Source organism: Myroides sp. DF42-4-2, assembly GCF_030326445.1.
In the GTDB taxonomy this organism is placed as follows: Bacteria; Bacteroidota; Bacteroidia; order Flavobacteriales; family Flavobacteriaceae; genus Flavobacterium.
Genome location: NZ_JACAKI010000001.1, coordinates 568545 through 626215, shown reverse-complemented (window position 1 = coordinate 626215; position 57671 = coordinate 568545). Strand labels below are relative to the sequence as shown.

General features: G+C 37.6%; 54 protein-coding genes and 1 tRNA gene (1 of these 55 only partly in view). 24 read left to right on the top strand and 31 right to left on the bottom strand.

Annotated elements, in window-relative coordinates:
* Positions 1-1065 carry the 3' portion of a helicase HerA-like domain-containing protein gene (locus HX062_RS02730; RefSeq protein WP_286466316.1) on the top strand. 498 nt of this gene lie to the left of the window's left edge, so 1065 of the gene's 1563 nt are visible here — the last part of the coding sequence; the start codon falls outside the window, past its left edge; it ends in the stop codon at positions 1063-1065.
* Positions 1066-1069: 4 nt separating this feature from the next.
* Here the strand turns inward: HX062_RS02730 and HX062_RS02725 are convergent, their stop codons facing one another.
* The 9 genes from HX062_RS02725 to HX062_RS02685 form a co-directional block, all read right to left on the bottom strand.
* The gene (locus HX062_RS02725; protein WP_286466315.1) at positions 1070-2416 is read right to left on the bottom strand and encodes an FAD-dependent oxidoreductase; all 1347 of its coding nucleotides are present in this window, start codon (positions 2414-2416) and stop codon (positions 1070-1072) included.
* Positions 2417-2710: 294 nt separating this feature from the next.
* On the bottom strand, positions 2711-3793 hold the full coding sequence (locus HX062_RS02720) for an agmatinase family protein (protein ID WP_286466314.1): 1083 nt from the start codon (positions 3791-3793) through the stop codon (positions 2711-2713).
* 61 nt (positions 3794-3854) lie between these two features.
* Positions 3855-5135, bottom strand: a complete 1281-nt coding sequence (gene kynU / locus HX062_RS02715; RefSeq protein ID WP_182625658.1) for a kynureninase — start codon at positions 5133-5135, stop codon at positions 3855-3857.
* 124 nt (positions 5136-5259) lie between these two features.
* A complete protein-coding gene (queA, locus tag HX062_RS02710) occupies positions 5260-6309 on the bottom strand; it encodes a tRNA preQ1(34) S-adenosylmethionine ribosyltransferase-isomerase QueA (RefSeq protein WP_286466313.1) in 1050 nt (349 codons plus the stop codon).
* Positions 6310-6421: 112 nt separating this feature from the next.
* Positions 6422-7669 carry a 3-phosphoshikimate 1-carboxyvinyltransferase gene (locus tag HX062_RS02705; RefSeq protein ID WP_286466311.1) on the bottom strand — a complete coding sequence of 416 codons (1248 nt, stop codon included), beginning with the start codon at positions 7667-7669 and terminating at the stop codon, positions 6422-6424.
* Between the two features lie 12 nt (positions 7670-7681).
* Positions 7682-8008: a nucleotide pyrophosphohydrolase gene (locus tag HX062_RS02700; protein WP_182625655.1), complete on the bottom strand. Its 327-nt coding sequence runs from the start codon at positions 8006-8008 to the stop codon at positions 7682-7684.
* 141 nt (positions 8009-8149) lie between these two features.
* A complete protein-coding gene (locus HX062_RS02695) occupies positions 8150-8356 on the bottom strand; it encodes a hypothetical protein (protein ID WP_182625654.1) in 207 nt (68 codons plus the stop codon).
* Positions 8356-8808: a D-aminoacyl-tRNA deacylase gene (dtd, locus tag HX062_RS02690; protein ID WP_286466310.1), complete on the bottom strand. Its 453-nt coding sequence runs from the start codon at positions 8806-8808 to the stop codon at positions 8356-8358. Before dtd ends, HX062_RS02695 begins: the two co-directional genes overlap by 1 nt.
* 17 nt (positions 8809-8825) lie before the next feature.
* A complete protein-coding gene (locus HX062_RS02685; RefSeq protein WP_286466308.1) occupies positions 8826-10808 on the bottom strand; it encodes a transglutaminase family protein in 1983 nt (660 codons plus the stop codon).
* A 646-nt stretch (positions 10809-11454) separates the two neighbouring features.
* Here HX062_RS02685 and HX062_RS02680 point away from each other — a divergent pair.
* Positions 11455-12318 carry a hypothetical protein gene (locus HX062_RS02680; protein WP_286466307.1) on the top strand — a complete coding sequence of 288 codons (864 nt, stop codon included), beginning with the start codon at positions 11455-11457 and terminating at the stop codon, positions 12316-12318.
* Positions 12319-12372: 54 nt separating this feature from the next.
* Here the strand turns inward: HX062_RS02680 and rsgA are convergent, their stop codons facing one another.
* Together rsgA and HX062_RS02670 are read right to left on the bottom strand one after the other, a co-directional pair.
* Positions 12373-13338 carry a ribosome small subunit-dependent GTPase A gene (gene rsgA, locus HX062_RS02675; protein ID WP_286466306.1) on the bottom strand — a complete coding sequence of 322 codons (966 nt, stop codon included), beginning with the start codon at positions 13336-13338 and terminating at the stop codon, positions 12373-12375.
* A 91-nt stretch (positions 13339-13429) separates the two neighbouring features.
* Positions 13430-14503 (bottom strand): chorismate mutase, encoded by a 1074-nt coding sequence (locus tag HX062_RS02670; RefSeq protein ID WP_286466304.1) that lies wholly within the window; start codon positions 14501-14503, stop codon positions 13430-13432.
* Positions 14504-14660: 157 nt separating this feature from the next.
* Between HX062_RS02670 and HX062_RS02665 the strand changes: the two genes are divergently transcribed.
* From HX062_RS02665 to gldA, 3 genes are read left to right on the top strand one after another with little or no spacing between them, the layout of a single operon-like run.
* Entirely contained in the window at positions 14661-15503 is an 843-nt protein-coding gene (locus HX062_RS02665) for a sulfite exporter TauE/SafE family protein (RefSeq protein WP_286466303.1), read from the top strand.
* Positions 15504-15515: 12 nt separating this feature from the next.
* Positions 15516-15905: a DUF1634 domain-containing protein gene (locus tag HX062_RS02660; protein WP_286466302.1), complete on the top strand. Its 390-nt coding sequence runs from the start codon at positions 15516-15518 to the stop codon at positions 15903-15905.
* Between the two features lie 37 nt (positions 15906-15942).
* Positions 15943-16854, top strand: coding sequence for a gliding motility-associated ABC transporter ATP-binding subunit GldA (gene gldA, locus HX062_RS02655; RefSeq protein WP_182625646.1), 912 nt, complete (start codon positions 15943-15945; stop codon positions 16852-16854).
* Between the two features lie 38 nt (positions 16855-16892).
* Here gldA and HX062_RS02650 read toward each other — a convergent pair whose 3' ends face one another.
* The 10 genes from HX062_RS02650 to HX062_RS02605 form a co-directional block, all read right to left on the bottom strand.
* A complete protein-coding gene (locus tag HX062_RS02650) occupies positions 16893-17513 on the bottom strand; it encodes a deoxynucleoside kinase (protein WP_182625645.1) in 621 nt (206 codons plus the stop codon).
* Positions 17513-18304 (bottom strand): hypothetical protein, encoded by a 792-nt coding sequence (locus HX062_RS02645; protein ID WP_286466301.1) that lies wholly within the window; start codon positions 18302-18304, stop codon positions 17513-17515. Before HX062_RS02645 ends, HX062_RS02650 begins: the two co-directional genes overlap by 1 nt.
* 2 nt (positions 18305-18306) lie before the next feature.
* The gene (locus HX062_RS02640; RefSeq protein ID WP_182625643.1) at positions 18307-18792 is read right to left on the bottom strand and encodes a dihydrofolate reductase; all 486 of its coding nucleotides are present in this window, start codon (positions 18790-18792) and stop codon (positions 18307-18309) included.
* A 4-nt stretch (positions 18793-18796) separates the two neighbouring features.
* Positions 18797-19177, bottom strand: a complete 381-nt coding sequence (locus HX062_RS02635; RefSeq protein WP_182625642.1) for a 2TM domain-containing protein — start codon at positions 19175-19177, stop codon at positions 18797-18799.
* 19 nt (positions 19178-19196) lie between these two features.
* Positions 19197-20021, bottom strand: a complete 825-nt coding sequence (locus HX062_RS02630; RefSeq protein WP_182625641.1) for a thymidylate synthase — start codon at positions 20019-20021, stop codon at positions 19197-19199.
* A gap of 18 nt (positions 20022-20039) precedes the next feature.
* Positions 20040-20651, bottom strand: a complete 612-nt coding sequence (locus HX062_RS02625) for a bifunctional nuclease family protein (RefSeq protein ID WP_182625640.1) — start codon at positions 20649-20651, stop codon at positions 20040-20042.
* Between the two features lie 101 nt (positions 20652-20752).
* The gene (locus HX062_RS02620) at positions 20753-21721 is read right to left on the bottom strand and encodes an electron transfer flavoprotein subunit alpha/FixB family protein (RefSeq protein WP_182625639.1); all 969 of its coding nucleotides are present in this window, start codon (positions 21719-21721) and stop codon (positions 20753-20755) included.
* A gap of 32 nt (positions 21722-21753) precedes the next feature.
* Entirely contained in the window at positions 21754-22500 is a 747-nt protein-coding gene (locus tag HX062_RS02615; RefSeq protein WP_286466298.1) for an electron transfer flavoprotein subunit beta/FixA family protein, read from the bottom strand.
* Between the two features lie 260 nt (positions 22501-22760).
* Complete coding sequence (locus HX062_RS02610) at positions 22761-23828, bottom strand: D-alanine--D-alanine ligase family protein (protein WP_286466297.1); 1068 nt, start codon at positions 23826-23828, stop codon at positions 22761-22763.
* Positions 23829-23832: 4 nt separating this feature from the next.
* Positions 23833-24111 (bottom strand): hypothetical protein, encoded by a 279-nt coding sequence (locus HX062_RS02605; protein ID WP_286466296.1) that lies wholly within the window; start codon positions 24109-24111, stop codon positions 23833-23835.
* 1155 nt (positions 24112-25266) lie between these two features.
* Here HX062_RS02605 and HX062_RS02600 point away from each other — a divergent pair.
* Complete coding sequence (locus HX062_RS02600; RefSeq protein WP_286466295.1) at positions 25267-26436, top strand: tRNA lysidine(34) synthetase; 1170 nt, start codon at positions 25267-25269, stop codon at positions 26434-26436.
* A 5-nt stretch (positions 26437-26441) separates the two neighbouring features.
* Positions 26442-27143: a nucleotidyltransferase domain-containing protein gene (locus tag HX062_RS02595; protein ID WP_286466293.1), complete on the top strand. Its 702-nt coding sequence runs from the start codon at positions 26442-26444 to the stop codon at positions 27141-27143.
* Between the two features lie 639 nt (positions 27144-27782).
* Here HX062_RS02595 and HX062_RS02590 read toward each other — a convergent pair.
* Complete coding sequence (locus HX062_RS02590) at positions 27783-28154, bottom strand: hypothetical protein (protein ID WP_182625635.1); 372 nt, start codon at positions 28152-28154, stop codon at positions 27783-27785.
* Positions 28155-28694: 540 nt separating this feature from the next.
* Here HX062_RS02590 and HX062_RS02585 point away from each other — a divergent pair.
* The 7 genes from HX062_RS02585 to porT all read left to right on the top strand — a co-directional run bounded on the left by HX062_RS02585 (position 28695) and on the right by porT (position 36991).
* The gene (locus HX062_RS02585) at positions 28695-29672 is read left to right on the top strand and encodes a pyruvate dehydrogenase complex E1 component subunit beta (protein ID WP_182625634.1); all 978 of its coding nucleotides are present in this window, start codon (positions 28695-28697) and stop codon (positions 29670-29672) included.
* Between the two features lie 90 nt (positions 29673-29762).
* On the top strand, positions 29763-32255 hold the full coding sequence (locus HX062_RS02580) for a DUF5686 and carboxypeptidase-like regulatory domain-containing protein (RefSeq protein ID WP_286466291.1): 2493 nt from the start codon (positions 29763-29765) through the stop codon (positions 32253-32255).
* A gap of 85 nt (positions 32256-32340) precedes the next feature.
* Positions 32341-32868, top strand: a complete 528-nt coding sequence (locus HX062_RS02575) for an inorganic diphosphatase (RefSeq protein WP_182625632.1) — start codon at positions 32341-32343, stop codon at positions 32866-32868.
* A gap of 416 nt (positions 32869-33284) precedes the next feature.
* Positions 33285-34724 (top strand): alanine/glycine:cation symporter family protein, encoded by a 1440-nt coding sequence (locus tag HX062_RS02570; RefSeq protein WP_286466290.1) that lies wholly within the window; start codon positions 33285-33287, stop codon positions 34722-34724.
* A gap of 58 nt (positions 34725-34782) precedes the next feature.
* Positions 34783-35349: a GNAT family N-acetyltransferase gene (locus HX062_RS02565; protein ID WP_182625630.1), complete on the top strand. Its 567-nt coding sequence runs from the start codon at positions 34783-34785 to the stop codon at positions 35347-35349.
* Positions 35350-35462: 113 nt separating this feature from the next.
* Positions 35463-36191 (top strand): bifunctional demethylmenaquinone methyltransferase/2-methoxy-6-polyprenyl-1,4-benzoquinol methylase UbiE, encoded by a 729-nt coding sequence (gene ubiE, locus HX062_RS02560; protein ID WP_182625629.1) that lies wholly within the window; start codon positions 35463-35465, stop codon positions 36189-36191.
* A 2-nt stretch (positions 36192-36193) separates the two neighbouring features.
* The gene (gene porT / locus HX062_RS02555) at positions 36194-36991 is read left to right on the top strand and encodes a type IX secretion/gliding motility protein PorT/SprT (RefSeq protein WP_182625628.1); all 798 of its coding nucleotides are present in this window, start codon (positions 36194-36196) and stop codon (positions 36989-36991) included.
* Here the strand turns inward: porT and HX062_RS02550 are convergent.
* On the bottom strand, positions 36978-37718 hold the full coding sequence (locus tag HX062_RS02550; RefSeq protein ID WP_286466288.1) for a TrmH family RNA methyltransferase: 741 nt from the start codon (positions 37716-37718) through the stop codon (positions 36978-36980). The genes porT and HX062_RS02550 overlap by 14 nt on opposite strands.
* A 108-nt stretch (positions 37719-37826) precedes the next feature.
* Here HX062_RS02550 and tamL point away from each other — a divergent pair, with 108 nt between their 5' ends.
* Genes tamL through accD form a run of 3 tightly spaced genes read left to right on the top strand, consistent with a single transcriptional unit; the run spans position 37827 to position 42343 of the window.
* A complete protein-coding gene (gene tamL, locus HX062_RS02545) occupies positions 37827-40325 on the top strand; it encodes a translocation and assembly module lipoprotein TamL (protein ID WP_502888496.1) in 2499 nt (832 codons plus the stop codon).
* Between the two features lie 47 nt (positions 40326-40372).
* Positions 40373-41440, top strand: coding sequence for a class II fructose-bisphosphate aldolase (fbaA, locus tag HX062_RS02540; RefSeq protein ID WP_182625625.1), 1068 nt, complete (start codon positions 40373-40375; stop codon positions 41438-41440).
* Positions 41441-41485: 45 nt separating this feature from the next.
* Entirely contained in the window at positions 41486-42343 is an 858-nt protein-coding gene (accD, locus tag HX062_RS02535) for an acetyl-CoA carboxylase, carboxyltransferase subunit beta (RefSeq protein WP_182625624.1), read from the top strand.
* Between the two features lie 92 nt (positions 42344-42435).
* Here the strand turns inward: accD and HX062_RS02530 are convergent, their stop codons facing one another.
* Positions 42436-43686 (bottom strand): ABC transporter permease, encoded by a 1251-nt coding sequence (locus HX062_RS02530; protein WP_286466284.1) that lies wholly within the window; start codon positions 43684-43686, stop codon positions 42436-42438.
* Positions 43687-43867: 181 nt separating this feature from the next.
* On the opposite strand from HX062_RS02530, the gene purH reads away from it, so the two are divergent.
* Genes purH through HX062_RS02495 form a run of 7 tightly spaced genes read left to right on the top strand, consistent with a single transcriptional unit; the run spans position 43868 to position 51473 of the window.
* The gene (purH, locus tag HX062_RS02525; protein ID WP_286466283.1) at positions 43868-45394 is read left to right on the top strand and encodes a bifunctional phosphoribosylaminoimidazolecarboxamide formyltransferase/IMP cyclohydrolase; all 1527 of its coding nucleotides are present in this window, start codon (positions 43868-43870) and stop codon (positions 45392-45394) included.
* A gap of 54 nt (positions 45395-45448) precedes the next feature.
* Positions 45449-46477, top strand: coding sequence for a rod shape-determining protein (locus HX062_RS02520; protein ID WP_060872609.1), 1029 nt, complete (start codon positions 45449-45451; stop codon positions 46475-46477).
* An 8-nt stretch (positions 46478-46485) separates the two neighbouring features.
* Complete coding sequence (mreC, locus tag HX062_RS02515; protein ID WP_182625621.1) at positions 46486-47319, top strand: rod shape-determining protein MreC; 834 nt, start codon at positions 46486-46488, stop codon at positions 47317-47319.
* On the top strand, positions 47312-47833 hold the full coding sequence (locus tag HX062_RS02510; protein WP_182625620.1) for a rod shape-determining protein MreD: 522 nt from the start codon (positions 47312-47314) through the stop codon (positions 47831-47833). The genes mreC and HX062_RS02510 overlap by 8 nt, the downstream gene beginning before the upstream one ends.
* Positions 47830-49692 (top strand): penicillin-binding protein 2, encoded by a 1863-nt coding sequence (gene mrdA / locus HX062_RS02505; RefSeq protein ID WP_182625619.1) that lies wholly within the window; start codon positions 47830-47832, stop codon positions 49690-49692. The genes HX062_RS02510 and mrdA overlap by 4 nt, the downstream gene beginning before the upstream one ends.
* The gene (rodA, locus tag HX062_RS02500; RefSeq protein WP_286466281.1) at positions 49692-50945 is read left to right on the top strand and encodes a rod shape-determining protein RodA; all 1254 of its coding nucleotides are present in this window, start codon (positions 49692-49694) and stop codon (positions 50943-50945) included. Before mrdA ends, rodA begins: the two co-directional genes overlap by 1 nt.
* Before the next feature lie 45 nt (positions 50946-50990).
* Positions 50991-51473, top strand: coding sequence for a hypothetical protein (locus tag HX062_RS02495; protein WP_182625617.1), 483 nt, complete (start codon positions 50991-50993; stop codon positions 51471-51473).
* Between the two features lie 298 nt (positions 51474-51771).
* On the opposite strand, the gene HX062_RS02490 is transcribed toward HX062_RS02495, so the two are convergent.
* From HX062_RS02490 to HX062_RS02460, 7 genes are all read right to left on the bottom strand, one after another.
* The gene (locus HX062_RS02490; protein ID WP_286466279.1) at positions 51772-52029 is read right to left on the bottom strand and encodes an endonuclease V; all 258 of its coding nucleotides are present in this window, start codon (positions 52027-52029) and stop codon (positions 51772-51774) included.
* Positions 51992-52282 (bottom strand): hypothetical protein, encoded by a 291-nt coding sequence (locus tag HX062_RS02485; protein ID WP_286466277.1) that lies wholly within the window; start codon positions 52280-52282, stop codon positions 51992-51994. The genes HX062_RS02490 and HX062_RS02485 overlap by 38 nt, the downstream gene beginning before the upstream one ends.
* Positions 52283-52311: 29 nt before the next feature.
* Positions 52312-52848 carry a hypothetical protein gene (locus HX062_RS02480; protein ID WP_182625616.1) on the bottom strand — a complete coding sequence of 179 codons (537 nt, stop codon included), beginning with the start codon at positions 52846-52848 and terminating at the stop codon, positions 52312-52314.
* Between the two features lie 27 nt (positions 52849-52875).
* The gene (locus HX062_RS02475) at positions 52876-54369 is read right to left on the bottom strand and encodes a PAAR-like protein (RefSeq protein WP_286466276.1); all 1494 of its coding nucleotides are present in this window, start codon (positions 54367-54369) and stop codon (positions 52876-52878) included.
* Positions 54362-55219 carry a hypothetical protein gene (locus tag HX062_RS02470; RefSeq protein ID WP_286466275.1) on the bottom strand — a complete coding sequence of 286 codons (858 nt, stop codon included), beginning with the start codon at positions 55217-55219 and terminating at the stop codon, positions 54362-54364. Before HX062_RS02470 ends, HX062_RS02475 begins: the two co-directional genes overlap by 8 nt.
* Positions 55220-55221: 2 nt before the next feature.
* On the bottom strand, positions 55222-57309 hold the full coding sequence (locus HX062_RS02465) for a type VI secretion system Vgr family protein (protein ID WP_286466274.1): 2088 nt from the start codon (positions 57307-57309) through the stop codon (positions 55222-55224).
* A gap of 267 nt (positions 57310-57576) precedes the next feature.
* Positions 57577-57649, bottom strand: a tRNA-Phe gene (locus HX062_RS02460).
* Between the last annotated feature and the right edge of the window lie 22 nt (positions 57650-57671).

Genomic DNA, 57671 nt, shown 5'->3' with positions numbered 1-57671 from the left:
CAGTTAGAACTCCTCGATTTAAAGGACTTTAAAAAGCTTCTACAATACCTAACAAATGAAGGAAAAGAGGAAATTGAAAACGAATACGGTCGCATTTCTCCTGCTTCTACCAATGCAATACTGAGAAAAGTGATCGAATTAGAACAGCAAGGTGCCACATTATTCTTCGGAGAACCCTCTTTTGACGTGGGCGATTTAATGCGCTATGACGAAACTGGTAAGGGTTTTGTCAACATTGTGCGCTTAACCGATATTCAGGATAAGCCCAAACTATTCTCGACTTTTATGCTAAACCTCTTGACCCAAGTCTACAATCAACTACCGGAACAAGGAGATAGCGGACAGCCAGAATTGGTTATTTTTATTGATGAAGCTCACCTCATCTTCAACGAAGCTAGTAAGGCATTGTTAAGTCAAATTGAAACCATTGTTAAGTTAATTCGCTCTAAAGGGGTTGGTATATACTTCATTACCCAAAATCCAACGGACATTCCCAATGGTGTATTGGCTCAACTAGGATTAAAAATCCAACATGCCCTGCGTGCCTTCACCGAAAAAGACAGAAAAGCGATTAAAGCGGCGTCGGAAAACTTCCCTTCTACATCATATTACACTACCAATGAGATCATCACTCAATTGGGAACAGGAGAAGCCCTAGTAACGGCTTTAAATGAAAAGGGAATCCCTACACCTTTAGTTGTTTGCACCTTACGCGCACCAATGAGTCGCATGGATATATTGACTGAAGTCGAAATTGAAGGCATACTGTCACAGTCCAAATTGGTCAAAAAGTACAACGAGACTGTCAATCGAGAGAGTGCCTTTGAAAAATTAGAAAAACGCACTGTTCCCACGAGTGAACCAAGCGATTCTCCTAAAAATACGTCGACGGCCAAAACAAAGAAAGAAGACAATACACTAACTAAAAGCATCTTAAAAGTTGTAACAAGCGCAACTTTCATCAAAGGAGCCTTTAGTTTACTTAGCAAAGTAATGAATGGATCGAATACGTCATCTCGATCAACTAAAACGACGAAAACATCGTCTACTAGAAAACGAAAATAGAGGATTAAAATCCTCTATTTTCGTTTATCAGTTGTTTTATTTTCTCTTCTATTTCTGGACTATCCCATTTTTCTTCGATAGCTGCCATTGCCATAATAACATCCATGATTTGGGCTTGTTGGTCTCCGATAGCTAGTGCTTCTTGGTAACTTCCCTCGCTAAAGGTTACACGGTCGTATAGTGGCAACCATAGATCAGGGTATTTTTTTGCAAAGGCACTTTCTATCTTTTTGCGCAGTAAAAACATCGGGTTCGCCGTCAGTTCACTCATTTCTCTAAAATTGCGATACGAAAGTTCTGCAATTGCATCAGCATTGACTTTTCGCGCATGTTGATAGTCATCAAGTGCTCCTTCCCAATCCTGTGGATGAGCGGCCAAACAATCTAACAATACGTTGACATCTTCTAAACCGGCATTCAATCCTTGTCCATAAAAAGGAACTACTGCATGAGCTGCATCTCCAATGAGTGCTACTTTATCTTTATACACCCACGGAAAACAAGTCGTTGTTACCAGGGAATTAACCGGATTAGCCGCATATAGCTCCACTAAATCTGGCATTAGCTGCAAAGCATCGGGAAAATATGTGTCAAAAAACGCAGTAACTTCGGTATCCGTCTTGATAGAATCAAAAGACACTTCTCCTGTATAAGGCATAAACAGTGTGCAAGTAAACGAACCATCCATATTAGGTAAAGCGATGAGCATAAAGTCTTTTCTAGGCCAAATGTGAAAGGAGTTTTCATTTATCGCAAATCCGCCTTCTTTTTTAGCAGGAATAACAAGTTCTTTATACGCAATAGGTAAATACGATTGTTGGTACTCAAATCGACTGCGTCTTTGCAGGCTACTTCTCACCTTGGAATACGCACCATCGGCACCAAAGATCACATCATGTGTAATGGCTCTCCACTCTTGTTGTTCCTGTTCACTCGTATAAAGGATTCCTCTTTTACTATCTACACTCCAAATAGGCGTATTAAAAACAAACTCCACGCCTACTTCTTCCGCCCACTCAACGAGTTTCTTATTTAATCCACCACGGGAAACTGCCCAAATTGCTTCTCCGTGAATTCCATAGGGTTGCTTCTCTTCTTTCGTTAAATGATGAATAGCTCGTTGATACATTGGAATTCCAAATTGACGAATCTTTTCCTCTAAGCCCACGCGATTCAACATCTTCCAGCCTCGTGCAGAAAGTGCTAAATTAATCGACCGTCCCGAGAAATCAAGCGTGCGAATATCATCTCCTTTTTCATAAACAAAAACTTGGTGTCCTTGTTGTTTTAATGCAATGGCCAACACCGTTCCTACTAAACCGCTTCCTACAATTGCAATACTTTTCCCCATACTCCTCTTAAATATTTGAATATTTAATTTAATTACCTAATTAATATTTGATTAGTGTTTTTAGCTCTATCGATTAACGATTAACTTTAAACCACACTCTTAACAATAATGAAAAACTTAATTTGGATCATCGTTACTATACTGACTGGCTGTTGGTATATCTGTCAGTTCATCTTTTATTTTGAAGGATTGCTTGTGTATAGTTTACTTACACTGGCAATACTTTTAACCTTACTCAATCTGGTTTTGAAAGAGGGTCAAAAAAAATAATCCCTTTTTCAAGGGATTATTTTATTATTTTTCAAACGTTAATTCCTTTCCAACGGTCAATCCTTGGGATTTAGCAAATGCCCCACACATGTGGAACAAAAGTCGTGCGCCAACGTTTCCGTCCCAATCGTCTTCTCCTGGTGCAACCTCTACTAAATCCATTCCGATGATTTCTTTATTGGTTTCAGAAAGTCTCGTGATTAAATAAGTTGCTTGTTCAAAGGTCAAACCACCTGGCACGGGCGTTCCTGTATTGGGGCAGTACCAAGGTAACAAAGCATCAATATCAAAGCTAATCACTACTTTTTGCGGTAGGGAAGCGATAATTTGGTCACATTTATCTTTCCAGCTCATTCCTTCAAATTCGTCTTTTTTCAAATCTGCATCCGTATGTACCAATACGCGACCTGAGGCTTTCACTACCTCAACTTCTTGTTCACAGAAATCGCGGATTCCCACTTGAACAATTTTTTCTACTTGAGGCAATTTCAAAGTATTGAACATAATCGAAGCATGGGAATAGGTAAATCCTTCGTAAGCGTCTCTTAAATCCATGTGTGCATCAAAGTGTAAAATTCCAAATGACTCATGGTGTTTTGCTACGGCATTGTAATAGCCAAATGGCGTACTGTGATCTCCACCTAATAGGACCACGCGTTTTCCTTGACTCATCCAATTTGCAACTTTAGCTTCTACTTCTTTGTGCAGGGTGTCACAAACCTGATTAATCGTAGCTAAACTCGCTTGTAAAGCAGGGTGATCTTCTAAATTTTCTCCATTTTCTAATGCTTCGATGATTGGTTGTGCCATTGCTTTATATTTGGCACTTTGCTCTTGCCAATGGGCAGGTGCTTCATCAAAATAGATTCCTAACTTCCACAGTTCTGGATATTTTTGATGTAACAAATCTACTTGATAAGAAGCTTCTAAAATTGCTTGCGGTCCTTCTGATGCACCTGCTCCGTAACTTACCGTTACTTCCCATGGAACTGGAACCACAATAATTTCACTTTCTTCTGCTGTAAAAGGTAATCCGTAGATTGTTGCATCTGCTACCCCTGGTTGAGACGGATCAAAAGTCTCTATTTTTTGCTGCTTTGTTGACATATATACTGCTGTTATTTTTCGCTGCAAATTTATAAATTAAATCACAGCCCTACTATCTAAATTATTTCTGACTTAGAATCCCTTCTTTTAAAATTTGTCCGAAGTGATACATATCTTCGAAACTCGTGTACAAGGGTACAGGTGCTAAGCGGATCACATTAGGTTCTCTCCAATCGACAATTACTCCGGCTTCCATTAAGTAGGTAAACAGCGCTCTACCTTCTCCGTGCAACAAGATCGACAACTGGCTTGCGCGTTCGCTTTGTTCTGTTGGCGTAATAATTTCGAAATTTCCTCCAACTTCTGCACTGATCGTATTGATAATAAACGCTAAGTAAGCGGTTATCAGGTCTCTTTTTTCGATTAATCTAGGCATTCCTACTTCTGCAAAAAGCTCAACGGAAGCCAAATAAGGTGCCAAAGACAAGATGGGAAGATTGCTAATTTGCCATCCATGTGCATTTTCAATAGGATCGTAAACAGGCTCCATCAAAAAGCGTCTTTCTTTGTTGTGTCCCCACCATCCACCTAGGCGAACTAGATCTTTGTTGGTGTGGTGTTTTTCGTGAATAAAGCAACCCGAAGCATTTCCTGGTCCTGAATTCATATACTTATAGCTACACCAAGCGGCGAAATCCGCATCCCAATCGTGTAGTTCTAAATTGATATTACCTGCGGCATGTGCCAAATCCCATCCTACATAAGCACCATGTTGGTGTGCTTTTGCGGTAATGGTTTTCATATCTAATACCTGTCCTGTATAGTAATTCAATCCTCCCATCAAAACTAAAGCTAACTCATCGCCTACTTCTTCGATTTTAGCAAGGATATCTTCTAATCTAAAATTGTGTTCTCCAGGTCTGCGCTTTACTTCTACAATGACATCTTTAGGATCGAGTCCATGCCATTTTACTTGGGATTGGATTAAATATTGGTCACTTGGGAATGCTTTTTCTTCGCATAGTATCTTGACGCGTTTTCCTGAAGGTTGGTAAAACGTAGCCATCAACAAGTGAAGGTTAACCGTTAAAGTATTCATTACCGTTACTTCTGATGGCTTTGCTCCAACGATTTTACTCAAAGGTTCACTAAATCTTTCGTGGTAATCCCACCAAGGTTTATCCGCATAAAAATGGCCTTCAACCGCTAACTCCGCCCAGTCTGTCATTACTTCATTCACATACTCTACCGCTCTTTTCGGTTGAAGTCCTAGTGAATTACCCGTAAAATAAATAACTTGTTTTCCATTTACTTTAGGGAAGTTAAATTCAGTTCTATAGTTTGCCAAGGTATCTTTAGCATCGAGACTTTGAGCAAAGGCTAACGTATTCTCAAATTTCATGGTTTATAATTTTGGTTTTTGTAAAAGTAGAATTTTTATCAACATTTACACTATTTTCAAGGTATAAAAAATCCCTTGCTAAAACAGCAAAGGATTTTTTAATACTATCTTTTGTAGGTTGATTTTATAAAATCAACATTGCATCACCGTAAGAATAGAATTTGTACCCTTCTTCTACAGCTTCTTTATATGCTTTCATCATAAGATCATGTCCACAGAATGCAGAAATCATCATTAATAGTGTTGATTTTGGCATGTGGAAGTTTGTTATCATACAATCAGCAATACTAAAATCGTAAGGAGGGAAGATAAATTTATTCGTCCATCCTACAAATGGATTTAAGGTTTGACTAGAAGAAACCGAGCTTTCTAATGCACGCATACAAGTCGTACCTACTGCACAAACTCTGTGTTTTTCTTCTTTCGCAAAATTAACGATATCACAAGCTTCTTGAGACACTACGAATTCTTCTGAATCCATTTTGTGTTTTGACAAGTCTTCTACCTCAACTGGATTAAAGGTACCTAATCCGATGTGGAGCGTAATTTCTGCAAATTTAATTCCGTTGATTTCTAAACGCTTCATCAAGTGTTTAGAGAAGTGCAATCCCGCAGTTGGAGCAGCAACAGCACCTTCTTCTTTTGCATAAATGGTTTGGTAGCGTTCTGCATCTTCTGGAACAACTTCTCTATTGATGTATTTTGGAATTGGTGTTTCTCCAAGTTCCTGCAATTTTGCTCTGAACTCTTCGTAAGAACCGTCGTATAAGAAGCGCAACGTTCTACCTCTAGACGTTGTATTATCAATTACTTCAGCAACTAATGAATCGTCTTCTCCAAAGTACAATTTATTTCCAATTCGAATCTTACGCGCTGGATCAACTAAAACATCCCATAAACGTTGTTCTTCATTCAATTCGCGTAGTAAGAAAACTTCAATTCTAGCCCCTGTTTTTTCTTTATTTCCATAAAGACGTGCAGGAAATACTTTCGTATTGTTCAAAACCATCACATCACCTTCTCCAAAATAATCCACCACATCTTTGAATAGCTTGTGTTCGATCGTTCCCGTTTTGCGGTCAACCACCATTAAACGAGCTTCATCTCTATTCTCAGCTGGAAATTCTGCCAATAATTCTTCTGGCAAATCAAAATTAAAGTTTGATAACTTCATTGAAAAACAATTTTAATTAGTTCAATAAAAAGAGGTTAGCTCTTTTCAAGTTTTACAAATATACAACCTTGAGATAGGCGTTGTCAAGTATTTAGCACTATTTTTTTATTTTTCAGGGGGTTTCAAGGACTGAAAAGCCCAGTTTTTGTAGGTCTTTCCAAAACTTGGGATATGACTTACTTACCACTTCTGCTTCTTCGATAATCAGATCCATTTGAACCAATAAGGGTGCAAAAGCCATGGCCATGCGATGGTCTTGATAGGTTGCAATTCGCACCACCCCCTCTTCTCTTGTTTCTCTTTTAGCTGCTAAAGCAAGAGAATCTGCTGTAACAAAAAGATTTCCGCCTAGTTTTTTCAACTCTTGTTGAAGTGCTACTAAACGATCTGTTTCTTTAATTTTTAACGTATGTAATCCGTGAATTTCACAGGCAATTCCCAATCCAAAGCAAGTAACTACTACAGTTTGTGCCAGGTCGGGAGTATCGTTAAAATCGCCTTGAAAAGCAGTAGTTGGCGATGACACTTTAGTCAATCGAATAAAGTCATTTGCTTCAAAAACAGTTTCCACCCCTAATTGTTCGTATATCATAGGCAATTGGGCATCACCTTGTAAACTAACGGATTTGTATTTACCCAATCGGAGACTTGTTCCCAAAGGAGACAAGGCAATTAGAGCGTAATAATAGGAGGCAGAAGACCAATCGGCTTCGACTGTAAATTGTGTTTTTTTTATTTTTTTGGGAGGATAAACGGAGATTTGTTGCCCTTGAAAGGTTATTTCTGCTCCTAGTTCTCGAATAAGAGACAAGGTCATCTCAATATAAGGTCGAGAAGTAATATCTCCGATTAACTCAAGATGCATCCCGTTTTTAAGTGCAGTTCCCACCAAGAGTAAAGCTGAAATATACTGACTGCTAATACCTGCAGGAATGCGAATACATCCACCTGTTGCTTGAATTCCATCAATGGCCAAAGGCGGATATCCCTCTTTTTCGAGGTAGGTAATGTTAGCCCCCAATTCGCGAAGGGCATCAACCAATATCCCAATAGGGCGATTGTGCATGCGTTCACTGCCTTCTAGCTGAATCGACTGGTTTTGACACAAAGCAAAATAGGCCGTTAGAAAACGCATCGTCGTTCCTGCATGATGGACATTTACCCGTCCTCTTTTTACAGCCAACCCTGCTTGCATCGCTACAACATCATCGGAATCCGCTATATTGTCTACAGCTATTTGTTGAAATAATTGCTGCAATAGCAACAAGCGATTGCTCTCAGACTTACTTCCTGAAATAACAACCGTTGGTACAAAATCAAGTCTAGCATCTAGTGATGATTGTCGTAGGTGAACCTGCATAGTTAGAGAGGCTTATTTTAATTTTTCATTGTTGTGATGGCGATCGTGATCGCGTTTGGTTTTTAGGTCCATCTTTTTATCGAAAGCCTCTTGCAAGTTTACTCCCGTTTGATTGGCTAAACACAAAACTACAAAAACAACATCCGCTAATTCCTCACCTAAATCTTTGTTTTTATCGCTTTCTTTTTCTGATTGCTCTCCGTATCGACGAGCAATAATACGCGCTACTTCTCCTACTTCTTCTGTCAATTGAGCCATATTTGTCAACTCGTTAAAATAGCGAACCCCGTGTTCTTTGATCCACGTATCTACTGCTAATTGTGCGTCTTCTATCTTCATTTCTTTTCGTTATGATTTAGTTTTATCTGAATATTCTTCCTTTTCAGCTTTGGGGTGACACATCCTCATTCCGATCGTTCACCTAGCTTCTATTGGGTTGGGCGTTCGAAGAATCTTTTCTAAGTTTCGCTTTCCCCTCTCCTATTTCTCTTTTCTTTTAAACACTTTATCTTTCACCCATTTTTCGTACACAACCATCAAAACGATGAAAATTATATAGCGGATAGCTACGTTTTGCATGCACAAAGGATCTCCTTTTAAGGCACAAACAAAATCATTGGCGATGATCCACGAAAACAAGATATAGATTACCGTGAACAGACTAAATTTGATTACTACATTTTTCATTATTCTTTATTTTGAGAGTCGATACAAATCGTTACAGGTCCATCGTTGAGCAGTGCCACTTTCATGTCTGCGCCAAATCGCCCTGTTTGAACTTTTTTACCTAAATCCCGTGTTACTTGCGCGATAAAATTCTCATACATTTCTATGGCTACATCGGGTTTTGCTGCGCGAATATACGAAGGGCGATTGCCTTTTTTCGTCGATGCGTGTAAGGTAAATTGACTGACGAGCAACACTTCCCCATCAATGTCCAAAACTGATTTGTTCATCACCCCCTGTTCGTCTTCAAAAATACGCAAATTCACTAATTTTCCCGACAACCACTCAATATCTTGTCTCCCATCGACTTCTTCTATTCCGACTAAAACAAGCAACCCTTTGCCGATGCTTCCCGTAAGCGCTCCCTCTACTGTAACTGAGGCTTCAGTTACGCGTTGTATTACTATTCTCAATGTATCTATTTTTCTAATTATTTTATTCGCTCTAGTACGACATGATGCTCTTTGATCTGCTGCTGTATCATAGCATACAACAGGCGAAGCTCGCCGTAATCTTCTTTAGGGATGACCGTTTTTTGCAGGCGTAAACTCAACCCTATTTGCAGTTGATTCCCCTCTAACACCTTTACTTCATAAATCATATTAGCCCCAATTTTTGAATTGGCAAACACCTCATCCTTAGGATAGTATTTCAATCGATACCCTTCAGGCAACTGAACCACTAATTTATACATATCCATAAAGGGATAAAGAAAGTGAATATCGGTTTGTCTCACCGGGTTTTCAAACGGGTTGGCTTTATCTCGATACAACTCCAAAGGAGTAAAGGTCAAGGTGTTATTTTTTGGATCTACTGTTGCAAAGTTAAATTTTCGCACCTGGAACGCTAGATCGATATCCTTGTTTTCGGTTGATTTGATCTCCCCATGACTCAAAAATAATTGTGAACTACGCCCTTCAATATCACTGCGGCTTCTATTCAGCATACTCTCTGCGTAGTTTGATTTAAAGGCTAGTGCTTCATAACGCGTGAGGAGGCCTTTCATCGTTCCAGTTGCATGTCCAGATTCATCTAGCGTCAACTGAAATTCTTCTTGTTTAAACGAAATCTGCCTTGGCGTTAGATCCACTTGTGTCACACTAAATTTATCCGTAATCATCCACCCATATCCGTTTAAATCTTCAAAGGGCAATACATTTAGCAGGGCGTCTTCCATTGTCCCATCGAGAACATAAAATTGATCTTCTATTTGGAGTCCTACAATAACGTGATTTAAGAAACGCGTGAATAAAATGGGGGCAACCCCATTAGACTGTGTACTAAGGACAATGGGATTGGCCTGAAAGCCCGCTGCGCGCAAGGCCCCTATTAGCGCCAAATTTAGATCTGCACTATTTCCCTGCCCCTGGCTCATTGCTCTTTTCACTCCCTTATCTGTCCAATAGCCATAGTGCTGATCCCATTTGATGTGTTGCTGAACATAGGCAATTACTTTTTGGGCTTTCTCCATGGCATTTAATCCACTTAGGTCAATATGTTCTAGCGTTTTATTCCAGTATTTATCTTGTTTTAATTCGTTTCCGAATTTTCTATCCTTGTATATTTCTTTGGCTACCGCTTCTTTTTCGTGTGGAATTACTACAGACGGGCTCATGGGATATTGAAATTGGATTAAATCAAAGCGAACGGAACTAATATTCTGCTGTGCATTAGTCGAAAAAGGTTCATTTTCAAATGCTGGAACCGCTTTGGCTTGAAAACCTAAAATTGCTTCTTTATAGCGATAGGATGTTCCCCATTTATTTCGAGCTAAATCACGTGCAGTTTCCGTTACGGTTTTTGTCTCTCGAAGAGTCAACCCTCCTGTTTTCGTTAGAAAATAGGTTAAATTATCAGGTATATTAACGGTATAGCTGCTTTGAAGTTTTGGAATGTCCCCTTGAAAATACCAAGTAGGAATCACGTCTATATTGTCTATTTTTTTGGTATAGCTATATGCAATTCGATCGCCAATTCGAATGTCATTTACGATAATTTCTTTACTGTAAAGGCCGTCGTGCACGAAGCGATTCTCGGCAGCTTTCACTTCAATAACTTCCTCTTTCCCTTGGGTAGTGCGGAAAATTTTATACGAGTCGATTTCAACCGACTCTGTCGTGTAGCGATTAACGTAATAAGGCAGGAGTAAGCTCGCATGGGCTATTCCCTCTTTTGTATTAATTTGAATTAGTCGCTTGACTTTTTGTACAACTGCAAATCCACTTTCTTCCGAAAACTCAAAGTCTACTACCCCTTCTTCATTTAATACAACAGCACTAGCTTTATTAAACATCTCTTCTTCTACATGAATCGTTGGTGCTGTTTGTACTAGATCAGCTGGTGGAATTGACTTCTGCTGAGCCAAACAATTAAAACTAAAAATTCCCAGCGTAATTAATACAACTTTTTTCATTTCGTGTTTTACATTTTATTATCCATCTCAAAAATACAAAACTCCAACAGTTTGACCTCCAAATTTAGCGACGATTTAGGAAGAAGGCGTAAAACAAGGAGAAGGAAGAGATAGGAGAAACGAAGAAAAGGCAAGTTCTAAACTAAAGTGTAGGTCGTCCTCCATTTTCTAGGAGTAAAAGAGTTGAACAAATAGGCTAATTTTTAACCTGCATTTTAACCTTGCCTTAACAAATATAACTATCTTTTTGCCTTAGCTTTATATTACTCACTTCTTAGCAATAATATAAAATAACAACATATTTAACTACGCTACAATTACAAACTTAACGAAAACACAATAAAAACACAAATAACAAATAAAAACCTCAATAAAAAATAGATATATGATTGTAGTTTTTTAGAATTTGTGATGCACTTATTTACAGAGTAGTGCATTTTCGATAAAGTTGCCGGCACTTGTCCACTTATTCAACTCCATTACCCGCATGGTACGCCTATGCAAAAAATCTAAACTGTCCTTAACGCAAGGGTATTGAGCTTTTTTACATTGTAAAACTTGTCTCTCCTGCGTTCCAAAGACGATTTTAAACAGTGTATTTATTAATCTGCAACATCGCTGTGATGTTGCCCAAATCATTACGACCATGAAAAAGATATATGGCCTATTCCTATGCCTTGCATTTTTAGGTACGGCATGCAGTTCAGATCAAGCTTCTTCCGCCCGGTTGGAGCAACCGACCCCAGAGACCAATCGTTATGAAGTCATCACCACTGCCTATCAGCAGCGAAGGGAGGAAACACCAAAACTAAGGACCTCTTCTTTTTGGAAATGGTTCAAACCTGTTGCTTCGGCAGATGCAAAAGCCTCGGCCATGTACTTGGCTAAAAAGGGATTAAAAGCGGATTGGAAAGAAGCCTTAATCATTGGAGCGTCTGCTTCACTTGCAGCTATATTTTCTGGTAAAAGTACAACAATGGCCATTCAACCATCAGAATTGCCTGTTCTAACCGATATACAAACCATCCAAGAAGCTTCCTTTCGCGCCAATAGTATGGACGACTTAGGTTATTTACACTATACGCTCGTCAATGAGGTGCTCCAAGACTCCACCCTTGCCGCTCTAAGTCCCAATGAGCGAAAAGGCGTACTATACGACAAAGTGTATCATCAAGCGCAAAAGCAAAACATCACCACCACCTACGACAAACAAGAGGCGATTGCGGTATTAACAGCACTTGAAACGACAGTGAATGATCAAAGTGATGCCTATTATACTACCCTATTTGCATTTACCAATTCCAAAGATTTCAACGATTACAAAAATATAGTTAAGCTGTACTCCAGTACATTTTCCAAACTATATAATCCTTTTGTATTTACGGCATATTCTAAAGAAATGGAACTAGCAGTTGTAGAAGATACTACTTTATCACAAACCGTTAAAGATGTTTTATTGTTAGAAATGGCTACTTATCGCTATGGATTCACGTATTACCTCAAAGAATAGAACTAAAAAAGAGCTGATCCCAGGAGGGTCAGCTCTTCTCTATCTAATCTACGGTTATTCCTCTTGGTTTCTGCCGTCTTTATAAATATCTGTTCGATAATGTTCTTCTTCCCCATCGAGGATTTGGATGTAGGTTTTATAGCGAGACCAAGCAAGTTCATCGTTGTCTAAAGCTTCTTTAACTGCGCAATGTGGTTCTTCACGATGTAAACAATTATTGAATTTACATTGGTCTTTTAACGCGAAGAACTCCGGAAAGTAGTCTCCCACTTCTTGAGGCTCCATATCTACCACGCCAAAACCGCGAATTCCAGGGGTATCAATAATAGCTGCATCAAATGTCAGATCAAACATTTCGGCAAAAGTGGTGGTGTGTTGCCCTTGTTTGTGTTGCTCTGAGATTTGCGCTGTTTTTAAGTGCAGGCCCGGTTCTATAGCATTGATTAGGGTTGACTTCCCAACACCTGAGTGACCAGAAAACATGGATACCTTTCCAATCATTCGCTCTTTAATCTGTTCTAATCCCTTTGATTCAATAGCGGAAACGCGCAAACACTCATACCCAATCTGCGTATAGATATATTGTAAATACAATTGTTCATCCAAAGCTTCTTCTGAATAGGTATCGATTTTATTGAACACTATAACCGTTTTAATGCCATAGGCTTCCGCAGTTACTAGGAATCGATCGATAAAACTTGTCGTTGTCACAGGGTTGTCAATCGTCACAATCAAAAACATAGTATCGATATTTGACGCGATAATATGCACCTGTTTGGATAAGTTTACTGATTTACGCACAATATAATTCATACGAGGAGCGATCTCATGAATCACACCTGTTGTTGTGTCATTGGTTGTTTCTAGTTCAAAGACAACATGATCTCCTACTGCAAGGGGATTCGTACTTTTAATTCCCTTAATACGAAACTTTCCCTTGATGCGACAATTGTAAAACTGCCCATCTTCACCTTTTACAACATACCAGCTTCCCGTTGATTTATAAACTGTTCCTTTCATAAGGCAAATATATTTTAAATATTCCTGCAAAAAAAAGAGACCAAGTAGAAAATCACTTTGTCTCTTTTGTATTTATTACATCTATGTGTGTCTATGCATCCTTTCTATTGATGACTTGATCCTGTCGATAAATACTTTCTTGGTGGATCGCGTTATAAATCGTACGGATAAATTCATCTGTAAATCCGAGATGTTCCCCTTCTTTCATCATTTTTTCCACAATGCTATTCCATCTTTCTTGTTGAAAAACAGCGACATTTTTTTCGCGTTTTAGCGAGCCGATCGCATCAGAAATCATCATTCTCTTTTTTAATAAATCTAGTATTTTGCTATCCATATCGTCAATTTGGATGCGATAGGTTTGCAATTGCTGCATATAATCTTCCGTCTCGTCGGTTATATTGCGCAACTTAAGTGTGTGCAAAATGGTTTTCAATTGTTCGGGAGTCACTTGTTGAGCGGCATCACTCCAAGCTTTATCGGGATTCAGGTGTGTTTCTATCATCAGTCCGTCAAAATTGAGATCTAGCGCCAATTGAGAAACTGCTAAAATGCGATCCCTACGCCCTGTAATATGAGAGGGGTCACAAAAAATGGGAATATGCGGCAGTTCTGTTTTAATGTCTAAGGGTATTTGCCATTCGGGTATGTTGCGGTATTTTGTTTTTTCATAGGTACTAAACCCACGGTGAATCAGTCCTAGCTTACTGATATTCGCTTTTTCGAGTCGTTCTAGTCCACCCATCCACAGCGATAAGTCGGGGTTAATTGGATTTTTCAGCATAACGATTTTATCCGTTCCTCTCAAAGCTTCTGCAATTTCTTGCACTGAAAAAGGATTTACTGCGGTACGCGCACCAATCCACAAGATATCGATATCATTGGCAAGGCATAAATCCACATGTTCCGCTGTGGCAACTTCTGTTGCCAATAACAAACCTGTTTCCTCCTTTACTTGTTTCATCCAATCCAGCCCAATGGCACCTACCCCTTCAAAACCACCAGGTTTAGTTCTGGGTTTCCAAATACCTGCACGAAATACTTTTACCTCATCGGGCAAAGAGCGAGCAATTTGCAACAATTGTTCCGGTGTTTCAGCACTACATGGACCAGCAATAATTGCGGGCGCTTGACCTTGAAAAGCAGTTAACCAATCTTTACTCATTTCTTACATTTTCATTTCATACAAATTTACGAGTTATATTCCAAAAAAAAGGAATTAATCCCATTTGTTCAAACTCAAGTTCTCAGATAAGTCACTTTTTGTTCTTTGTTTTTTATAATAATTAATACTTTTACTTTTCATCAAAAATTCAACCTACATGTCAGTACTAACTTTTATCTTAATCCTATTCCTAGGTGCCTTTGCTGCTGGTTTTATCGGCTCATTATCAGGACTTGGGGGCGGGATTATTATAATTCCTTTACTCTCCGTATTTTTAGGCGTGGACATTCACTATGCCATTGGAACAGCTTTAGTTGCAGTAATTGCGACTTCATCTGGTTCTGCATCTGCCTATGTGCGCGAGGGGATTACCAATATGAGATTGGGTATGTTTCTGGAAATTGCCACCACCATTGGGGCAGTAGTTGGCGCACTTCTCTCAACCAATGCACCAACATCATTGCTAGCTATTATATTCGGAGCTACCCTCATTTTCTCTTCCATGAATTCCATTCGTAAAAAAGAAGATCACCTAGTCCTCCCCAACCAAGGGAGTGTATTAGCTCAAAAACTAAAATTAGCGGGAAATTATCCTCATGCGAGTGGCGAGAAAGTACACTACAGCATGACGAATATTCTCGGTGGATTTAGCATGATGGGCGTAGCAGGTATGATGTCAGGATTATTAGGTATTGGTTCCGGAGCGTTTAAAGTAATTGCGATGGACACCATTATGAAAGTTCCCTTCAAAGTATCTACGACAACGAGTAACTTTATGATGGGGGTAACAGCAATCGCCAGTTCGGTGATCTACATCCAAAAGGGCTATATCGAACCTACCATTTGTATGCCCGTTATTATTGGTGTATTAATTGGTTCGATGGTCGGTGCTAAAGTATTGATGAAAGCCAATACCAAAAAGCTAAAAATGTTTTTTGCTGTCCTCATCTTCATCATTGCACTCAACATGATTTACAACGGAATTACAGGTAAAATCTAAAAACTAAACACCATGAGTACTTCAAAATTTACAGATAATCAACTGCAAACTATAATTGGAAATGTGTTGCGTTATGGCGTTTTAAGTGCGTTAACTGTAACGCTGATTGGCGGTATCATTCTGCTTGTGAAAGACGCACAACAAACGGTTTCTTTCTCCACTTTTGTCGAGAATGATCGCAACCTAGTTGAATTTTTTCACAACATCTTGGAGGGCGTTGCGAATTGGGATGGGGAATCGATTATTTTTCTTGGTATTTTACTTTTGTTTTTTACCCCTATCCTACGTCTTATCTTGTCCTTATTTTCCTTTATCCTCGAGAAAGACAGCTTGTATATCATAATTACTTTAATCGTTATGGCTGTGATCATTCTCAGTATGTCTTTCGGTTTTTCTCATTAATTTACCTACATTTGTTTTTACTAACCACTTCTTGCATATGTCTATTAAAGTAGAAAATATTAGTAAATATTACGGCGAACAACAAGCGTTACAGTCTATTAATTTCTCGGTGCCTAAAGGGCAGATTGTCGGTTTTCTAGGTCCAAATGGCGCTGGTAAATCGACCTTGATGAAAATACTAACCACCTTTATTCACAGCGATGAAGGGTCGGCTTATGTCAATGAATACAACGTGGCTACACAAGCAAAAAAAGTACAGCAATCCATTGGCTATTTGGCCGAACACAATCCGCTGTATTTAGACATGTACGTAAGGGAGTATTTGCAATTTAACGCTTCGATTTACAAAGTTAAAAAAGAGCGCATTGAAGAAGTAATTATACAAACGGGCTTAACGCCAGAAGCACATAAAAAGATTGGCCAATTATCGAAGGGCTATCGCCAACGTGTGGGAATCGCTACTGCTTTGCTACACAACCCGGAAGTGTTGATCTTAGATGAGCCAACAACTGGACTTGACCCCAATCAATTGATTGAAATTAGAGCGTTGATTAAATCCGTAGGGAAAGATAAAACCGTTTTTCTTTCGACGCATATTATGCAAGAAGTAGAAGCCATTTGTGAACGCGTAATCATCATCAAAAAAGGGCAAATTGTCGCAGATCAATTACTACATGATTTGTTAGAAAATCAAAATGAGCAAATTATTTCTGTTGAGTTTGACTTTAAAATTGAAATAGAATTTATCAATCGCATGCCACACTTGCTACAAGCCCATCACATACACGACACCCAATGGGACCTGGTTTTTCCTATAGGACAAGATTATCGTGCAACCGTGTATGACTTCGCTCAACAACAAGGCCTAAAAACGCTTTCTCTACAACCGAAAAACAAGAATTTGGAAAAGCTTTTTCACGATTTTACCGCTACAGAAAGTCAAGAATAACAAAATAAAAAAAAGAGCCATGGCTCTTTTTTTTATGCTTATATCTCAAATAATCCATTGATTTCAGCGTTGATTTTGTCGATAATCTGCCCTAAATCTTCTGGCTTATCTACGAAATCCAAGTGATCTACATCAATGACTAATAGTTTTCCTTTGTCGTATCCTTTGATCCAATTTTCATAGCGCTCATTTAATCCACTGAGATACTCAATCGAAATAGAGTTTTCATACTCACGCCCTCTTTTGTGTATTTGCCCTACTAAATTAGGTACGCTACTTCTCAAATAAATCAACAAGTCTGGTGCAGCTACTAACTCTTGCATTAAATCGAAAAGGGAAGCATAGTTTTTAAAGTCTCGATTAGACATTAACCCCATCGCATGCAAGTTGGGTGCAAAGATATGAGCATCCTCATATATCGTTCGATCTTGAATGATTGTTTTTCCACTCTGTCTGATTTGAAGTACTTGGCGAAAACGACTGTTCAAAAAATAAACTTGCAAATTAAATGACCATCGATCCATTTGATGGTAGAAGTCATCTAAGTATGGATTGTCCACGACATCTTCATAATGTGCTTCCCATCCATAATGTTTTGCTAATAAGTCTGTTAATGTTGTTTTTCCCGCCCCAATATTTCCAGCAATCGCTATGTGCATTACGGTAATTTTATTTGATAATTATTTACTTTTTGTTCGGTAAAAATACTCAATTTTTGAGTGTTATAAAAGAAGCCTGAAATGCTTTTTACATCCACTCGAATTTGGTAAACCATATTCTTCTCCATATCAACGTAATAGAGCTTATTTAGATGAGAATAAAATACCTGTTTATTATTTAGTATTTGAATATGGTCATAGTCAGAAGGCATAGCATAGTTCAGCACTTCATTGCCGTAGATGTCAATTCCCTTAATCTTATTATCTATTGTAATGCGGTAGAGGTAATTCAAGGTGGATTGATAGGCTTTGATCTCTTCCTTAATGGTAAAGATATTGCGCACTTCTAAGGTACTTAAATTATAGCGCAACACGCTTTGATTCGCTTGATTGACAATCCACAAATTCTTTTGCGTACTGCTAGCAACATAAGCGGGATCCATAGCAGAAAATCGCCCTGTTAGCTCAATGGTATTTAATAAAGCTAGCTCCTTACTCAGTAGGACGATGGAATTAAAATCGACATAAAACAATACAGGAAACAGTGAATTTGTCAAATCAATCATTTTCAACGTCCCCATTTTGGGCAGGCTAAAATTTTCGGAAGAATACTTACTGCGTTTGCGCAGCGTATTTTCTTCTCGTGTAAATGTATTGTCAAAAATATCTTTACTGATAAAAACTTCTTGTTCTCTCAGTGATTCACTGTTTAAGAGTTGGGTGTTTATTGTTTCTTGTGCAAGAGTGGATATGCTACCACAAAGCAAGAGAAAAGCAATTAACTTTTTCATATTTACTTCCTTATATAGGTTTGAAAAGTAAAAGCGTAGGCGTGTTTTTCATCGATGGGATGATAACTCTCTTTGACCAATTGCCAGTCGGAGGGTGAGAATTCAGGAAAAAAAGCATCTCCTTCAAAAGAAGCGTGTACTTGGGTTAATTCTAATTGGTCTGCAAAAGGCAAAGCCAGGGTATAAATTTCACCACCTCCAATTACATACACTTGTTCTTCCCTTTTGGTTCGTTCAAGCGCTTCTTCTAAACTGTGAACAACGATACAATTTTCGGGAGCGACATAGTCTTTTTGTCTAGTGATAATTACGTGTGTTCGATTAGGTAAAGGCTTGGGAAACGACTCAAAGGTTTTGCGTCCCATAATGATATGATGATGGGAAGTTAAGGCTTTAAAGTGTTTAAAATCATCGGGCAAATGCCAGATGATTGCATTGTCTTTGCCCAATACGTTATGCGCTGCAACAGCAGCAATTAGAATGACCATCGAATTAGTATTTTGTATCTTCTTGGTTTAAATCTCGTTTAACATCTACTAGAGGAAAGTCTTTTTCTACTTTCGCGCGTAGCTGTTTTATTTTTTCTTGTTGGAGTGAGACGAGTCGTTCTATTTCGCGTTCCTGCCAAGCAGGTCCCATAAAGCGATTAACGACCACTACATTGATCAGGTGAAAGAGCAAAAGCAATGCCCATGCACCAACGACATAGGGCCACCAAACCCCAACAATTTGCGGGTCTTTTACCCACATATTAATTGCGTATAAAACTAGGGAACCCAATAGAAAAACAACGAAGTGAAATAATAACATCTTGCGTTGTTTGATTCGGTTCTTTGCGTACTCGTACTGTTTAATTGCTTCTATTTTTTCCATAGCATTTTTGGATTAGAATTTATACCGATACTTTACCTTTTATAGCGGGATGTGATACGTAATCTTCTAACGTAAAGTCCTCATAAGTAAAGCTAAAAATATCTTTTACTTTCGGATTGATTTTCATTTTTGGCAACGCATAGGGAGTGCGACTCAACTGCAAGTTTACTTGTTCAATGTGATTGTTGTAGATATGGACATCGCCAAAAGTGTGAATAAAATCCCCCACTTCTAAATCGCAAACTTGTGCTACCATCATCGTTAGTAGCGCATAAGAAGCGATGTTAAATGGCACACCTAAAAACACGTCTGCACTGCGTTGGTAGAGTTGACAAGACAATTTACCTTCTGCAACATAGAACTGAAAAAACGAGTGACACGGTGGTAAAGCGGCTTTGTTATTTGCGACGTTCTCGGCAAAAGAAACGCTAGTATCTGGTAGAACGCTTGGGTTCCAAGCAGAAACCATTATACGTCGGCTATCTGGATTTGTTTTTAACGTATCGATCACTTCTTTAATTTGATCAATTCCCTCTCCATTCCAGTTGCGCCATTGGTATCCATACACTGGGCCTAAATCACCATGCTCATCAGCCCATTCATCCCAAATGCGAACGCCATTTTCTTTGAGGTAAGCAATGTTAGTCTCTCCTTTTAAAAACCACAACAGTTCGTGTATAATAGACTTCAAGTGCACTTTTTTGGTTGTAACCAGTGGAAACCCCTCGGCTAAATCAAAGCGCATTTGGTGGCCAAAAATACTTTTTGTTCCCGTTCCTGTGCGGTCTCCTTTTTGTACGCCTTTATCTAAAACTTCCTGTACTAAATTCAAATATTGTTTCATTCCTTTCCTCCTTTTTATCTATGATCGCTTACTAATTTCATCTCTAATTCGCGCTGCTGTTTCGTAGTCTTCATTGCCAATAGCCTCATTGAGTAAACGCTGTAAGTCGGATAATCCGTATTTGTTATAGCCTTTTCCTTCGATGTCTAGCTCTAAAAACTGTTCCACTTGACTGGCGATATCGTCTTCTGCCGGTTCTTCTTCTACTTCAGGGCTTCCACTTAAGATAATCCCTGCTTTGTTCATGATATCAGGATAGGTGTAGATAGGGGCAAAAAAGCGAATAGCTAGGGCAATTGCATCGGAAGTACGGGCGTCCATAAGTTCTTCTATGCCATTTTTCTCCCAAACCAAGCTTGAAAAAAACACGCCATCCACCAATTTGTGAACGATCACGTGTTTCAATTGAATATCGAATGTATCGGCAAAACTCTTAAATAAATCGTGTGTTAAAGGTCTAGGAGGACGAATTTCCTCCTCAATTGCAATTGCAATGGCTTGGGCTTCAAAAGCTCCAATAACAATAGGCAATTTTCGATCCCCGTGCTCTTCATCTAAGATCAAGGCATAGGCTCCATTTTGGGAATGGCTATATGAAATTCCTTTAACTGTCAGCTTAATCAAACTCATAATCTTTTTTATAAAAACAAAAAACAGTAACTAAATCAAAGATAAACAATCTTTAGATTTTAGTTACTGTCTTGGTAAATTATCTAAATCAAAAAATGCTATTAAGCGTTTTTCGCTTTAAAGTCTTTTAATTTTTCCACTAATTGAGGTAACACTTGGAAAGCATCTCCTACAATTCCATAGTCCGCTACTTTGAAGAAAGGAGCTTCTGGATCTGTGTTGATTACAACTTTCACTTTTGAAGAGTTTACTCCCGCAATATGTTGGATTGCACCAGAAATACCTACTGCGATATAAAGGTTAGCCGCTACTGGTTTACCTGTTTGTCCTACGTGCTCTTCGTGTGATCTCCATCCCACATCAGATACTGGTTTAGAACAAGCTAGAGCAGCGCCTAATACTTCCGCTAAATCTTCTAACATCCCCCAGTTTTCAGGACCTTTCATTCCACGTCCACCAGAAACAACAATATCCGCATCAGCAATCGTTACTTTTCCAGATACTTTTTCTACTCCTTCAACTTTTAGACTAAAATCTGCATCGTTTAAGCTTGGTGCAAAATCTTCTGCTGCTGCAGCTCCTGAAGCTTCTACTAAACCGAATGAGTTTTTCCCTAAAGCCAATACCTTAACGTCAGAAGAAATCTCTGTAAAGTTGAATGCTTTGTTTGAAAAACCAGTTCTTTTTACTACAAATGGAGCAGTGCTTTCTGGCAAGGCTACTACGTTAGAAGCAAAACCTGCATCTAAGCCAATAGCAACCGCTGGTGCTGCATATAAACTATCAGTTGAAGAAGATAAAATCACCACTTTTGCGCCTTCTTTTTGAGCCGCTTGTTTGATCACATCTGCATAAGCCTTAGCGTTGAATGTATTTAATTTATCGTTAGATACTTTTAAAACTTTATCTACCCCGTATTTTCCTAATTCGCTAACATCAGAAGCATTAACCGTTACTGCTGTAACTGTTGTTCCCAATGATTCTGCTACTTTTTTCGCATAAGAAGCTAACTCTAATGCTACTTTTTTAAATTTTCCTTCTGCTGATTCAGCATATATTAAAACTGACATACTTTTTCTTTTTAAGGTTAAAAATTACTAGATTAGATCACTTTTGCTTCGTTGTGCAATAAGTTGATTAACTCATCTAAGTTATCCGGAGCAATCATTTTACAAGCTGATTTTGCAGCTGGTTTTTCAAATTTTACTGCTTTAGTTGCAGCTTCAGCTCCTACTGGCTCAAGCACAGTCAAGGCTTTTGTTCTAGCAGCCATGATTCCGCGCATATTTGGAATACGCAAGTCTTTCTCGTCTACTAATCCTTTTTGTCCGCCAATAACTACTGGTAATTTTCCAGATATTGTTTCTTTTCCTCCATCAATCTGACGAATTGCTTTTACCGCTGTTCCGTCTACGTCCAATCCTTCACATGAATTGATGAAATCATAACCTAAAATAGCAGCTAACATACCCGGAACCATCCCACCGTTATAGTCTAATGATTCTTTTCCTGCAAGTACTAAGTCGTATCCACCATTTTTCACTACCTCAACTAATTGTTTTGCAACAAATACACCGTCAGTAGGTACTGCATTTACACGGATTGCTTCATCAGCACCGATGGCTAATGCTTTTCTTAAGGTAGGCTCTGTATCAGCGCCTCCAACATTAACTACTGTTACCGTAGCTCCTTGTTTCTCTTTAAACCAAATGGCACGTGTTAATGCATATTCATCGTTAGCATTGATCACAAATTGCACTCCATTGGTATCAAACTCAGCGTCACCATTCGTGAAATTGATTTTTGATGTAGTATCAGGCACGTGGCTGATGCAAACTAATATCTTCATTATTATTATAGTTTTTTGTTTTACAATATTACTTGTGAACGAAAATAAGAATTAATTTTCAATATTTTACTATGCAAGCATACTAATTTAGTTTGAATTAACCAAAAATAATTTACTAAATCACCCAATAATTCAATATCTTTTGTGGAATTACCCCCATCAAATATCCATTTATTGAAACAAAAGACAAAAATTTAAAAAGTTTGCAATTTAACAATGTAAAGATAAAATAAAGGATTGTCAACAGCAGATGAACTGCTTTACATCCTTTTGTATTTATTACTTGCTAAAGTCAGAATAGAAGTAAGCAATTCTGTCAAAGAAACTCCAGCATATTCAAAGAGTTTAGGATACATACTGTAAGCAGTGAATCCAGGTAAAGTATTAATTTCGTTTACAACAAAACTGCCATTTTTTTTCAGGAAGAAATCAATTCGAGCAAAACCTTCACATCCTGTAATTTGATAAGATTTTACTGCAACGCTTCTTATTTCATCTGAAAGTTTTTTTGGGATATCTGCAGGAATCTTCATTCGCGCAGCTGAAGTATTGCAATATTTTACTTCATAAGAATAAAAGTCAGCGAGTGGTACAATTTCACCTAAAGCAGATGATATAGGATGTTCATTTCCCAAAATAGCACACTCAATCTCTTTACCTTCAATGGCTTCCTCAATTAAAACTTTTTTGTCAAAAGAAAAGGCAAGATTCAGTGCTTTTTGAAATTCCTCTTTCGTGTATACTTTACTTACTCCAACAGACGAGCCAGCATTACAAGGTTTAACAAACATTGGTTTATTTACTATTTTTTCAACGTCATCAAAGGACACCTTATTTCTATTTGCATAAGGCAAAACAACAAAACGAGTGATAGGAATTCCACAATCCCTAAGTACTCGCTTAGTTATTTCTTTGTCCATACAAATCGCTGATGCTAATACAGCTGATCCGACAAATGGAATGTTTAAAAATTTAAAATAGCCTTGTATTGTCCCATCTTCACCAAAAGTTCCATGTATAATAGGAAATACAAAATCAAAGCAGCTAAGTAATTCGTGGGTCTCTGCATCTAATATTTCTCCTACTCGACCTTTCCCTCGTAAATACACCTGTTTAGCCTGAGAAAAATAATCCTTCTCTACTAAATCAATACTAGTCAATGTTGAATACTGCTTATTATAAAACCATTTTCCTTCCTTATTATTTCCTAAAAGAACAACATCAAACTTAGCTTTATCAAAACCATTATATATATTGGATGCAGAAATCAAAGAAATATCATGTTCCATCGATTTACCACCAAATACTAATGCTACTTTTTCTCTCATGTCGTTAATTTTTCTGCTTTTTAATTACATAACAAATAACTTTATACTCCTCAAATGATTCTCTAGCATCCATAATTTCTTTATAAACAAGATTATCAAAAAAATCTATAATATTAAAACCTGAATCTTTTAGTACTTGCTTGAAATCATTAACATCCTTAAAAATGTCCCACGCCTCTTTATGCTGAAAATTCAAAGGCGTGCAACCAACAACAACTCCTTCATCAGATAAAATACTATAGAATTTCTTAATATTTAACTCAATAGAATCGCATCTATCCAAATAATTTACATTTACAATCAAATCAAATTGGTTGCCATTAAAATAATACGATTCAAATTTTCCGCAAAAAAAAACATTTTTAATACAAAATAAAAAGCTCAAACAAAAAGAATAAATAAATACAATTAAACAAATTAAACATAAAATAATAATCAATAATACAACAAAATAAGATTAAACATAGGATATTACTAGAAATAATAACGAATTAAACTATTAAAGTTTGATTAGTGAATAAATCGAACTTAAACACATATTTAAAAAGAATATAAAAACAGCTGTATAGTAGACAACAAGAGTATGAACAAGAACTGTACAGCTACATCAGGACGAAACAAGTTTTCTTGAGAGTACTTCATTGTGAATCCATAATGATGCTAACGTACGGATTCCCGCGCGATTGGGATTTTGCCACCTACTACATTACCTACCTTTCCACTTAGGCCACCTAAAATCCCTCTTTTAATTTCTGCCATAATTTACTTTGTTTACTGTTTACTATTTTTTCACAATCGTTTTGTTCTATTCGCCTTCTACATGAATACACTATAAACCTATATCAGTCCAAATGAACCTGAACTGTCCCCTTCCGTGTTTTTCTATCGTTTGGAAAACAAAAGACAAAAACTTAAAAAGTTTGCAATTTAATTCGAACTAGATAAAAATAAAGCGCATCAACTAAACCAGAATAAAGCTTAGACTATCCTATACTTTTTTAATTCTAATCTTATTACTTCTAAAAGTAAATCACGTAAGTATAGACCCGAATATTCAAAAGAAACATATATACATCTAAAAGTATTACTATATCAACTAAATCTCTCCCTTGCCCCTTAATTGGCAACCTATTTGATTCCTGTTTTTTAACTCTAGTCTACTACCCAATACAATTTTTTAAATCTATATATGTTGCAAACATTATTAAAAATCAGAAAATGGGAAAGTTCTGCTCCTATTCCATCCAACGCAATTCAAACAGTTGAATCTGCGTACAAAAATCAACAACCATATTTAACAGATTCTAAAATTTGTTGTCTTTGTGGAACAAGTTCAAATATTATATCCATGTAATTATTCGAACAAATAATTCTTAGTAATAATTAGTAATACAAGGGGGAGGTTTGTGAAGCTTTCCCCTAAAAAAACCTAAAGACGATGAATATAATCCTCAATACAGCTCAAGGAAAATTTGATTTAAACTATGATAAACAACAAACGTTAGAAAATATCTGTCTAGTAAACAAATTACCATTTCAGTCCATTAATTTCTATGGTCAAAAAGGAGATAGACTAAAAATACTTCCTAAAACACTTAATACTACAATTGATGATTACATTTTAGACAATTATGATGCAATAATCTTACAGACCAATCGAAATATAAATCTGCCGAAAGTGATACTAAAGAATTATCTCGTAAGCTATAATAGCACTAAATCAACTGAATACATCTTCCAATCTGAAAATTTCGACTATTTAGCCTACATTGAATTTTCTTCTGAGCAATGTTTTGACTTTATCTATAAAAAAGTTACAGCTTTTTTTAATAACATTAGTATAGATAATCGCCCAATCATAGTTGGAATAAGTGGTGGTGGTGACTCAAACACTCTACTAAAAGCTTTACTACAGGTAAAAAAGATCCATAAAACTCAACTTATCGCTGTTATGTGTTGTGGTTTAGATGTGTGGGATCTAGCAGTAGATAGAGCCAAATACATATGCAAAGAAGCAGATATACAACTCAATATTGTTGCTCCCAACGAAATATGCAAGATCATAGGTAAAAAGAATGCTCTTACTTGGGATACAGATTTTTTTGACGTTTTTAAAGACAGTGACCTAGATGTATTAGGCACTTTTGTAATAAGAAAAGTGCTACAACACTATTCAAAGACCCACAACGCGCAAGCAATGATAACTGGATTAAATCTAGAAGATTTACTGGCAGAATCTATCTTTCAAGTATCAAAAGGAAAATTGCCACTTCCATTTCCTATTAGAGAAATAGATCATACGCAACTTTGGTATCCCTTATATCGTATTCCTAAAAAAATACTTGACGGTTGTTACCCTAAACTCTCTTTAGAAAATTATGAACAACGCCATGCTGACAAACTAGTAAACAGAGCGATTCCTTACTATTTTTCACAAATTACAAGTTCTCTTATTCCTGGTTTCGAATATGACTTACTAGATGGATTTCAAAACTTATCGACACTTAACAAATCCCCATTTATATACATAAAAGAACTAGGATTCAGCGTTACAGAAGAAATTTCTCATCATTTAATACAAAAATGGTTGTATTACACGAATAATTAAATATAATGGAGAACAAACACAAACAAGCATTAAAGCAAGCTCAAGAATGGATAAGCCAAAATTTTAATCCAAAAGCAATCCTTGTAGGAGGCAGTATTGTTAGAAATCAACACAATACAAACAGTGATCTAGATATTCATGTAATCCATGATGCTTCATTTAGGCAGCGACACTTTAAATATTTCAACCAAATTGCTTGCGATATATTCATAAACAATCCAGAGCATATTAAGAACTATTTTATAGAAGAGCATAAAAAGAATCGGCCTTCGACAGCTCATCTGTTAACGACTAGTATCGTTCTATTTGGTCAAGAATACCTAAAGGATCTCCTCAAACTTGCCCATTATTATCTTCAAACGCCAAGAAAGTATTCAACAGAAGAATTACAACAACAACGCTATTATATTACTACTTTACTGGAGGACGCTACAGATATTTTGCAAACAGATACTAACTGTTGCACTTATATTTTAAATACAGTAATAAGTGAAGTTATTACCTACTATTATAATATTCACCAACACTACCTACCAAGAATTAAAAATAGAATACAAGATATTCAAGTCCCTGACTTACAACGCATTTTTACAGATTTCTACAGAGCCAAAAACAATGAAGAACGCATTCAAGCTTTGCATGCGCTATTTTATCAACTCGACATTCCTATACAGCCACAAGAGTGGCATACTGAACCGTCAACCTAAAAAAATTATAAAAGATGAAGAGCGAAACATACAAAGAGGGTGCCCCAAAAGGGCACCCTCTTTGTATGGTATAAAACGGGGCTCTTTTCTTTGATTAATTATTCTTGCAAGTAAAACGAATGTTAGACTCCGATCGCGCGGATTACTATTTTTTCACAATCGTTTTGTTCTATTCGCCTTCTACATGAATACGCTATAAACCTACATCAGTCCAAATGAACCTGAACTGTCCCCTTCCGTGTTTTTCCATGATAGGGAAGAAAAAAGCACAAAAGGGCTTTTTTTTCCTTCAACAAACAACACAAACAACTGTTATTCAGCCGTTTGTTTGGTTTGGTTTTACTTTTGTTCGGGTCTTCTTCGGTAAACATGCGGATTTACGGGGGTTTAACCCCGATTTACCGAAGCTGACTCGAACATGACTCGAACAAGACTCAAACAAAACGCAATCCACGCGATCGAGATCATTTAGCTTAGATCGAACTTTCTTCTGAATAATGTTTTAATTTTATCTATAAAAAAAATTTTGCTTTAGTTAAAAACAGCAGTGTTGAATGAAACAAAAAAAGAGTTCAGTTTGACTGAACTCTTCCTTTTATTTCTTTCACCTTGGTTTAGGTTGTACAAAACAATTGTTACTTACATCGAAATATTAGCAACAAGCACGCTTCCGTTAGCCTTCGATGTTTTGATTACTTTCCCTCCTTGTACAACTTCCAACGTCAATTCACCATTATTATCTTCCGAATCAATTGTTTGTGCTGTAACAGAAACCGCTACAATTTTGTTCCCTGCGAATGATTTTGACCATTCTTTTTTACCTAGATCGGCAATTGATTCTGTTGTTCCATCTCCTTCAACAACAACAATATTTCTCAATACGGCATTATCTGATGTTTTAGCTACAACTTCATATGCAGCATTGCTCGATGTATTATCATCACTACTACATGAAAATAGTCCCATAGAGACCATCGCACAAACCAGTACTACTTTTGCTTTTCTTAACATAATTCTGTTTTTTTTAATGTTTTACCGTACAAATATATATCAGTAAAAAAAACATTTACAACTAATTTATTCAAATCGGCAAAACAACATCATATTGTGTATTATTTCCACAAAAGTCCACAATTCTTCTTCTAAAACACAGGGTTAACTTCGAATACTAAAACAAAAAAAAACACTAAGAAAAGAGTGAATCCCCACTTTATATAGCAACCAATACGCTCACCTATAGCATTGAACAAGATAAGGTAGTTGATGATTTGTTGTCACAAACATCCAATTTCGGACTACAGAATCTTTTTTTTGCTTGGGTAATCTCATCAGACAGCAGGCAAAAGTATAGGGGCAATAGGAGGGATACTTGTGAAAGAAGCCCATTAAATCTGCAAGTACCGAGCTTGTAATTGCCCTATTTCCGCCCAAAAACTTATACAATTCAAAGACGCAGTTAAAAAAAACAAAACAGAATAGAACATAAGCGTTGTAATGATATTTTTTCATACTTTTGTGACTATTGAATAATTTTACGGAAAATAAGAACTTATGAGAACGATTCAATTTAGAGAGGCCGTATGTGAAGCTATGAGCGAGGAAATGCGTCGCGATGAAACCATATATTTAATTGGAGAAGAAGTAGCTGAATATAATGGTGCTTATAAAGCTTCAAAAGGTATGTTGGACGAATTCGGTCCTAAACGCGTAATTGACGCTCCTATTGCAGAACTAGGTTTTGCGGGGATTGCTGTTGGTTCTGCCATGAATGGAAACCGTCCGATTGTTGAATTTATGACATTCAACTTCTCTTTAGTAGGAATCGACCAAATAATAAACAACGCAGCTAAGATGCGTCAGATGTCAGGTGGTCAATTCAACATTCCCATTGTATTTCGCGGACCAACTGCTTCAGCTGGACAATTAGGTGCTACGCACTCACAAGCCTTTGAAAATTGGTTTGCCAACGTACCAGGTTTAAAAGTGGTAGTTCCTTCTACTCCTTATGATGCAAAAGGATTATTGAAATCAGCAATTCGCGACAATGACCCTGTTATTTTTATGGAGTCAGAGCAAATGTATGGGGATAAAGGAGAAGTTCCTGAAGGAGAATACACGCTTCCTATTGGAGTTGCTGATATTAAGAGAGAAGGAAAAGACGTGACAATTGTGTCGTTTGGTAAAATCATCAAAGAGGCATTAAAAGCGGCTGAAGAATTAGAGAAAGACGGAATCTCTTGTGAGGTAATTGATTTGCGTACGGTTCGTCCAATGGATCAAGAAGCCATCTTAACTTCAGTAAAGAAAACCAACCGTTTGGTTATTTTGGAAGAGGCTTGGCCATTTGGAAGTGTATCGTCAGAGATTACTTACTTAGTCCAAGAACAGGCTTTCGATCACTTAGATGCTCCAATCCAGAGAATTACTACTGCAGATACCCCTGCACCTTATTCACCTGTATTGCTAGAGCAATGGTTACCGAACTCCAATGACGTAATCAAGGCAGTGAAAAAAGTACTATACAGATAAACTTTTTTAAGTAAAAAAAAATTGTATATTTGAATTACTCCATCTTATCTTATAGGATGGAGTTTTTTGTATTTATGCCTAATATTGACTATGAAGAAAAACATATTATTTTACCTAATTCCCCTTTTATTTGCTCATTTCCAAGGTTTTGCACAAACAAAAGTAAGTGGTAAAATTAAAGATAGCAACAATGTAGAGGTTTCCTATGCCAGTGTATATTTCAAGCATTCTACCCAAGGTGTCATCGCTAACGAGGTTGGAAAGTTTTATTTGGAAACTGAAAAAAACTACGATACGCTAGTGGTGTCTTTCGTTGGCTATAAAACAACCTATGTTCCGCTTAAAAGCCATAGTAATCTTGACTTAACCATCACATTAGAGGAAGATAATATGTTGGAAGAGGTGCGTATTTTCACGGGAAAAACCTCCAAAAAAAACAACCCTGCCCTCGATATTTTAAGAAAAATATGGGAGCGCAAGCGCAAAAATGGCTTGTATATGTTTGATCAATACGAATTTGACAAATACGAAAAAATTGAATTCGACCTAAACTCTATCGACAGCGCTTATCGCAAAAGCAAAATTTTCAGGGGGATGGAATTTATCTTCGATCAAGTGGATACCAACCGCATCACGGGTAAAACCTACCTTCCTATCTTTATCAATGAAAATATTGGACAGGTTTACGGAGATAATCTAGGCAACAAAAAAATTGAAAAAACCCTGGGGAACAAAAACTCCGGATTCGATACAAACCAACACATAATTGAGTTCGTAAAAGATTTATATGCTGAATATAACATCTATAACAACTATATTAAAATATTTGACAAAGACTTTGTCAGCCCCTTGTCGCGTACTGGAATTAACGTGTACAATTACGTATTAGCAGATAGTGCTTATATTGATGACAAATGGTGTTACAATATTGTCTATTATCCTAGACGAAAAGGGGAACTTACCTTTAAAGGAGACTTTTGGGTGAATGACTCCACCTTTGCCATCAAAAAAATCAATATGGAAGCCAGCCGAGATGCCAACATCAACTGGATCAAAGAAATCTATATTGAACAGGAATTTGATGTGCTAAATGATTCCGTTTTCTTGTTGACACGCGACCATTTTATGTCTGATTTTGCCTTGTCAAAAAAGGAAAAATCAAAGGGTATTTACGGAAAACGCACCACGATATACCAGAATCACCAATTCAATATCAAACATCCAGATGATTTCTATCGCGTGGATGTCAACCAATACGATGAGTCGATCTACAGTCGATCGGATGAGTTTTGGCAGACCTACCGCTTTGAATCTTTAAGTAAAGATGAATACGGGATCTACAAAATGTTAGATACGCTGAAAACTGTACCAAAATTTAGGTTTTTGTTTAACTTAACCTCTACTATCGCGAGTAATTACTACAACATTCCGAAGTATAAGTTAGACTATGGTCCGATTTTCTCCACCTTTGGTTATAATGATATTGAGGGCTTGCGCCTGCGTGCAGGAGGGCGAACGTACTTTGGACCGAATGACAAATGGAGGTTAGAAGGTTATGGGGCCTATGGTTTTAAAGATAATAAATTCAAATACGGAATGAGCGGTAGACTCCTACTACACAGTCCTTCTCGATTTATTCTATTTGGAGGAAATCGTCGAGATGTAGAACAAATCGGGGTAAGTTTAACGGAAACCAACGACGTATTGGGACGAAGTTTCGCCTCTAGCTCCCTTTTTGCTAGTGGAGACAACTCTAAACTGACGGATATTAATTTATCAACTGTCGGTTTGGAAATTGAACCCGTAAAGAACTTGCGTTTCTTAACCACCTTTAGCTACCGAACACTAAAACCAGCCTCGGATCTTTTTAATCTCGATTACTATATTGACAAAGAACGAACGCTGATTTCAAATGAAACCAAACAATCGGAGATTGAAATGGCAGTAGACTATACGCCTGGAAAGAGAACTATTGGATATGGGGTGGATCGAAACGAAATAGATCAAAAATACTTGAAATTATACCTGCGTTATAGCCATGGATTTAAAGGGGCTTTTGACAGTAATTTCCAGTATGACAAGTTGCAATTATACGCGAGAAAACCAATTCTACTCGGCGGATTTGGGACTTTTACAACGACTGTTGAAGCAGGAAAAACATTTGGCGAAGTACCGCTGGGCCTACTGAGTGTGGTACCCGGAAACCAATCGTGGTTTAACATCGAAAATACCTTTGCCAACTTAAACTACTATGAATTTGTAACCAATGAATATGCTTCTATTCACTTAGAACACAATTTTGGCGGTCGATTACTCTCGAGAATCCCGTGGTTTAGAGACCTAAACCTAAGAGAAATCGTAGGCTTTAGGGGAATTTACGGAAAGATCTCCCAAGAAAATATAGACCTCAATGCCTCTCAATTGGTTTATAAAGCACCAGAGGACTTCTATTATGAATACTACGTTGGAATTGGTAATATATTCAAGGTATTTAGACTTGACTTAAGCTGGAGAGGAAATTATTTGGACATGCCTGACGCTCGAAAGTTTGCCATTCGAGGCTCATTTGCAATTTATTTCTAATAATAAAAAATATACTTGCTAAAACGCACGAATTGAAGTATTTTTGCCCCCATTATTAAGTTATTTGATTATAAAATAAATGAATATGAGTACATTCGAAACTTTTGACGCCTTTGTTGAAATTCCAGCAGGTAGTAGAAATAAATATGAATATGATTTCGATTTAAAACGATTGAGATTCGACCGTTTACTTTACTCAAACATGAGATACCCAGCAGACTACGGTTTCATTCCTGAAACTTTAGCATTAGATGGAGATCCACTTGATGTATTGGTTATGTTTACTGAGCCATCTCTTCCAGGAATGGTTGTTGAAGTAAAACCTGTAGGTATTTTCTATATGGCAGATGATAAAGGACAAGACGAAAAAATTCTATGTGTTCCTGTTTCTGACCCATTGATGAACAAATTAAACGACATCAACGATGTAAACGAGCACTTCAAAAAAGAAGTAGAGCATTTCTTCAAAGTATACAAAGACTTAGAAAACAAACAAGTGACTACAAACGGTTTTGGAGATAAAGCAGCTGCCATCCAAATGATCAAAGAATGTAAAGATCGCTTTGACAAATTAGAAAACAAAGCAGAAGGTTTATTCAGCATCCGCTACTAATAAACAAGCTGCAATTTAATATAGAAAAAGAGGGTGTCCCAAAAGGTCACCCTCTTTTGTATTGTATAGGTTCCGCCCTAAACTAAGGATACTAAACTTGTACAGCACAAAAAAACTACCTAAACTTAAGTGGGTTCTATTTTGTTAGGCTTATTTGACAGCCTCTTTTTATTTCTATTTATCATGCATAGTTCTACGTCCCCTTATTTACTCCTGTTCAGCACAACAAGCCAAAGCAAAATCTAAGGACAGATTACTTATTACACAACAACCATACATTAAAATCGATTTTTTTACAAGGAATACGTAACAAAAAAGTAAACTATACAAATATCAAACTGCTTTTACATACAATATTAACAAATAAATAACGTTAATTGATTTATAATTACTATTTTCAGTTCAAAATAAATCACATGGAACAAGCAATAAAAGCGATCAACAATGTAATCTGGTCGGATGTTTTCGTCATCTTATGTTTAGCAACTGGATTATTCTTTACTATTAAAACGCGTTTTATCCAAGTGCGTTACCTCAAGCAAATGGTTAAGCTACTATTTACAGAAGGTTCTTCAGAAAAAGGGGTAAGTCCCTTTCAAGCTTTTAGCATAGCCATTGCGGGACGCGTAGGAGTAGGAAATATAGTAGGTGTTGCCACAGCTATTGCCTATGGTGGTCCTGGTGCCATATTTTGGATGTGGACTATTGCATTTTTAGGGAGTGCATCGGCTTTTGTTGAATCAACCCTTGCCCAAATATACAAGACAGAAAAAAATGGACAATATTGCGGTGGTCCAGCCTTTTACATCGAAAAAGGGCTAAACAACAAAAAACTAGCCATCATCTTTGCTGTTCTTACCATTATCAGCTGTACATTATTCCTACCGAGTATACAAGGAAACAGCATTTCAATTAGCATCAAGGATGCTTTTAATGTTCCCCAATGGATAACAGGCCTTGGTATTTGTGTGGTTTTGAGTTTGACCGTTTTTGGAGGAGCCAAAAAAATCGGTAATATTGCCCAAATAGTCGTGCCTTTTATGGCGCTGATTTACATTATTATGGCAGTAATCATTATCGCGATTAATGTCAAAGAAATTCCATCCATATTTGCCTTAATCTTCCGTTCTGCTTTTAATTTAGAAGCGACCTTCAGCGGTATTTTTGGTGCTGCTGTTGCTTGGGGTGTTAAACGAGGAATCTACTCCAATGAGGCAGGACAAGGAACAGCTCCTCATGCCGCTGCCGCATCTGAATCTTCTCACCCTGTAAAACAAGGGTTAGTTCAAGCTTTTTCCGTTTATGTTGACACCCTTTTTGTCTGTACTGCTACTGCGTTGATGATTTTGTTTACCCACCAATACAATGTGTTTGATCAAGCAGGAAACTATATTGTAGAAAACGTACCTGGCGTTGACGTTGGTTCAGCCTATACGGTCAAAGCTATTGCTGTTCACTTTCCAATGATCGCCAGCCAATTTATCGCCTTAGCCTTAACTTTCTTTGCCTTTACCACCATTATGGCCTATGTGTTTATTGCGGAATCTAACTTTAATTATTTGACAGACGAACCTAAAAAAATCTTGCGTTGGTTGATGCGCCTCGTGTTGTTAGCCACTGTGTTTTATGCTTCTATCAACGAATCTTCTGTCGCATGGGCCATTGGAGATATAGGCGTTGGGCTCATGGCTTGGATCAACTTTATCGTAATCCTCTTCCTCCACAAACCAACTATCGTCGCCCTACATGATTATATCGCACAACACAAGCAAGGTCGCAATCCCGTTTTTGACCCAGAGCGTTTGAAGATAAAGAATGCAAGTCCTGTTTGGCAAAGACTTTTAAAAGAAAAATAAAGTTGTTGAAGAGCTCCAAACTCTTTCCTACCTTTGCAGCAAACAAAAAAGAAAAGTTATGCAGTATATCATTAGACCGGCTCAGCAAGAAGATTTTGATGTTGTACCTGAATTAATGCTACAAGCGATGGAAGACATCGTATTCAGCTTCATTCAACAAGAAGATATTGAAGAAGCCATTACCTTTATTACAACCCTATTCAAACAGCCTAATAACCTATACAGCTATCAAAACACCTTTGTTGCAGTGGATGAAGAAGACAATGTGGTAGGATCCATTACTGGATATAACGGAGATGACTTCCTCAAACTAAGAGAGCCCGTACTCGAATTGATGCGAACGAAATACAACAACCAGATGATTCCTGAACCAGAAACAGAAGGAGGCGAATACTATCTCGATACGGTAGCCGTTTCTCCTTTAGCACAAGGAAAAGGCATTGGTAGTCATCTGTTGAAAGCGGCAGCTGATTTTGCGCGAGAGCAACAACACAAACAAATCGGATTGATTGTAGATTTAGAAAATCCAAATGCAATGAAACTCTACTCAAGATTGGGTTTTGTACAAGGCAAACAACTTGATTTTGTCGGAGGTGAATACTATCATATGTACATCCAATTTTAATAATACAAGGGAATATCGAATGGATATTCCCTTTTTTTGTCTCCACGCTTTATTCCGTCCTAGAAACCTACTTTTTACTAGAGTTTATTTATATTTGCCTAAAAATATTCACAATGAGTAAAAATGTTACGCCCTATAAAGATTCTCAGCTAGGAAAAAAACAACAAGTTGAGCAAATGTTTGATACAATTTCTGGCAATTATGACAATTTGAATCGAATGATCTCATTAGGGACGGATCAAGGCTGGAGAAGAAAAGTTTTAAAACTGGTTGCGGAAACCAATCCAACTACCATTTTGGACATTGCCACTGGAACAGGTGACATGGCAATTCTACTGTCGAAAACAAACGCGCAACAAATCACGGGATTAGACCTATCTGCAGGAATGTTAGAGGTGGGAAGAAAGAAAATTGAAGCCCTTAACCTCTCTAATCGCATTAACATGATTCAAGGTGATTCTGAAAACTTACCCTTTGACGACAACTCCTTTGATGCAATTACCGTTGGCTTTGGAATACGAAATTTTGAAAATTTAGAAAAAGGTTTAACAGAAATTTTAAGAGTATTAAAACCTAATGGAATTTTTATTATCTTAGAAACCTCAGTTCCGACTAAATTTCCGTTTAAGCAAGGGTACTTCTTTTACACAAAAAACATCATGCCAATTATGGGAAAAATGTTTTCAAAAGATCAAGATGCTTATAAATATTTATCCGATTCAGCCAAAAATTTTCCTTTTGGACAAGAGTTGAACAATATTTTAGTGAAAGTTGGGTTTAAGACTGTGAAACACCGTCCGCAAACGATGGGTATTGCAACTATTTATTCTGCTTCAAAGTAGCTATGAGAAAACTGTTTATTTTACTTATCATTTTATTCACCTCTGCAAATGTATCTGCACAGTGGATCTTTGGAAAAAATCCCATTCGCAACAAAGCTGATTGGGACAAACAACGCGTCCACTATGGATACTACATTGGTTCGAATTTCCTGAATTTCAATTATTCTTACGATAAACAGTATTACGATAAAATACGCCACTTAAGTCAAGAGTATGGCACCGATCATACCGAAATCCAAGTTAGCAGTAGCATGGGATTTAACGTGGGGCTTGTTGGAAACTTGCGCATTACCGAATACTTAGACTTGCGTTTCGAGCCGGGATTGGTGTACTCAAAACGAGACTTGAAGTTTCCTAGCGCACTTATTATGGATTATTACGCCAATAAACCGATAGAGACTCTTCCTTCAGTTCAGGAATTGCTCAACTCCAGTTCAAAATCAATTAGCACAACCCTGATTCACTTCCCTTTGTTATTGAAATTTTCGGCTTTGCGCACAGGAAATATTCGTCCCTATGTATTGGGCGGGTTTTCAGCTGACTTAAACCTGAGTAGCAATCACAAATCTGACGACGATAATTACGAAGGTGTGTGGCGCATGAAACAGTGGACCACCAATTATGAATTGGGTGTAGGTATTGATATTTATTTCGAGTACTTTAAATTCAGCCCTTCTATTCGCGGTGTATTTGGATTAGGTGACGAGTTAATTCGCGATCGCAATCCAGACAGTCCTTGGACGGGGCATGTGAGCTCGATGAAAACAAAAGGTATATTCTTAAACTTTACAGTGCATTAAAAACCGTACGTCTAAATTCACTTAACACAATAGCGGTTGCCATAGCAACATTTAAACTTTCCGTTTGTTGTAAATCTCCGAAACGCGGTATGGTTATTTTTCTCGTAACTAATTGTTCAATGGTAGATGAAATTCCATTGGCCTCATTACCCATGACAATTACTCCGGGCTGTACCGCCTTCATTTCATAGATATTTTCTCCACCCAAAAAAGTTCCATATACAGGTACTGCTTGAGTAGAAAGCAAGTCAGAAAGTTCGGTATAAACGATGTTCACACGAGAAACGGATCCCATGGTTGCCTGAATTACTTTGGGATTATAAACGTCTACCGTTTCTGGAGAACACAGCAATTGACGAATTCCAAACCAATCACACAAGCGAATAATCGTGCCCAAATTACCAGGATCACGAATATCATCCAAAGCGACAACCCAATCTGAAAAATCAATCGCTTCACTTTCCAAACAATGGAAAACCGCAAGGCAATTTGGCGTTGTAGTTAGGGCACTCATCTTCTTCAAATCCTCTGTAGACACACGGGTTACCTGATTATCAGCTACTTCAAACCCCATGTCTTTTGTCACGTATAAATGCTCTAAGACAAAAGATGATTGCAAGAGTTCTTCAATAACTTTAACCCCTTCTGCGATAAACAATTGGTGTTCTTTTCTATATTTTTTTTGATGAAGGCTTTTTATTCGTTTAATTTGGTTTTTGGTAACCATAAAAAAATGTATTTTTGATCTGTATATATCGATGTAATTAAGTTGGGCAAATTTTTATCAAAAATAGTATTTATTCTTATACTCTCTGCATATTTTTTTTCGTGTTCATTGACGAAGAATGTGCCAGAGGACCGCGATCTATTAATGGAAAACACCATTGTAGTCAACGATAAGAAAACCTCAAAAGAAGAAATTCACAATCAGCTCTACCAGCAACCAAATAGTAAATTTCCTGTGATAGGAACTCGTTTGCGCTTGAATCTATACAACTTAGCACGACAAGATGCAGATTCCAACTACCACGCTTGGTTAGACAAACACCCTAAAACGGACAAAGCCTTGGAAGGATTGCTTTCACGCAAACAAGTTAACCGCTTAGGAGAGTCTTTTATAATTTCGGGTTTCAACAATTTTTTAATCAAAACAGGTGAACCACCCGTACTTTACGACAGCCTCAAAACGAGCAAATCACTGGCGCGTTTAAAGAACTACTACTTCAACAAAGGGTATTTTGACACCAAAGTAAGCAACAAAACCAACCGTAGCGCAAATCAGAAAATAACGAATGCCTACTATATTACCACGGGTACCCCTTACTACATTGACAGTATTACGGATCACATTTCTACGCCTGCCCTAAAAGACTTATACGAAAATAATAAAGCGAAGAGCACACTCAAAACCAATACGGTATTTGATGTTACTAACTTTGAAGAAGAGCGCAAACGCTTGACCTCTATTTTTAGGAATAACGGGGCCTACCACTTCCAAGAGATCAATATCCGCTATGAGGTAGACACTATTTTAGACAGCAAAAACAAAGCGAATGTCGTGCTTATTGTTGACCAACAAACGGTAAAATCAGGAGACACCCTTGCCCAAGTTCCCTTTAAAATATATCAAATCAGCAAGGTAAATATTTTTACAGACAACGTTTCTAAGAACAAAGCCTATGTATTGGACAGTCTGCAATACAATGGTTTTTCCATTTACAGTTCAACGAAACTACAATACAAACCCAAAGCGCTTACTGACGCCATCTTTATCACACCTCAAAGTACTTTTAGTGATTCGAGACGTATATTAACCTCTCGTTCCATTAGTAATTTACGCATCTTCAACTACCCAGTTATTGAGTATGTAGAAGATCCAACAGATCCAGAAGGCAATACCCTAATTAGCAATATCTACCTGACATCTCGAAAGAAGATGACTTTTAATCCATCCTTCGATGTCACCCACTCTAATATTCAAGATTTTGGTATTGGAGGGAGTATGGGGTTGCTGTATAGAAACGTCTTTAGAGGAGCGGAGATCTTAGAATTTGGTTTAAGGGGAACCATTGGATCTTCTCGTCAGATGAGCAATCCCAATGATGTTTTTTTCAATGTAACGGAGTATGGAGCTGATGTTAAATTGACCTTCCCTCGTTTCTTATTCCCTTTTGCTTCGAATAAAATCATCCCGAAAACGATGTTACCCACAACTGCAATGAGTTTTGGTTTTGCTAGACAGCGAAATATTGGATTAGACAAAGACAATTTTACAGGAATTATCAACTACAGCTGGTATCCGTCGCGCACCAATTCATTTAGTGTAGACGTAGCTAATATTCAATATGTTAGAAACACGAACCCAAACAATTATTTTAGTGTTTACAAATCGTCCTATAACACCTTAAATAGCATTTCCAAAGCATACGATGTACCAGCGGATTATAAAGATGAAAACGACAATTTATCCATACAAGGAGAAGGGGCGAATCAATTCATAAAAGACGCCTTATCTCCGGAAAATCCGATGGGGATTCTACCAGATGATTACAGTGAAATCCGCAGTATTGAAGAGCGAAAAGTTAGGCTGTCTGAAAACAACCTGATCTTAGCCTCAAACATCACTTTTAATTCTTCGACGCGTACGGGGATCAACGATCACAGTTTCTATATGGTACGCGCCAAAGTTGAGGCAGCTGGTGGATTACTCAACCTCTTTATGAATGGCGTAAGCAACAAAGAGGGAAACACAGGAAAGAAAACGCTCTTTGACGTTGAGTATTCACAGTACCTCAAAACAGAGTTAGACTACATCAAATACTGGGATTTAGGTCGTCAACAAGTATTGGCGATTCGATTATTTGGAGGTCTTGCCGTGCCTTATGGCAATGCGAATTCCATTCCGTTCTCCCGCAGTTATTTTTCAGGAGGATCCAACGACAATCGCGGTTGGCAGTCCTATCGCCTTGGGCCAGGAAAAAGTGGGGGAATCAACGACTTTAACGAGGCAAATATGAAGCTCTTCTTCAGCACAGAATACCGTTTTAACATCAGTGGAAAATGGAATGCTGCCTTTTTTGTAGATGCAGGAAACATTTGGAATGTCTTTGATAATGTGGAAGATAAAAATTACACTTTTAACGGTCTAAGTTCCTTAAAGGACATGGCTGTGAGCTCAGGTTTGGGAATTCGGTATGACTTTAGTTTCTTTGTATTCCGATTGGATGCAGGATTCAAAACCTATGATCCTTCGATTTATACCAAACGCAAATGGTTTGGAGAATTTAGTCTGAAAGAGGCTGTCTGGAATGTTGGTATTAATTATCCATTCTAATCAAATAATAATTAGTATTTTTGTCCAATAAATTAAACAACACGACTATGGCACACAATATTAAACCTGGAGTAGCATTTGGCGACCAAGTGCAAGAAATATTCAACTATGCAAAAGAGAAAGGTTTTGCTTTACCCGCTGTTAACGTGACTAGTTCTAGTACTATTAACGGAGTATTGGAAACAGCAGCAAAACTCAATGCACCAGTTATTATTCAATTTTCGAATGGTGGTGCTTCTTTCATGGCAGGAAAAGGTTTGTCAAATGAAAATCAAAAATCTGCTATCGCAGGAGCTATTGCAGGAGCAAAACACGTACATACCTTAGCGGAAGCCTATGGCGTGTCTGTGATTTTACATACGGATCACTGTGCTAAAAAACTATTGCCTTGGATTGATGGCTTACTAGATGCCAGTGAAGAACATATGGCTAAATACGGAAAGCCGTTATTCAGTTCACATATGATCGATTTATCAGAAGAACCAATAAAAGAAAATATTGAAATTTCTAAAAAATACCTTGAACGCATGGACAAGATGGGTATGACATTAGAAATTGAATTGGGAATCACAGGAGGAGAAGAAGATGGAGTAGACAATACAGGTGTTGATTCTTCAAAACTTTACACACAACCAGACGAGGTGGCTTATGCTTACGAAGAACTAAGCAAAATCAGCCCTCGTTTTACTATTGCAGCAGCTTTTGGAAACGTTCACGGTGTGTACAAACCAGGGAATGTAAAGCTTACGCCAATCATCTTAAAAAACTCACAAGACTACGTGGCTAAAAAATTTAACTTAGGACACAATCCTGTTGATTTTGTTTTCCACGGTGGTTCGGGTTCATCCTTAGAAGAAATTAGAGAAGCTATTTCCTATGGTGTAATTAAAATGAATATCGACACTGATCTTCAATTTGCGTACACAGAAGGAATTAGAGATTATATGACTTCCAAAATTGATTATTTAAAAACACAAATAGGTAACCCAGAAGGAGCCGATGTACCGAATAAAAAGTACTACGATCCTCGTGGATGGGTAAGACAAGGAGAAGTAACTTTCAATACTCGTTTAGAAGAGGCATTTAAAGACTTAAACAATGTAAACACGTTGTAGTTTCCTGCGAAACCTATGAACATAGTATAAACAAAACAGACATTTATGGCTTGGTTTAAAAGAAAAGAAAAAGGAATTCAAACACCAACGGAGGATAAAAAGGATATACCTAAAGGATTATGGTATAAATCACCAACGGGTAAAATAATTGACTCTGAAGAATTAGAAAAAAATCTTTGGGTAAGCCCAGAAGATGGTTACCACGTTCGAATTGGCAGTAAAGAGTATTTTGAAATTCTTTTTGATAATGGCGATTACAAAGAAATAGCAAAAAGCTTATCTTCAAAAGACATGTTGAAATTTGAGGATACAAAAAAATACGTAGATCGCTTAAAAGAAGCTACTTCAAAAACGCAACTGAACGATGCTGTGCGTGTAGCTGTTGGTAATTCAAAAGGAGAAAAACTAGTTGTTGCAGCCATGGATTTTGCTTTCATTGGTGGTTCGATGGGGTCAGTAGTAGGTGAAAAAATCGCTAGGGGAATTGACTATTCTTTAAAGCACAACATTCCTTTTCTAATGATTTCTAAATCAGGAGGAGCACGTATGATGGAAGCTGGTTTTTCATTAATGCAAATGGCTAAAACTTCTGCGAAGTTGACACAGCTAAGTGATGCTAAGATTCCTTACATCTCACTTTGTACGGATCCAACGACAGGAGGTATTTCGGCTTCATTCGCTATGTTAGGTGACATCAATATCGCTGAACCAGGAGCTTTAATCGGCTTCGCTGGACCGCGAATCGTAAAAGATACAACAGGAAAAGATTTACCTGAAGGGTTCCAAACCTCTGAATTTTTATTAGAGCACGGATTCTTGGACTTCATTACACACCGTAAAGAATTAAAGAAAAACGTAAATCTATATCTCGATTTGATTTTAAATCGTCCATTGAGACACTAATCATAAAAAAAGTCTTCCTTCGGGAAGACTTTTTTTTATCTCTTACTATTCTTACTACCACTTACTCATCTACCTACTTACCCCCTCTAAAATCACATACCCGATCGAATCGCCTCCACTGGATCTAATTTAGCTGCAGATCGCGCAGGTAGATAACCTGAGATCAATCCGATAATCATCGACAAGACTAAACCGATTGCGATATTAAAAAAGCTCAATACGAATTGAAAATCAAGCAAGGAACTAACCCCTAAGGCAATGAGCCAAACCAAAAGAATACCAACTACTCCTCCGATAAGTGCCAATATAATCGATTCAAACAAAAATTGTAGTAAAATAATACGTCGTTTGGCGCCAATCGCCTTTTGAATACCAATTAAATGCGTGCGCTCCTTCACTGAAACAAACATGATATTGGCGATTCCAAATCCACCGACTAGTAGGGAAAACATACTGATAATCCAGCCAACTAGATTCATTTGACCGATTATATTATCCATAAATTCCATTAATCCACCAAATTCATTGACGAAGAAATTCGAATCTTCTCCAGGTTTTAACCCTCTAAAAGTGCGTAAGCGCAGGGTAATATCATCACTAAATTGCTTGATATCTACCGATTTAGTTGGTTTTACAATAATAACAGGGGTATAAGCCTTAATATTATCGCCAAACATTTGCCTAAATAGGTTTACTGGCAAATAGGCTGTTTCATCCTGTCCCCCTCCGATAGAAATAGCGCCTTGTTTCTCCAACACGCCAATAACCACGAATTTACGTCCGTACAAACGAACGTTTTTCCCCAACGCCTCTTGACCTGGAAAAAGTGTTTGGGCAATTTCATGCCCAATAACAATCACAGCATTGCCATTCACTGATTCCGATTCATTGAAAAAACGCCCACTTTCCATTTTAACGTTGTCGAGGTATTGCATATCAGAACTACACGGCCGAATAATTATGCCATTGACATAATTATGCTCCGCTTTCATATTTTCATTTCCAACGAAAAAATTAAACGAAGCATACTCTAATCCTCTTAAATTTCTTTTTAAGTAGTCGTATTCTTCATAGGTAACATTGGGGAACTGATCCACTTTCCAACGCGGAATCTCAGAAGGTCCAAAGGAGTGATTGAACACATAAATCATATTGCGATCAAAGCCACTTAACTCCGATTTTATAGTGCGATCCATTGAATCGACAGCTGCTAAAACGGCGATAATGGAAAAAATCCCTACAGTAACTCCCAAAAGAGAAAGCAGGGTTCTTAGTTTATTTGTTCTCAATGCGTTAAAAGCGAATTGAAAACTACTATATAAAAGCCTAAAATATACGATCATAGCAACAAATTCAACGTCATACCTATTAGTAGTCGAAGATTTAAAAAGTTACACTTAGTGTTATTTTTATTCTGAAAAAACAAGACAATTTACTCATCTTAAAATTAAAATAAAAACTTCTGTATTAACTTTATAAATACCTAGACATTAGTTATTTTTGCCCTTTAATTAATAACACACAATGAACACAACTAAAAAGATTCAATCGGCCTTACTATCTGTTTTCAGCAAAGATGGATTAGAACCAATTGTACGCGAATTACACAAAAACGAAGTAACTATTTACTCTACAGGGGGTACAGAAACATTCATCAAGAATTTAGGGATTCCAGTAGTAGCAGCAGAAGACATTACTTCATATCCTTCAATCTTAGGTGGAAGAGTTAAAACCTTGCACCCAAAAATTTTTGGAGGAATCTTAAACAGACAAGATCACGAAGGAGATGTTCAACAAATGCAAGAATTTGATATTCCTCAAATTGATTTGGTTATTGTGGACCTATATCCTTTCGAAAATACAGTTGCATCCGGTGCAAATGAAGCGGATATCATTGAAAAAATTGATATTGGTGGAATTTCATTAATCCGCGCAGCAGCGAAAAACTTCAAAGACACTGTTATTGTACCTTCGGTAAACGAGTACGATTTATTCTTACAGATGTTAATTGAAAACAACGGATCAACAACATTAGCGCAAAGACGTTTATTAGCAACAAAAGCATTCCACGTTTCTTCACACTATGACGGAGCAATTTTCAACTACTTCAACGAAGCAGATGACACCTTAAAGATCAGCCATGCTAATGGAATCGAGTTACGTTATGGAGAGAATCCACACCAAAAAGGGCATTTCTTTGGAAATTTCGATCAATTATTTGAGAAATTAAACGGAAAAGAATTGTCATACAACAACTTATTAGATGTTGATGCGGCAGTAAACTTGATGAATGAGTTCAAAGGAGAGCAACCTACATTTGCGATCTTAAAACACAACAACGCTTGTGGTGTTGCACAGCGAAGCACGATGAAAGCAGCTTATGTAGATGCCTTAGCTGGCGATCCTACTTCGGCTTTTGGTGGTGTTTTAATTGCAAACGGTTTAATTGACGTTGAAACGGCAAAAGAAATCAACCAATTGTTCTGCGAAGTAGTCATTGCACCAGCATATGACGCAGCGGCAGTTGAAATTCTAAAAGAAAAGAAAAACAGAATTATCTTGATCTTAAACGAGATTGAATTACCTGCAAAACAAGTGCGTACTTGTTTAAACGGTATCTTAGTACAAGATAAAGATTCAGTGACTGACAATAAAGATCACCTGACAACCGTTACAAAACTAACGCCTTCAACGAAAGAAGTAGAGGATTTACTATTTGCTTCAAAAATCTGTAAACACACTAAATCAAATACGATTGTTCTAGTTAAAGACGGGCAGTTATGCGCATCTGGAACGGGACAAACATCAAGAGTAGATGCATTACGTCAAGCGATTGAGAAAGCTAATTCATTTGATTTCAGCTTACAAGGCGCAGTGATGGCGAGTGATGCTTTCTTCCCTTTCCCTGATTGTGTGGAAATTGCAGATAAAGCAGGAATTACAGCGGTTATCCAACCAGGTGGTTCAATAAAAGACGATTTGAGTATTGCGTATTGCGATGAAAATAAAATCGCAATGGTTTTCACTGGAACTCGTCATTTTAAACATTAATTTACTAATTTTGTAAAACAACATAAATATTAACTCTAAAAGCCTTTTATATCTATGGGATTTTTTGATTTCATGACGGAAGATATCGCAATTGACTTAGGAACTGCGAATACCCTTATCATTCACGATGGCAAAGTTGTCGTTGACAATCCATCAATCGTTGCTAGAGATAGGACAACGGGAAAAATAATAGCCGTTGGTAAAGAAGCGAGTTTGATGCAGGGGAAAACTCATGGTAACATCAAAACGATACGCCCTTTAAAAGACGGAGTTATTGCAGATTTTGACGCATCAGAAAAAATGATAAGCCTCTTTATCAAAAGCATTCCAGCCTTGAGAAAGAAAATGTTTACCCCTGCATTGCGCATGGTTGTATGTATTCCTTCAGGAATTACTGAAGTAGAAATGCGTGCGGTAAAAGAATCTTGTGAGCGAGTGAATGGTAAAGAGGTTTATTTAATACACGAACCAATGTCTGCGGCTATTGGTATTGGTGTAGACATCATGCAGCCAAAAGGGAACATGATTGTTGATATCGGAGGAGGAACAACAGAAATTGCTGTGATTGCTCTTGGTGGTATTGTGTGTGATAAGTCTGTAAAAATTGCTGGTGACGTTTTCACTAACGACATCATTTACTATATGCGTACACAACACAACTTGTTTGTTGGAGAGAGTACAGCAGAAAAAATCAAGATTCAAACTGGTGCTGCAACAGAGGATTTGGAAACAGCTCCTGAAGATATGCTCGTGCAAGGACGTGACTTGTTAACAGGGAAACCAAAACAAGTGACTGTTTCATACCGTGAAATTGCAAAAGCATTAGATAAATCAATACAACGTATCGAAGATGCCGTAATGGAAACGCTATCACAAACGCCTCCAGAATTAGCGGCAGATATTTACAACACCGGAATTTACCTTGCAGGTGGAGGTTCAATGTTGCGCGGTTTAGACAAACGCATCTCACAAAAAACAGATTTACCAGTATACATTGCTGAGGATCCGCTTCGTGCAGTTGTTCGAGGAACAGGTCTAGCGATCAAAAATATTGACAAATACAAAAGTGTATTGATAAAATAAACTAACCTATGCAGCAAATAATTAATTTCTTTATAAAAAACAGTACGAAACTACTGTTTTTGCTGCTTTTAGTTATATCATTTGCCCTAGTACTGAGAACCCATACTTTTCACAAGAGTTCCTTTATTAGTTCGGCAAATGGTGTGACGGGTTACGTCTATGAAAATGTAAATGATTTGAAGGAATATATGCGTCTAAAAACAGAAAATGACGCCTTAGTTCTGGAAAATGCCCTACTAAAAAAACAAGCCTTTAATAGTTCAATCGCTTTGGATTCCGTGGCCATCGAATTACCACTTCCTGATCAACAAGAACAGATTTACAACGTAATCGTAGCCAAAGTCATTAAAAACGAATTCAATACCAAAGAAAACTATTTAACAATCAAAGGAGGAGAACGAGAAGGTATTACAAAAGATTTAGGAGTAATCAATAGCAACGGAATTGTCGGAATTATTCAAAAATCTTCCAAAAAGTACTCTACCGTACAAAGTATTTTGAATGCCAAATCAAAAATTAACGCCAAAATTAAAGGCTCCAATCATTTTGGAACCCTACAATGGGACGGTAAAAGCACTGGATACGTTCAATTGAATGATATTCCCCGCTTAGCTGAACTCTTTCAAGGAGACACAATCGTTACGGGTGGTATTTCAGATATCTTCCCAGAAAATATCCCCATTGGCACGATTGAAAAGGCTTATACTACAGAAAGCTCGAATTACTTTACTATTGAAGTCAAACTTTTTAATGACATGACAAACTTAGGGTATGTATATGTGATTAAAAATAACGACCTTGAAGAAATTAACGAACTAGAAGAAGCAACGCGCAATGAATAGTGCTATTTCAAATATAACTCGCTTTGTTATCTTATTAATAGCGCAAGTATTAATATTTAACAACCTGGATTTATTTTCTTTTATAAATCCCTTTCCCTACATTCTCTTTATCATCTTGTATCCTACAGATGGCAATAAAGCCTTGTTCTATGTATCGAGTTTCCTATTGGGACTTACCATAGACATGTTTGAGAATTCTGGGGGCGTACATGCAGCCGCTTCTCTCCTACTCGCTTTTAGTAGGCCTTTGGTCCTAAAATTTTCATTTGGTATTAGTTACCAATACCACAACCTCAACGTACTAAAAAAAGTAACCCATGATCTATTTTCTTCGATGGAGGTATTCGGTTACCTAATTTTTACCGTTGTAATTCACCATGTCGTTTTATTCGCCTTAGAATTTCTTCGATTTAATTTCATCTTAGAAATCTTATTGCGCACGTTGCTAACGACGCTATCGACTTTGCTCAGCTGTATTCTTATCTTGTACTTGATTAAACCATCTAAGCGATGAGAAAGTTATTACTACCTATTATCATAGTTACAGTAACTATAACCATTCTTATTCGACTGTTCTATTTACAGGTCGTAGATGACACCTATATCAAAAAATCGGAAAACAACGCTTTAAAAATCGTCTATGAATACCCTGAAAGAGGCTATATATTCGATCGAAATAAAAAATTACTCGTTGCGAATCAACCCTCGTACGACATTATGGTTATTCCACGTGAGGTAAAGGATATTGATACCCTTGCGTTGTGCAAGCTATTGGATGTATCCCTGGATGATTTCAAGACAAAACTGCAAAAAGCAACGGTTTACAGCCCGCGCTTACCCTCTGTATTTCTAGCTCAATTAAGCAAGTCAGAGTATGCGGCTTTTCAAGAAAAAATCCGCCATTTCAACGGATTTTACGTACAAAAACGTTCGTTAAGAGACTATCAAGTTAACACAGGTGCAAATATATTTGGTTACATCCGACAAGTAAACGAAGATAACATCAAGAGAAACCCTTACTACCGATCAGGAGATTTAATTGGTATTCAAGGAGTTGAACAACAATATGAAGAGATTCTACGCGGAACAAAAGGAGTAAAATACATTCAACGCGATCGTTTTAATCGTGAAATTGGCTCCTTTAAGGACGGTATTTATGATACAATATCCATCAAAGGTAGTGATATCACCCTGACCATCGATCAGGAATTACAAGCCTATGGGGAGCTTTTAATGAATAACAAGCGCGGAGGAATTGTGGCCATTCAACCCAAAACGGGAGAAATCTTAGCGCTTATTAATGCACCCTCGTATGATCCGGGCTTATTAGTAGGGAGAGAACGCTCTAAAAATTACACCAAACTTTACAATGACTCCTTAGCCAAACCGCTGTACAACCGCGTATTGTCAGGAGAGTATTCCCCTGGTTCACCATTTAAAATCCTAACGGGACTCATTGGCTTACAAGAAGGTGTAATCAATGAACACACTGCATTTAGCTGTAGCCGAGGCTTTTATTATGGACGTGGAGCTTGGATGGGGTGTCACGATTCAGGGACTTGGAGTTTGCGTCATGCCTTAGCCCTGTCTTGCAATACCTACTTTGCACAAACCTATAAAAAGATCATTGAAAAATACAAAACGCCAGCAGAAGGTATTGATCGTTGGAGTAAACATTTGGAGAGTTTTGGACTGGGTCAGTTCTTGGGGTATGATTTACCAGAAGGACGAAAAGGACACATTCCCAATTCTGACTATTACGATCGTTGGTATCCTAACAAAGGATGGAAAAGTACAACTACGATTTCCAATTCCATAGGACAAGGGGAAGTAATTACCACGCCTATACAGCTTGCCAATATGGTAGCTGCCGTAGCCAATCGCGGATATTACTACACCCCTCACATCATCAAGGATATTGAAGATCACAAGATTGATAAAAAATTTGTAACTAAACAAGTAACGACTATTGATCCCAAGCACTTTGAACCCATTATCCAAGGGATGAACCAAGTATTCCACATCGGAACAGGGCGAAGTGTTGCGGTTCCTCAATTGGAAATGGCAGGAAAAACAGGGACGGTTGAGAACTTTACTCGTATTAATGGAAAGCGATATCAGTTAGCTGACCACTCCGTATTCGTTGCCTTTGCACCAATTGATGATCCACAAATTGTCGTGGCTGTATTCATTGAAAATGGAGTTTGGGGAGCACGATGGGCCGCGCCTATTACGAGCTTGATGATACAAAAATATTTACTCCCAGAAATTGTTCGCCCCGATTTGGAAAAGCGAATGCTAGAAGGAAGTTTAGAAAGCGAATACAACAAAGTTTTACAATTATACAATTTAGCCGATAAGCAGAAAAAATAATGAGAAGCGGAAGCGTACAAAAACACATCGATTGGATAACGATTTTGTTATACCTTTTACTTGTTGTTGCAGGGTGGATAAATATTTACTCTACCTCACTGCCCAGTGAAGAGGCTAGTATTTTTGATTTTAGTCAAATTTACGGTCGACAACTAGTCTTTATATTGACGTGTATTCCCCTAATCATTATCATCCTCGCTATTGATACTAAGTTTTACGAAAAATACGCCTTGATCTTTTACATCCTAGGGGTAGTCTCCATTTTGGGATTATTTGTCTTTGGTAAGTCTGTAAAGGGACAAACCAACTGGTATCAGATAGGCGGATTGGGAATACAGCCTTCTGAGTTTGTAAAAACCACCACAGCCCTACTCTTGGCCAAGTATTTTTCCGATCACCAAGGAACGCTAAAGACGTTCAAAGAACAAGCAACAGCCTTTATCATTATTGGAATACCTACCCTACTCATCTTAAAACACGACACAGGAAGTGCTATGTTATTTGCTTCCCTCGTTTTTGTACTATATAGAGAGGGTCTTCCCTCTTGGTATTTGTGGTCTGGTTTTATTTCAATTGCTTTATTTATTGCGGCTTTAGTAGTAAAACCCTCGTTAATAATCACAACCATTGCTTTATTAACACTCCTACACTACTATTTTAACAAAAACATCAATAGAAACCCCTTTATTTATCTTATTTTAGCCACCGTAATGTCCGGCTTTGTTCTATCGGTTGATTATGTATATGACAATGTACTTGAACCCCATCAAAAGGATAGAATAAACGTATTACTAGGCGAAAATGTAGACCTCCAAGCCGAAGGATATAATTTAAATCAATCGAAAATTGCGATTGGTTCAGGTGGATGGCAAGGCACTGGTTTCCTCCAAGGAACTCAGACCAAAGGTGGCTTTGTGCCTGAGCAACACACCGATTATATTTTTACAACAGTTGGAGAGGAATGGGGATTCGTCGGCTCTAGTACAATTATCGTCTTGTTTCTTTGCTTATTTTTTCGTTTGATTTACTTAGCAGAAAAACAGAAAAAACGATTCAATAGAGTCTATGGTTATTGCGTTGTGAGTTTTTTATTCATTCACTTTGCCTTTAACATCACCATGCTCGTAGGACTCTTTCCTACGATTGGTGTACCACTTCCCTTCTTTTCTTATGGAGGTTCGAGTTTAATTGCCTTTACCTTATTGCTATTCATCTTTTTAAAGCTAGATGCTAATAGAATTAATGAATGGTAGCATTTACTTTGAACAACAATAAAAACAAAAATAGAGAAGAAGAAAATGAAAAAAACATTTTTTATCGCTGGATTATTACTCCTTGGCTCAACGAGCATTCACGCACAAGAAGCAGAGAAAACAAACACTGAAACAACTGTTTTACCAGAAGTTCCGGCCTACCAAGTAGTGGAGAGCAAAGTAGAAGAAAAACCTACTACTGAGGCCACAATGAGTGCGGCTGAACTCAAAGCTTTCAAACAAGAGCAAAAGCAAATTGAACGCGAGAGAAAGGCTGAAATTAAAAAGCAAAAGGAAATTGCTAAGACGCAAAAAAACATTCAAAAAGCAACCGCTAAATTGAATAAAATCACGATCAAATACAACAAAGAGAACGATGCGTATAATCGCGATATGGCTTTAGGTAAAATTGCTCCTATTGAGGAATTAAAAATCAAAACAAAATTGCATAAATACCAAACAGAAATAGCTAATTTGGAATTTGACATCAAAGCGGAAGAATACAAATATGAAGCCTTAACAAAATAAGAAAAAGGAAAAGCGAAACTGATGTTTCGCTTTTCCTTTTTATGAACTTTCGATTTTCTGTTGTTTTTCAAAATTATTTTTAAACCGAACCTTATTCTGCTATATCTACAGCATTTGTACTATACTCATAGTACTACTGAGCCTCGTATGCCTATTGGAACAGCTAAATATGCTTAACTTATTTGTATGTCCATACCTATTCCTTTGGTCCTACACTTTCAACAAAGATGCTTTTTCACTTATAACATGATGCATTTCCTACCTCAATGGTCCATATAAGAATAAAAAAACGGAAGCTTTAGCCTTCGGCCTTCTTCGTTTCTGAATCCACTAGTTTTAAGAGATAGGGAATTCTATATTCACCATACATCTGCTGAATAGCTTGGTGCGCTTCATCTAAATCAATACCTACTGCCGTAACATATAATGGTTTTTTACTTGTGCCTCTGTACCCTTCTTTTACAAGATTCGATGCCGTAAAGAAGTAAGACTTTGCGATTCCTATTACAGGAGTTTTTTCACCTAGAGCTTGAAAGAGATAACTGCCTAAAACCATCCGTTTTAGCTTCATCTATATAGACATATCCATCGATCAAGATAACCTCAATATCCTCTTGTTTAATCGTATCAAGTACTGCTAGAACACAAGGCAATTCACGTTTATAAAATGCCCCAGCTTCATACGCTCTTTGAGGGGACATCATCTTTTCTATGATTGCTGTAGGTGTTTCTGATTGAAAAGATTCAAACAATACAGCTACTACTTTTGCTCTCGTGTCACAATAATACACGTCTACTGCTGCGATCATATTTTTCTTAGCTGTGATTATACTTCTATCTAAATAGTATATGGCGGTCTTAAATAGGGATTCTCATCCTTAAACTCGTAATCAACTAACTCCTGATCTGATAATTCCAACAATAATCGGATGTAGCTAGGCAAACACTCATAGGGCATCCGTGTCAAAGACGCATTTCCTTGAGGAACTTCATCCCCTTTAGTCACATCATAGTAGTATTTTTGAGTATCTATTATTTCACAATTCTCCCCTACATACAGCACTTTCACCCAGCTATTATTATAATTAATAGAAATCGAGCTCAATCTATTGTTTTCAAATTCTTTAGAAATTCCGAACTGTACATTGCCTCTACATTCATCAATTTGTATTATTTCCCCCTCCTCATTATACACATATTCTAATCCGTTCTTTAGCCCTTGAAAATAAACTGCTTCACTTTCTATTTTTCCTCTATATGTAGTATAAATCACTCCTGTATAAGGCAGAGTTAAGGCTGGATCTAAATAATAAACCGATTCTCCATTTACATCATCTTCTACATAAAGACAACGGTCGGTATCTTCTAATCTCATGCTGTTTTTATTCACTGTTTTCCTTTTTTAATTATGACCATTAAGTTGAACGCCATTGGTCAAATATTCACAATTCTGACATCTAGCTTTAAGTGGAGGGGTATTATTATTTCTTTCTATCACTTTGGGTTGTAAATCCCTATTACTTAGACTCATCTCTTTTATAGCGTTATGGTCGACGGGAATACCAGCTTCTCGTCTTGCTTTAATTGCCTGATCTAAAGCTCTGAGCTCTGAATGTGCGGCATACTTCCTATCCGTCACTTCACTTAATACAATTTCTCCCCGCTTTATTTTTTCGTCATACCCTTTAACTAATTGTTTAATGATATCATCCGCTCCACCCTCAATAGATGGGGCTTCAATCCATTTATAATAGTCCGCTTTACCGGTTGCGTTTTTCTTAAAATTAAGTCCATAAAACGTTTTTTTAGAAGCAGGGTCATATAAACCAGACAAGCAGGGTCCTCTATTGTTGGCAGACGTAGTTTTTACAACTCGTATTGCTTCGTCGAGTACCTCTTGCGTCAATGGATAAAAAAACGCAATTACTTTTCCTCCAACACGTACTACCCTCAGCATACCCCCTCGAACAGCTCTAACAAATTTACTAACATTTGCCGATACTTGCGCTATTCTTTCTTGACCGACCAAAGCTTCTGCCGAATGCTTGAACGCTTGAGACACTTCTCCCCTTGCTTGGGGTCCCCTTGTAATTTCCACAACGGCGTAATTTACCAATACCGCAGTTTTGACATCAGTCTCTAAATACTCTTGCTTGTAGTTTTCTATCGTTTTATGAACCGCACGTTCAAGCCCTGCTTCTAGTGCAACTTTATTCTTTGTCAGGTTAGCATTACAGCTAACATCCAGCCAACCTAAGAAAAAATCGGAAGTATCTACTCCAGGCGTAGCACTTGATAAGGCGCAAGACACCCCAACAACTAGATGATTGTCTTGGGTGAATTTCCATACTTCTGTCTTCCACATATCTTCCATTAGGTAATTTGCGGCCCCTTCTATTCCTTTTTTACCTCCACAATTTGCTCCTTCCACAGTCCTACAATCACTTGAGGTTAACTTCCATATCGTCGCTAGATTCCCTGTTAAAAAAACATCCAATAAAACAGAGGATGTCGCAGCTGAATCACTGGATTGCTCCTGGTTCTTCTTTCCTGCTTTTTCGGCATCGTATTGATCGAAGTACAACTTAATACTCCCTCCTCCAACTGAACAACTTGCTTCGGAATGTTCTAATAGGGGCTTTTCTCCATTGATATAATAATTTCCTTTCTTTTCTTTAGACCAAAGCACACGGCTAAAAGCGCATGGCCCTTGTAAAGTTGTACAACTGCCAAAAGGAAGTATATTTTTACCAAAAACATTGTCTTGCGCTGTTACTTGAGTTAATCCATAAACTTTTACATTGCGCTTATTGGCGACTAACTGAGAAGGCATACCGCCTTTGTCACAGACTAAGAAAACTCCCTCAGGAACGTACTTTTTATGTTCTTCACTCATGTTTTCCTTTTTTGATAAATGAGTACTCCTCTTTCTTAAAGCACATGCCTTTAACCTCAAAGTGCTCTTTTATTGCAGCGGTCTGATAGGAGCGAAATGCATCAAACACATAGTATGCTTTAGATTTAAAGAGTAAATCAGTTAACGTTTTATCTTCTCCACAGAGCGATTGGAAAATAAACAAAAACTCTTTTTCATCAGGAATTGCATCTACATCCAATGTTCCTTTTATTGTAGCCACAAATTGCTTTTGGTTTATCTTCTCTATGCATAATTCCTCTACTATGGGGAGCTCTAATCCTAATGAGTTTTCTGCCAACACTTTCTTGCGCTCATACTTTTTGGACGCATCAATCGCGTTTAACAGGTGTTTAATACGCGGAAAAAAAAGTGGAGGGAATCCTGTGTAAAACAACATTTGTCTGAGTTTTTCTTCCTCTTGAAGAACCTGTTCATACTGATCAAATAACTCTTCACTATCAGGTATGACCTTAAATTGCTCTTTGAGTTCATTTTTTTCTAGCTTCCATTTAGCTAAAATAGCAGGATGGTTAACGATTTCTTCAACTTCGTAATTTTCGTTCAATCTCACCTCATAATTGGAAAGAATGCGATTTAATCTAGCAGTAAGTTGAAATACAAGTCCAGTACAAGTCTGCTGGAAATCTTCTTCTTGGTAAGTTACAAACCTTTTGTTTTTCCTAACGACCTCTTTATAATGAACAGTCGAAGAATACTCATTTTCGATAAAGATTGTTCCCACTCTTGTTTGAGATTTGCCCTGAACGAGATAAGTGAATATTTCACTTGTTTCATTCAGCCTACTGAAATGTGGTTTATGCTCTTCCATCCTTATATCTCATTCGTATTTACAACACCTCCTGTTAGATTCGTAGTAGAACCGCCTCCTAAATTGGTCTCCGTTGCCCCTTTTACACATAATACGGCTGTTTCACTTTCAACCGTTACATTATCAGAGGTACTTTTGATACTTATTCCTCCATTTTTTGCAAGGGTTTCTATATTTCCACATTCAGCCACAGTGACTACTCCCTCCTTGTCGATGGAAATTCTATTTTTTCCAACTTGAAGGGAAATACTCGTTCTTGCTTCAATGAGGATGTTTCCTTCAGCATCGGCTTTAATCGCAGATTGAGGGGGTTGTTCTTCTGTTGCCCCGACAGATAGGATATGGGCATTTCCTGCATGAATGGTATGATTTTTATCTGCTCGTATAAGGGCATTTCCCTCTCCATCAAAGAGTTGATTTACCGTTCCTTTATCATGGAGTGTTACACTACCCTCAGCATCGTTAAATTTCAATGCATTGCCACTTTTGCTACTAAAGCTCCTATTGTTGTTATCTTTTCCGCCACCTGCAGCAGCTTCTCCGTGAAACAATCCACCTAATACAAAAGGGCGATCAGGATGATTGCCCACAAATCCCACCATAACTTGATCCCCCACTTCGGGAATGGCTACTAGACCTCTATTCTTACCGCCCTGATCGCTGTGACCTGCATCGGGTGACATCACTCTGATCCACGTTGTATGTTGATCCCTATATTGCCAGTCAAATTGTACTTGTACGCGTCCCATTTGCAATGGATCTGCATGACTTACAACTGTAGCGATCTGCTGTTCAGCTAAGGGCAACGTATAGTCGATTCGCGGAATAAACTCTGCTTGTGCATCTACTGCTTCAAAACGTCCCTGATATTGACCTAATGTGTCAACAGAATGAACTATCGCTGTAATCATCAATGTGGTGAAGTGATTGAGTTCCTTAGTCACTCCATCGAGCATATCGAGCATCACAATACAACCTGGATATAGAAAAGGAACCGTTGTTTCCCCTGAGATAACAAACACATCAAGTCCCTCACTCCCGACGACTCCCCTTTGTGCCTGTTGTACCTCTTGATCGGTTGAGGCATCGACTGGCACTAACTGCAAAGAAGGAGTGGTAATTATACGTTCTGACTTTTGATAAGCCGTTTGGGCCAACGCCCCTTTTAGCTTCAAGGAAGTATTGCTCGAAGCGCTTAATTTTTTATTTGTTTCACTGTTATACCCATATAACAAACGAGTAACGTGTCGGGCTTGTATGCGAATTTCTATATTCTCAACATCGCGCCCATACACCAGTTTAATTGGTTTTTCACCCGCAGGCAAGTCCCCGAAATACAGCTGTTCTCCATCGTAAAAAAACTGCTCTCCGTAAGCTTCTGCTGTGCGTGCTAAATAATTATAAGGGGTTTCATTGTATTGACAACTATAAGAGATTTTACAGTTTTTACTCGACCGAACAACAAACTTGTATTTTCCGTTATTTTCATAGCCTTCTCTTAATAGATCACTTACAATAGAGGTAAGAGAAGCTGGTTGATCACCTCCAAAACTTTGAATATTGGGAGCTCGATCTAACAAAATAGTAGGACTATTTCCTTTTAATACTACATATCCTTGGCTCCCATATGCTTGCTGGAAACAAACATCTGTAATAACTCCATAAAAATCTCGCTCAGGTTTATCCAGGATATGCTTATAATGAATTGTAATTAAAATGCGTTTACCCAACAAATTTTGAGCCTGCTTCATTTCATAGGTTTCATCCTTAAATGAATCAACAGCAAGTTCTAGGACAAATTCATGATGCGTTTTAATGTGTTGTTTGAGCACTAATTTCTTATACTGTCGTATTACCTCTCCCTCTACAACAATCGTCAACGCTACAAGATGGTTGACCCCTGGCAGATAGTGATCTAAAATAGCCGTCGCATTAGTTGGTTCATCCCTAGATAGTTCTGCGCTAGATTCCTCTTGATCTTGAATTGACAAAGCTGCAAACTGGGATACAACATCTTCGATATCATGCTGATACACTGTATCGATCTGATCGCTTTTGTTTCTTTGATTTTTTTGTGTGTTTACTTTCATATTGGTTACGCTTCTATTCGTTTGTTGTTCAAAAACAACTCCTTTTTAGAAGTAAAACACAACAACTAAGCCCCTACAGAGAAATAGTTGAAATAATATAGCATTTGGCAAAAATTATTATTTTTTTAAAGTCCTTAAAATAGGTATGAGATAACTTCTTTACATAGTCCCCCAACTTTTGCACCTGACCCCAGATCTTGTATACGGTTAAATAAATTTTAAACAAAAAAAAAACCGAAAACAAATGTTTTCGGTTTTTTACTTGTGTGGTGCCTCCAGGAATCGAACCAGGGACACAAGGATTTTCAGTCCTTTGCTCTACCAACTGAGCTAAGGCACCCAGTGCTTGTTTAGTTTAAAAT

What these genes read in the sequence shown, in the direction of transcription:
- HX062_RS02725 (WP_286466315.1), bottom strand. Translation starts at nt 2,416, where the DNA reads ATGGGGAAAAGTATTGCAATTGTAGGAAGCGGTTTAGTAGGAACGGTG.
- HX062_RS02720 (WP_286466314.1), bottom strand. Translation starts at nt 3,793, where the DNA reads ATGTCAACAAAGCAGCAAAAAATAGAGACTTTTGATCCGTCTCAACCA.
- kynU (WP_182625658.1), bottom strand. Translation starts at nt 5,135, where the DNA reads ATGAAATTTGAGAATACGTTAGCCTTTGCTCAAAGTCTCGATGCTAAA.
- queA (WP_286466313.1), bottom strand. Translation starts at nt 6,309, where the DNA reads ATGAAGTTATCAAACTTTAATTTTGATTTGCCAGAAGAATTATTGGCA.
- HX062_RS02705 (WP_286466311.1), bottom strand. Translation starts at nt 7,669, where the DNA reads ATGCAGGTTCACCTACGACAATCATCACTAGATGCTAGACTTGATTTT.
- HX062_RS02700 (WP_182625655.1), bottom strand. Translation starts at nt 8,008, where the DNA reads ATGAAGATAGAAGACGCACAATTAGCAGTAGATACGTGGATCAAAGAA.
- HX062_RS02695 (WP_182625654.1), bottom strand. Translation starts at nt 8,356, where the DNA reads ATGAAAAATGTAGTAATCAAATTTAGTCTGTTCACGGTAATCTATATC.
- HX062_RS02685 (WP_286466308.1), bottom strand. Translation starts at nt 10,808, where the DNA reads ATGAAAAAAGTTGTATTAATTACGCTGGGAATTTTTAGTTTTAATTGT.
- HX062_RS02680 (WP_286466307.1), top strand. Translation starts at nt 11,455, where the DNA reads ATGAAAAAGATATATGGCCTATTCCTATGCCTTGCATTTTTAGGTACG.
- rsgA (WP_286466306.1), bottom strand. Translation starts at nt 13,338, where the DNA reads ATGAAAGGAACAGTTTATAAATCAACGGGAAGCTGGTATGTTGTAAAA.
- HX062_RS02670 (WP_286466304.1), bottom strand. Translation starts at nt 14,503, where the DNA reads ATGAGTAAAGATTGGTTAACTGCTTTTCAAGGTCAAGCGCCCGCAATT.
- HX062_RS02665 (WP_286466303.1), top strand. Translation starts at nt 14,661, where the DNA reads ATGTCAGTACTAACTTTTATCTTAATCCTATTCCTAGGTGCCTTTGCT.
- HX062_RS02660 (WP_286466302.1), top strand. Translation starts at nt 15,516, where the DNA reads ATGAGTACTTCAAAATTTACAGATAATCAACTGCAAACTATAATTGGA.
- gldA (WP_182625646.1), top strand. Translation starts at nt 15,943, where the DNA reads ATGTCTATTAAAGTAGAAAATATTAGTAAATATTACGGCGAACAACAA.
- HX062_RS02650 (WP_182625645.1), bottom strand. Translation starts at nt 17,513, where the DNA reads ATGCACATAGCGATTGCTGGAAATATTGGGGCGGGAAAAACAACATTA.
- HX062_RS02645 (WP_286466301.1), bottom strand. Translation starts at nt 18,304, where the DNA reads ATGAAAAAGTTAATTGCTTTTCTCTTGCTTTGTGGTAGCATATCCACT.
- HX062_RS02640 (WP_182625643.1), bottom strand. Translation starts at nt 18,792, where the DNA reads ATGGTCATTCTAATTGCTGCTGTTGCAGCGCATAACGTATTGGGCAAA.
- HX062_RS02635 (WP_182625642.1), bottom strand. Translation starts at nt 19,177, where the DNA reads ATGGAAAAAATAGAAGCAATTAAACAGTACGAGTACGCAAAGAACCGA.
- HX062_RS02630 (WP_182625641.1), bottom strand. Translation starts at nt 20,021, where the DNA reads ATGAAACAATATTTGAATTTAGTACAGGAAGTTTTAGATAAAGGCGTA.
- HX062_RS02625 (WP_182625640.1), bottom strand. Translation starts at nt 20,651, where the DNA reads ATGAGTTTGATTAAGCTGACAGTTAAAGGAATTTCATATAGCCATTCC.
- HX062_RS02620 (WP_182625639.1), bottom strand. Translation starts at nt 21,721, where the DNA reads ATGTCAGTTTTAATATATGCTGAATCAGCAGAAGGAAAATTTAAAAAA.
- HX062_RS02615 (WP_286466298.1), bottom strand. Translation starts at nt 22,500, where the DNA reads ATGAAGATATTAGTTTGCATCAGCCACGTGCCTGATACTACATCAAAA.
- HX062_RS02610 (WP_286466297.1), bottom strand. Translation starts at nt 23,828, where the DNA reads ATGAGAGAAAAAGTAGCATTAGTATTTGGTGGTAAATCGATGGAACAT.
- HX062_RS02600 (WP_286466295.1), top strand. Translation starts at nt 25,267, where the DNA reads ATGAATATAATCCTCAATACAGCTCAAGGAAAATTTGATTTAAACTAT.
- HX062_RS02595 (WP_286466293.1), top strand. Translation starts at nt 26,442, where the DNA reads ATGGAGAACAAACACAAACAAGCATTAAAGCAAGCTCAAGAATGGATA.
- HX062_RS02590 (WP_182625635.1), bottom strand. Translation starts at nt 28,154, where the DNA reads ATGTTAAGAAAAGCAAAAGTAGTACTGGTTTGTGCGATGGTCTCTATG.
- HX062_RS02585 (WP_182625634.1), top strand. Translation starts at nt 28,695, where the DNA reads ATGAGAACGATTCAATTTAGAGAGGCCGTATGTGAAGCTATGAGCGAG.
- HX062_RS02580 (WP_286466291.1), top strand. Translation starts at nt 29,763, where the DNA reads ATGAAGAAAAACATATTATTTTACCTAATTCCCCTTTTATTTGCTCAT.
- HX062_RS02575 (WP_182625632.1), top strand. Translation starts at nt 32,341, where the DNA reads ATGAGTACATTCGAAACTTTTGACGCCTTTGTTGAAATTCCAGCAGGT.
- HX062_RS02570 (WP_286466290.1), top strand. Translation starts at nt 33,285, where the DNA reads ATGGAACAAGCAATAAAAGCGATCAACAATGTAATCTGGTCGGATGTT.
- HX062_RS02565 (WP_182625630.1), top strand. Translation starts at nt 34,783, where the DNA reads ATGCAGTATATCATTAGACCGGCTCAGCAAGAAGATTTTGATGTTGTA.
- ubiE (WP_182625629.1), top strand. Translation starts at nt 35,463, where the DNA reads ATGAGTAAAAATGTTACGCCCTATAAAGATTCTCAGCTAGGAAAAAAA.
- porT (WP_182625628.1), top strand. Translation starts at nt 36,194, where the DNA reads ATGAGAAAACTGTTTATTTTACTTATCATTTTATTCACCTCTGCAAAT.
- HX062_RS02550 (WP_286466288.1), bottom strand. Translation starts at nt 37,718, where the DNA reads ATGGTTACCAAAAACCAAATTAAACGAATAAAAAGCCTTCATCAAAAA.
- fbaA (WP_182625625.1), top strand. Translation starts at nt 40,373, where the DNA reads ATGGCACACAATATTAAACCTGGAGTAGCATTTGGCGACCAAGTGCAA.
- accD (WP_182625624.1), top strand. Translation starts at nt 41,486, where the DNA reads ATGGCTTGGTTTAAAAGAAAAGAAAAAGGAATTCAAACACCAACGGAG.
- HX062_RS02530 (WP_286466284.1), bottom strand. Translation starts at nt 43,686, where the DNA reads ATGATCGTATATTTTAGGCTTTTATATAGTAGTTTTCAATTCGCTTTT.
- purH (WP_286466283.1), top strand. Translation starts at nt 43,868, where the DNA reads ATGAACACAACTAAAAAGATTCAATCGGCCTTACTATCTGTTTTCAGC.
- HX062_RS02520 (WP_060872609.1), top strand. Translation starts at nt 45,449, where the DNA reads ATGGGATTTTTTGATTTCATGACGGAAGATATCGCAATTGACTTAGGA.
- mreC (WP_182625621.1), top strand. Translation starts at nt 46,486, where the DNA reads ATGCAGCAAATAATTAATTTCTTTATAAAAAACAGTACGAAACTACTG.
- HX062_RS02510 (WP_182625620.1), top strand. Translation starts at nt 47,312, where the DNA reads ATGAATAGTGCTATTTCAAATATAACTCGCTTTGTTATCTTATTAATA.
- mrdA (WP_182625619.1), top strand. Translation starts at nt 47,830, where the DNA reads ATGAGAAAGTTATTACTACCTATTATCATAGTTACAGTAACTATAACC.
- rodA (WP_286466281.1), top strand. Translation starts at nt 49,692, where the DNA reads ATGAGAAGCGGAAGCGTACAAAAACACATCGATTGGATAACGATTTTG.
- HX062_RS02495 (WP_182625617.1), top strand. Translation starts at nt 50,991, where the DNA reads ATGAAAAAAACATTTTTTATCGCTGGATTATTACTCCTTGGCTCAACG.
- HX062_RS02490 (WP_286466279.1), bottom strand. Translation starts at nt 52,029, where the DNA reads ATGGTTTTAGGCAGTTATCTCTTTCAAGCTCTAGGTGAAAAAACTCCT.
- HX062_RS02485 (WP_286466277.1), bottom strand. Translation starts at nt 52,282, where the DNA reads ATGATCGCAGCAGTAGACGTGTATTATTGTGACACGAGAGCAAAAGTA.
- HX062_RS02480 (WP_182625616.1), bottom strand. Translation starts at nt 52,848, where the DNA reads ATGAGATTAGAAGATACCGACCGTTGTCTTTATGTAGAAGATGATGTA.
- HX062_RS02475 (WP_286466276.1), bottom strand. Translation starts at nt 54,369, where the DNA reads ATGAGTGAAGAACATAAAAAGTACGTTCCTGAGGGAGTTTTCTTAGTC.
- HX062_RS02470 (WP_286466275.1), bottom strand. Translation starts at nt 55,219, where the DNA reads ATGGAAGAGCATAAACCACATTTCAGTAGGCTGAATGAAACAAGTGAA.
- HX062_RS02465 (WP_286466274.1), bottom strand. Translation starts at nt 57,309, where the DNA reads ATGAAAGTAAACACACAAAAAAATCAAAGAAACAAAAGCGATCAGATC.